Origin of the sequence: Pseudomonas vancouverensis (genome assembly GCF_004348895.1) — a bacterium.
In the GTDB taxonomy this organism is placed as follows: domain Bacteria; phylum Pseudomonadota; class Gammaproteobacteria; order Pseudomonadales; family Pseudomonadaceae; genus Aquipseudomonas; species Aquipseudomonas vancouverensis.
In genome coordinates, this window is the sequence record NZ_RRZK01000035.1 from 168,612 (window position 1) to 221,936 (window position 53,325).

The 53,325-nt window shown below is 60.4% G+C and carries 32 protein-coding genes (1 of these 32 cut by a window edge); 14 read left to right on the forward strand and 18 right to left on the reverse strand.

Annotation, left to right across the window (positions count from 1 at the left end; translation table 11 throughout):
- The 8 genes from pepN to EIY72_RS27535 all read left to right on the forward strand — a co-directional run.
- Positions 1 to 2,233, forward strand: partial view of an aminopeptidase N gene (gene pepN, locus EIY72_RS27490; RefSeq protein ID WP_093221952.1) — the 3' portion only. Its footprint begins 425 nt before the window's first position; only the last 2,233 of its 2,658 coding nucleotides appear in the window; its start codon lies beyond the left edge, outside the window; its stop codon occupies positions 2,231 to 2,233.
- Positions 2,234 to 3,449: 1,216 nt separating this feature from the next.
- Positions 3,450 to 4,502, forward strand: coding sequence for a WD40/YVTN/BNR-like repeat-containing protein (locus tag EIY72_RS27505; RefSeq protein ID WP_093221948.1), 1,053 nt, complete (start codon positions 3,450 to 3,452; stop codon positions 4,500 to 4,502).
- A gap of 28 nt (positions 4,503 to 4,530) precedes the next feature.
- Positions 4,531 to 6,915, forward strand: a complete 2,385-nt coding sequence (locus tag EIY72_RS27510) for an efflux RND transporter permease subunit (RefSeq protein ID WP_093221944.1) — start codon at positions 4,531 to 4,533, stop codon at positions 6,913 to 6,915.
- Between the two features lie 230 nt (positions 6,916 to 7,145).
- Positions 7,146 to 7,442, forward strand: coding sequence for a DUF5629 family protein (locus tag EIY72_RS27515; RefSeq protein ID WP_231985565.1), 297 nt, complete (start codon positions 7,146 to 7,148; stop codon positions 7,440 to 7,442).
- A complete protein-coding gene (locus EIY72_RS27520) occupies positions 7,435 to 8,604 on the forward strand; it encodes a lactonase family protein (protein WP_093221936.1) in 1,170 nt (389 codons plus the stop codon). Before EIY72_RS27515 ends, EIY72_RS27520 begins: the two co-directional genes overlap by 8 nt.
- 154 nt (positions 8,605 to 8,758) lie before the next feature.
- A complete protein-coding gene (locus tag EIY72_RS27525) occupies positions 8,759 to 8,938 on the forward strand; it encodes a hypothetical protein (RefSeq protein WP_093221932.1) in 180 nt (59 codons plus the stop codon).
- A 246-nt stretch (positions 8,939 to 9,184) separates the two neighbouring features.
- A complete protein-coding gene (locus EIY72_RS27530) occupies positions 9,185 to 9,397 on the forward strand; it encodes a hypothetical protein (RefSeq protein WP_093221928.1) in 213 nt (70 codons plus the stop codon).
- Positions 9,394 to 9,651 carry a hypothetical protein gene (locus EIY72_RS27535; RefSeq protein WP_093221923.1) on the forward strand — a complete coding sequence of 86 codons (258 nt, stop codon included), beginning with the start codon at positions 9,394 to 9,396 and terminating at the stop codon, positions 9,649 to 9,651. The genes EIY72_RS27530 and EIY72_RS27535 overlap by 4 nt, the downstream gene beginning before the upstream one ends.
- A gap of 158 nt (positions 9,652 to 9,809) precedes the next feature.
- Here the strand turns inward: EIY72_RS27535 and EIY72_RS27540 are convergent, their stop codons facing one another.
- The 12 genes from EIY72_RS27540 to EIY72_RS27595 form a co-directional block, all read right to left on the reverse strand.
- Positions 9,810 to 10,406, reverse strand: a complete 597-nt coding sequence (locus EIY72_RS27540) for a glutathione S-transferase (protein ID WP_093221918.1) — start codon at positions 10,404 to 10,406, stop codon at positions 9,810 to 9,812.
- Entirely contained in the window at positions 10,403 to 14,044 is a 3,642-nt protein-coding gene (locus EIY72_RS27545) for an AAA family ATPase (protein ID WP_093221913.1), read from the reverse strand. The genes EIY72_RS27540 and EIY72_RS27545 overlap by 4 nt, the downstream gene beginning before the upstream one ends.
- Positions 14,041 to 15,285, reverse strand: coding sequence for an exonuclease SbcCD subunit D C-terminal domain-containing protein (locus EIY72_RS27550; RefSeq protein WP_093221908.1), 1,245 nt, complete (start codon positions 15,283 to 15,285; stop codon positions 14,041 to 14,043). The genes EIY72_RS27545 and EIY72_RS27550 overlap by 4 nt, the downstream gene beginning before the upstream one ends.
- 54 nt (positions 15,286 to 15,339) lie before the next feature.
- Complete coding sequence (locus EIY72_RS27555) at positions 15,340 to 16,977, reverse strand: BatD family protein (protein WP_093221903.1); 1,638 nt, start codon at positions 16,975 to 16,977, stop codon at positions 15,340 to 15,342.
- Positions 16,974 to 18,722: a tetratricopeptide repeat protein gene (locus tag EIY72_RS27560; RefSeq protein WP_093221898.1), complete on the reverse strand. Its 1,749-nt coding sequence runs from the start codon at positions 18,720 to 18,722 to the stop codon at positions 16,974 to 16,976. The genes EIY72_RS27555 and EIY72_RS27560 overlap by 4 nt, the downstream gene beginning before the upstream one ends.
- The gene (locus EIY72_RS27565; protein WP_093221894.1) at positions 18,719 to 19,801 is read right to left on the reverse strand and encodes a vWA domain-containing protein; all 1,083 of its coding nucleotides are present in this window, start codon (positions 19,799 to 19,801) and stop codon (positions 18,719 to 18,721) included. Before EIY72_RS27565 ends, EIY72_RS27560 begins: the two co-directional genes overlap by 4 nt.
- On the reverse strand, positions 19,794 to 20,288 hold the full coding sequence (locus tag EIY72_RS27570; RefSeq protein WP_093221890.1) for a DUF4381 domain-containing protein: 495 nt from the start codon (positions 20,286 to 20,288) through the stop codon (positions 19,794 to 19,796). The genes EIY72_RS27565 and EIY72_RS27570 overlap by 8 nt, the downstream gene beginning before the upstream one ends.
- Positions 20,285 to 21,229: a DUF58 domain-containing protein gene (locus tag EIY72_RS27575; RefSeq protein WP_093221886.1), complete on the reverse strand. Its 945-nt coding sequence runs from the start codon at positions 21,227 to 21,229 to the stop codon at positions 20,285 to 20,287. The genes EIY72_RS27570 and EIY72_RS27575 overlap by 4 nt, the downstream gene beginning before the upstream one ends.
- A 5-nt stretch (positions 21,230 to 21,234) precedes the next feature.
- Entirely contained in the window at positions 21,235 to 22,194 is a 960-nt protein-coding gene (locus EIY72_RS27580; protein ID WP_093221883.1) for an AAA family ATPase, read from the reverse strand.
- 192 nt (positions 22,195 to 22,386) lie between these two features.
- Positions 22,387 to 24,090 carry an ATP-binding cassette domain-containing protein gene (locus tag EIY72_RS27585; RefSeq protein WP_093221880.1) on the reverse strand — a complete coding sequence of 568 codons (1,704 nt, stop codon included), beginning with the start codon at positions 24,088 to 24,090 and terminating at the stop codon, positions 22,387 to 22,389.
- 36 nt (positions 24,091 to 24,126) lie between these two features.
- Positions 24,127 to 25,305 carry a YcaO-like family protein gene (locus tag EIY72_RS27590; RefSeq protein ID WP_093221877.1) on the reverse strand — a complete coding sequence of 393 codons (1,179 nt, stop codon included), beginning with the start codon at positions 25,303 to 25,305 and terminating at the stop codon, positions 24,127 to 24,129.
- Positions 25,306 to 26,004: 699 nt separating this feature from the next.
- On the reverse strand, positions 26,005 to 26,358 hold the full coding sequence (locus tag EIY72_RS27595; RefSeq protein ID WP_093221872.1) for a hypothetical protein: 354 nt from the start codon (positions 26,356 to 26,358) through the stop codon (positions 26,005 to 26,007).
- A 504-nt stretch (positions 26,359 to 26,862) separates the two neighbouring features.
- On the opposite strand from EIY72_RS27595, the gene EIY72_RS27600 reads away from it, so the two are divergent.
- Positions 26,863 to 31,764 (forward strand): NAD-glutamate dehydrogenase, encoded by a 4,902-nt coding sequence (locus EIY72_RS27600; protein ID WP_093221860.1) that lies wholly within the window; start codon positions 26,863 to 26,865, stop codon positions 31,762 to 31,764.
- A 59-nt stretch (positions 31,765 to 31,823) separates the two neighbouring features.
- Here the strand turns inward: EIY72_RS27600 and EIY72_RS27605 are convergent, their stop codons facing one another.
- The 5 genes from EIY72_RS27605 to pdxR all read right to left on the reverse strand — a co-directional run bounded on the left by EIY72_RS27605 (position 31,824) and on the right by pdxR (position 36,595).
- On the reverse strand, positions 31,824 to 33,068 hold the full coding sequence (locus EIY72_RS27605; RefSeq protein ID WP_093221855.1) for an NHL repeat-containing protein: 1,245 nt from the start codon (positions 33,066 to 33,068) through the stop codon (positions 31,824 to 31,826).
- Between the two features lie 151 nt (positions 33,069 to 33,219).
- The gene (locus EIY72_RS27610; protein WP_093221850.1) at positions 33,220 to 33,933 is read right to left on the reverse strand and encodes an ATPase; all 714 of its coding nucleotides are present in this window, start codon (positions 33,931 to 33,933) and stop codon (positions 33,220 to 33,222) included.
- A 229-nt stretch (positions 33,934 to 34,162) separates the two neighbouring features.
- A complete protein-coding gene (locus EIY72_RS27615) occupies positions 34,163 to 34,573 on the reverse strand; it encodes a cupin domain-containing protein (protein ID WP_093221845.1) in 411 nt (136 codons plus the stop codon).
- Positions 34,574 to 34,736: 163 nt separating this feature from the next.
- Positions 34,737 to 35,030: an antibiotic biosynthesis monooxygenase family protein gene (locus tag EIY72_RS27620; RefSeq protein WP_093221840.1), complete on the reverse strand. Its 294-nt coding sequence runs from the start codon at positions 35,028 to 35,030 to the stop codon at positions 34,737 to 34,739.
- 131 nt (positions 35,031 to 35,161) lie between these two features.
- Complete coding sequence (pdxR, locus tag EIY72_RS27625) at positions 35,162 to 36,595, reverse strand: MocR-like pyridoxine biosynthesis transcription factor PdxR (RefSeq protein ID WP_093221835.1); 1,434 nt, start codon at positions 36,593 to 36,595, stop codon at positions 35,162 to 35,164.
- 203 nt (positions 36,596 to 36,798) lie between these two features.
- Here pdxR and EIY72_RS27630 point away from each other — a divergent pair, with 203 nt between their 5' ends.
- Entirely contained in the window at positions 36,799 to 37,242 is a 444-nt protein-coding gene (locus tag EIY72_RS27630; protein ID WP_093221831.1) for a carboxymuconolactone decarboxylase family protein, read from the forward strand.
- Between the two features lie 246 nt (positions 37,243 to 37,488).
- Here the strand turns inward: EIY72_RS27630 and EIY72_RS27635 are convergent, their stop codons facing one another.
- Complete coding sequence (locus tag EIY72_RS27635; RefSeq protein ID WP_093221822.1) at positions 37,489 to 37,806, reverse strand: hypothetical protein; 318 nt, start codon at positions 37,804 to 37,806, stop codon at positions 37,489 to 37,491.
- 221 nt (positions 37,807 to 38,027) lie between these two features.
- Here EIY72_RS27635 and EIY72_RS27640 point away from each other — a divergent pair, with 221 nt between their 5' ends.
- From EIY72_RS27640 to EIY72_RS27655, 4 genes are all read left to right on the forward strand, one after another.
- A complete protein-coding gene (locus EIY72_RS27640) occupies positions 38,028 to 38,681 on the forward strand; it encodes an STN domain-containing protein (protein WP_093221816.1) in 654 nt (217 codons plus the stop codon).
- The gene (locus tag EIY72_RS27645; RefSeq protein WP_093221811.1) at positions 38,678 to 39,223 is read left to right on the forward strand and encodes an RNA polymerase sigma factor; all 546 of its coding nucleotides are present in this window, start codon (positions 38,678 to 38,680) and stop codon (positions 39,221 to 39,223) included. Before EIY72_RS27640 ends, EIY72_RS27645 begins: the two co-directional genes overlap by 4 nt.
- A gap of 37 nt (positions 39,224 to 39,260) precedes the next feature.
- Positions 39,261 to 40,202, forward strand: coding sequence for a FecR family protein (locus EIY72_RS27650; protein WP_093221807.1), 942 nt, complete (start codon positions 39,261 to 39,263; stop codon positions 40,200 to 40,202).
- 270 nt (positions 40,203 to 40,472) lie between these two features.
- A complete protein-coding gene (locus EIY72_RS27655) occupies positions 40,473 to 52,988 on the forward strand; it encodes a filamentous haemagglutinin family protein (protein WP_093221803.1) in 12,516 nt (4,171 codons plus the stop codon).
- Positions 52,989 to 53,325: the final 337 nt, after the last annotated feature.

The window sequence follows — 53,325 nt, forward strand, 5'->3', positions numbered from 1 at the left end:
CGTGATGAGCACCTTCACCACCACTGTGGTCGCCGAGCAACACAGCTATCCGGTGCTGCTGTCCAACGGCAACCCGATTGCTTCCGGTCCCGGCGAAGACGGCCGCCACTGGGCGACCTGGGAAGACCCGTTCAAGAAACCGGCGTACCTGTTTGCGCTGGTGGCCGGTGACCTGTGGTGCGTCGAAGACAGCTTCAACACCATGACAGGGCGCAACGTAGCGCTGCGTATCTATGTCGAGCCGGAAAACATCGACAAGTGCCAGCACGCGATGAACAGCCTGAAGAAATCCATGCGCTGGGACGAAGAGGTCTACGGGCGCGAGTACGATCTGGACATTTTCATGATCGTTGCCGTGAACGACTTCAACATGGGCGCCATGGAAAACAAGGGTCTCAACATCTTTAACTCCAGTGCGGTGCTGGCCAAGGCCGACACGGCCACTGACGCCGCTCACCAGCGGGTCGAGGCGATCGTCGCCCACGAATACTTCCACAACTGGTCGGGCAACCGCGTGACCTGCCGCGACTGGTTCCAGCTGTCGCTCAAGGAAGGCTTCACCGTGTTCCGGGATGCCGGCTTCTCCTCGGACATGAACTCGGCCACGGTCAAGCGCATTCAGGATGTGGCCTACCTGCGTACCCACCAGTTCGCCGAAGACGCCGGCCCCATGGCCCACGCCGTGCGCCCCGACAGCTTCATCGAGATTTCCAACTTCTACACCCTGACCGTGTACGAAAAGGGTTCGGAAGTGGTCGGCATGATCCACACCTTGCTCGGTGCCGAAGGCTTCCGTAAAGGCAGCGACCTGTACTTCGAGCGTCACGACGGTCAAGCCGTGACCTGCGATGACTTCATCAAGGCCATGGAAGACGCCAACGGTGTCGACCTGACCCAGTTCAAACGCTGGTACAGCCAGGCGGGCACACCGCGTTTGGCAGTGAGCGAGTCTTACGACGCCGCGGCGAAGACCTACAGCCTGACTTTCCGCCAAAGCTGCCCGCAAACCCCGGACAAGGTTGAAAAGCTGCCGTTCGTGATTCCGGTCGAGCTCGGTCTGCTCGATCCGAAAGGCGCGGCGATTGCCCTGCGTCTTTCCGGTGAAACAGCTGCGCAGGGGACTTCGCGGGTCATCTCGGTAACCGAGTCTGAGCAGACCTTCACCTTCGTCGACATTGCCGAACAGCCGCTGCCTTCGCTGCTGCGTGGTTTCTCGGCGCCGGTGAAACTCAGCTTCCCGTACAACCGCGACCAACTGATGTTCCTGATGCAGCATGACAGCGACGGTTTCAACCGTTGGGATGCCGGTCAGCAATTGTCAGTGCAGGTGCTGCAGGAATTGATCGCCCAGCAGCAGAAGGGCGAGGCACTGGTGCTTGATCAGCGCCTGGTGTCGGCGTTGCGCACGGTGCTGTCGGACGAGTCGCTGGATCAGGCGATGGTCGCTGAAATGCTGTCGTTGCCAAGCGAAGCCTACTTGACTGAAATCAGCGAAGTGGCAGATGTCGAAGCCATCCACACCGCGCGCGAGTTCGCCCGTAAGCAACTGGCGGATGCCTTGTTCGAAGGTTTGTGGCTGCGCTATCAAGCCAATCGTGACCTGTCCAAGCAAACGCCGTACGTGGCCGAGGCGGAGCATTTTGCCCGTCGCGCCTTGCAGAACATTGCGCTGTCGTACTTGATGCTCAGTGGCAAACCTGAAGTTTTGGCGGCCACCCTTGAGCAGTTCGACGCCTGCGACAACATGACCGAGCGTCTTACCGCGCTGGCGGTGCTGGTCAATTCGCCGTTCGAGGCCGAGAAGGCCAAGGCGCTGGGCAGTTTCGCCGAGCACTTCAAGGACAATCCGCTGGTCATGGATCAGTGGTTCAGCGTTCAGGCCGGCAGCGTGTTGCCGGGTGGTCTTTCGCGGGTCAAGGCGTTGATGCAGCATCCGGCGTTCAACATCAAGAACCCGAACAAGGTGCGTGCGCTGGTGGGTGCGTTTGCCGGGCAGAACCTGATCAACTTCCATGCGGCCGATGGTTCCGGGTATCGCTTCCTGGCTGACCTGGTGATTGAGTTGAATGGCTTTAATCCGCAGATCGCGTCTCGGCAGTTGGCGCCTTTGACTCGCTGGCGCAAGTATGACGATGCGCGTCAGGCCTTGATGAAAGGGGAGCTGGAGCGGATTCGGGCTTCGGGGCAGTTGTCCAGTGATGTGTTTGAGGTGGTCAGCAAGAGTTTGGCTTGATCGCTTTTTTCGCTTGGACTTGGATTTGGACTTGGCGGCCTTTGGGCCGACCAGGTTCTGGGTTGAATGGGTACATATCCGTTGCTGCGGTAACGGCGGCTTAGGGTTTCGCCCTTACGGCGAGTCCCTTTTGGCAAACGCCCCAAAAGGAACCAAAAGGTCTAGCCCCAGCGTTCGGCCCTCGCCGTGGCTCGGGTCCCTTCGCTCCGGGATTCATCCGGGGGCATCGCCTACGGTTTGCTTCGCTGCACCTCCTCTCGATGCGTTCGACTGCGTCGAACGGTCGCTGCGCTCCCACCCCCGGATAAACCCCTCCACTCAGCCTGCCGAAGGGGCCGGCAGATCAAAAGCAGCTGTCGAGCTAACGCTCATCCTGTTGAGTGGTGAGAAGCGTGTGGTGTGCGCGGGTCTTGCTCTTGCTCTTGCTCTGCTCTTGCGCTTTTGTGGGAGCGAGCTTGCTCGCGATGACGGCCTGACAGCCACGCTATTTCTTACAGATGCACCGCCTTCTGTAGGAGCGAGCATGCTCGCGAAAAATGTTGGAACAATCGGTGCTTCCAGACACCCCGCGTCATCATTGACGTCCATTGCGAACAAGTTTGCTCCTACAGGTAAACGCGTACACACGACAATCAGGCCGGCCGGTAGGCCGCCTCGGATGCTGTTGCGGTGCACGCCCCATCGAGAGGCCGAGAGGAGGTTCTGCGCAGTGGGCAACCCGGCATGGATGCTGGGTTAGCCGCCCCCGGCCATGGATGGCCGATGGCGGCGGGCCCACGGAGCAGGACCGGAGCGAGGGCATGCCGAGCCTAGGCGAGGCACCGAACGAAAGGGGCAAGAGCGCTTGGTTACTTGGCGCTTCTCCAAGTGACCCGCCGTAAGGGCGGAACCACAAGTGGCCGTAACCACAATAATGGATATGCTCACCGAACACCGAACACCGAACACCGAACACCGAACCCACCCTCACAAAAAAACTGCAATCACCCCACCTGATACCCAATCATTCAGCCCACCCCCCATTCCCCGCAGTTAACAAAAGATAACGTGGCGTCGATTGTCAGACATTCGAAAACACCGATAGGATAAGCCAGCTTCCGAAGGGGCTCTGGGTTGCGGGTTTCAGGACACTGCTCTGAAACGGCCAGTCCAGACACGCACCCTTGCGGCGCCCTGAAAGGTTGAACGACCTAACAATAATAATGGGGGAAGGTCTATGAGTGAGCCTGTCATGGGTGTGGGTATCTGCCGCCCGCCGGCATTACGCAAAATCGCGTTGCTGGCTACAGCGCTCTCGCTGTTGGGCTCTGCCATGCTGTCGGCACCCGCGCTGGCCGCGGCGGCGCCAGCAGCCGACGTTGTTTATTCCATTGAATCGGCCAAGGCCGCGAAAAGCCTGATGCTCGACGTCGTGCACGCCGGCAAGCGCCTGGTGGCGGTCGGTGATCGTGGGCACATTCTGTATTCCGATGACCAGGGCGCGACCTGGACGCAAGCCAAGGTTCCGACCCGAGCACTGCTGACCGCGGTGTTTTTTGTCGATGACAAACACGGTTGGGCCGTCGGCCATGACGCACAGATCCTCGCCAGCGAGGACGGCGGCGTCACCTGGACCAAGCAATTCGAAGATCTGAAACGCGAATCGCCGCTGCTGGACGTCTGGTTCAAGGACGTCAACAGCGGCTTTGCCGTGGGCGCCTACGGTTCCCTGATGGAAACCACCGATGGTGGCCAGCACTGGGAAGACGCCAGCGATCGCCTGGACAACGAAGACCAGTACCACTTGAACGCCATCACGGCGGTCAAGGATGCCGGGCTGTTCATCGTCGGCGAGCAGGGCAGCATGTTCCGTTCCGCCGATTGGGGCCAGACCTGGGAAAAACTCGAAGGTCCGTACGAAGGCTCGCTGTTCGGCGTGATCGGTACGGCGCAGGCCAACACACTGCTGGCCTTCGGTTTGCGCGGCAATCTCTATCGCTCCACGGATTTCGGTAGCACCTGGGAGAAAATCGAACTCAATGCCGAACGCGGCAATCTGGAGTTCGGTCTGTCGGGCGGCACGTTGCTGGATGACGGTTCCATCGTGATTGTCGGCAACGGCGGTTCGGTGATTCGCAGCAGCGACAATGGCGAAACCTTCAAAGTGGTCAACCGTGCGGATCGTATTTCCGTCTCGGCCGTGACTGCGGCGGGCAATGGCAATCTGGTTCTGGCCGGGCAGGGTGGCGTTCGCATCGCCTCGTCCAGCGGTACCGAGTCGGGTAAATGAGCCAGGTTAATAATAAGAAGGCGCAGCTATGACTTCCTTGAGTACTCACCATCAAGACAAGGCGACGTTTCTCGAGCGCCTGATCTTCAACAACCGCCCGGCAGTGATCACCATCTGCCTACTGGTCAGCATTTTCCTGTTCTGGCAGGCAACGCTGATTCGTCCGTCCACCAGTTTCGAGAAGATGATTCCGCTGGAGCATCCCTTCATCCAGAAGATGATGGAGCACCGCAATGACCTGGCGAACCTGGGCAACACCGTGCGGATTTCGGTGGAAGCCACCGATGGCGACATCTTCTCCAAGGAATACATGGAGACCCTGCGTCAGATCAACGACGAGGTGTTCTACATTTCCGGCGTCGACCGTTCCGGCCTGAAGTCGCTGTGGAGTCCGAGCGTGCGCTGGACCGAAGTGACGGAAGAAGGTTTTGCCGGTGGTGAGGTGATCCCGCAGAGCTACAACGGCTCGCAAGCCAGCCTCGACCTGCTGCGCAACAACGTGCTCAAGTCCGGGCAGGTAGGGCGCCTGGTGTCCAACGACTTCAAGTCGAGCATCGTCGACATTCCGCTGCTGGAGTCCTACCCGGACCCGCAGGACCAGGGCAAGCTGCTGGCGCTGGACTACCGCAAGTTCTCCCATGAGCTGGAAGAAAAGATCCGCGACAAGTTCGAAGCGCAGAACCCCCATGTGAAGATTCACATCGTCGGTTTCGCCAAGAAGGTCGGCGACCTGATCGATGGTCTGGTGATGGTGGTGATGTTCTTCGGCATCGCGTTTGTCATCACCCTGATTCTGCTGCTGTGGTTCACCAACTGCCTGCGCAGCACCGTGGCCGTATTGAGTACGACGCTGGTGGCGGTGGTCTGGCAACTGGGGTTGATGCACTTCTTCGGCTTCGGGCTCGATCCCTATTCGATGCTGGTGCCGTTCCTGATTTTCGCCATCGGCATTTCCCACGGCGTACAGAAGATCAACGGTATCGCCTTGCAATCCAGTGAGGCGGACAACGCGCTTACCGCAGCACGGCGTACCTTCCGCCAGTTGTTCCTGCCGGGGATGATCGCGATCCTCGCCGACGCGGTGGGCTTCATCACGCTGCTGATCATCGACATCGGCGTGATCCGTGAACTGGCCATCGGCGCGTCCATCGGCGTGGCGGTGATCGTGTTCACCAACCTGATCCTGCTGCCGGTGGCGATTTCCTATGTCGGCATCAGCAAACGTGCCGTGGCGCGCAGCAAGAAAGACGCAACCCGCGAACATCCGTTCTGGCGCCTGCTGGCCAACTTCGCCAGCGCCAAAGTCGCACCGGTGTCGATTCTGCTGGCACTGATCGCCTTTGGTGGCGGCCTCTGGTACAGCCAGAACCTGAAGATCGGTGACCTTGACCAGGGCGCGCCGGAGTTGCGTCCGGACTCGCGCTACAACAAGGACAACAACTTCATCATCAACAACTATTCCACCAGCTCCGACGTACTGGTGGTGATGGTCAAGACCAAGGCCGAAGGCTGCTCGCGCTACGAAGCGATGGCACCGATCGATCAGCTGATGTGGAAAATGGAGAACACCGAGGGTGTGCAGTCGGCCATCTCGCTGGTGACTGTGTCCAAGCAGATGATCAAGGGCATGAACGAAGGCAACCTGAAGTGGGAAAGCCTGTCGCGTAACCCGGACGTGTTGAACAACTCCATTGCCCGTGCTGACGGCCTGTACAACAACAGCTGCTCATTGGCACCGGTGCTGGTGTTCCTCAACGACCACAAGGCCGAGACCCTGGATCGTGCGGTGCATGCGGTGCAGGAATTCGCCAAGGAGAACAACAAGGAAGGTCTTGAGTTCATGCTTGCCGCTGGTAACGCCGGGATCGAAGCGGCGACCAACGAGGTGATCAAGAAGTCCGAACTGACCATCCTGATCCTGGTGTACATCTGTGTGGCGGTGATGTGCATGATCACCTTCCGCTCGTGGGCCGCAACCCTGTGCATCGTGCTGCCGCTGGTGCTGACCTCGGTACTGGGTAACGCCCTGATGGCCTTCATGGGCATCGGCGTCAAGGTCGCGACCCTGCCGGTCGTGGCGCTCGGGGTGGGCATTGGCGTGGACTACGGCATCTACATCTACAGCCGTCTGGAAAGCTTCCTGCGTGCCGGCCTGCCGTTGCAAGAGGCTTACTACCAGACGCTGAAGTCCACCGGTAAAGCCGTACTGTTCACCGGTCTGTGCCTGGCCATCGGTGTCTGCACCTGGATCTTCTCGGCCATCAAGTTCCAGGCTGACATGGGCCTGATGCTGACCTTCATGTTGTTGTGGAACATGTTCGGCGCCCTGTGGCTGCTGCCGGCCCTGGCGCGTTTCCTGATCAAACCGGAGAAACTGGCCGGGCAGAAGGGCAACTCGCTGTTCGCTCACTGATCCACGTCTGCAATGAAAAAGCCGCGACTGCCTCGCGGCTTTTTTATGCCAAAAATTTTATTCACCCCCCTGTGGGAGCGGGCTTGCTCGCGATGGCGATATGTCAGGTTACGAGGGGCTTAGCCTAAAGCCGCTTGCGTGGGCAAGTCGGATCGCCACACCGCCGCGCCCACATTGGGCAGGGCACAATGAGCTATCATTGCGTCTTTCCCATTCAAAGATTGACTGCCATGACTGCCGTACCCCAAACCCTGCTCGACGTCCTAGAACATCACTGCGACATGGTGTTAATCGACGACCTTCACGCATTCGAATTTTCCCTTGATGAGCACGACAACCTGCATATCGAGTGCATAGACGGTCGCGATGCGAAGCATTGGGAGTTCACCCCGGCACAGGTTGAAGCAGCAACCTTTGACCCGACACTAAAAAGCTGGCTGATCACCAATGACACCGGCGAGCATCGCCTGGTGTGCGTGGACGCTATCGGCGGGGACAACGAAGATGATGATCACGAGGATGCGTAAGCTCTGGCCTCTGTTGATGGCCGGCAGTATTGGCGCGATGGGTGTAACGACAGCCTCCGCCGATGAGTACCAATTGTTGGTGGGTTCCTACACGGCCGGCACCAGCGAGGGTATCTATCGGCTGGCCTTCGACAGCGCCACCGGACAACTCAACCCCAAGCCTTTGCAAGTGATCAAGGCGCAGAATCCGTCCTGGCTGACCCTTTCGAAGGATCAGCGTCATCTGTTTGCGGTCAACGAAAATGGCCCCGGTCAGAACGACCCGGTAGGGCGTGTCAGCAGTTACGCCATCGATCCCAAGACCCATGAGTTGAGCCTGATCAGTCAGGTGCAAAGCCTGGGCGACGAGCCGACCCATTCAAGCCTCAGCGCCGACGCCAGCCACCTGTTCGTCAGCAACTACTCGGTCGCCGAAGACCCGGGCGGTACGCTCGCGGTGTTGCCGGTGGCAGCGGATGGCAAGCTGCAAGCTGTGGTGCAGATGAGGAGCCATCCTGCCAGCCGGGTCAATCCGGAGCGGCAGGCCTCGGCCCATGTGCACTCGACGATTCTTTCGCCCGACGGCCAGTACGTGTTCAGCAATGACCTTGGCGCGGACAGGGTCTATGCCTATCGCTACGATCCCCAGGCTAACCCGCAGTTGCCGCTGACCCCGGCGACACCGCCGTTCGTGCAGTTACCGGCCGGTAGCGGTCCTCGGCATCTGTTGTTCAGCGCCGATGGCAAGCACGGCTGGCTGACCATGGAAATGAGCGCACAGGTCGCCGTATTCGATTACCACGACGGTACGCTCGGGCAGACGCAAATGGTCGACCTGGCCGCCGGGCAACCGGTCTCGGACAAGGCGGCAGCAGCGCTGCATGCCTCGGTCGATGGCAAATTCCTCTATGTCAGCAACCGTGGCACGGCCAATCAGTTGCTGGTGTTCGCCATCGATCCGGCGACCGGGCACCTCAAGGAACTGCAACGTCGTTCAGTCGAGGGTGATCACCCGCGAGAGTTCACCCTCGACCCGAGTGGCAAGTTCCTGCTGATTGCCAACCAGAAGAGCAACCAGATTGTCATCGTCGAGCGCGATGCCAAGACCGGTCTTTTGGGCAAAACCGTGCAAAAACTGCCGATGGACGCGCCGAGCGATCTCAAGTTCTTGCTGCGTCAATAGGCCGCAGGCCCCGGTTGATGGGGCCTGCCGCTTTTATCAATGACGCTGATATCTGGTACTGCTACAAAGCATTTCAAGGCATGGACCCTCGAGGGTTAAGTTTGCTTCACGGCCCCACCGGGCAAACAAGCCAACTGAATCCGAGGACTGCACCATGAACTTCAACATCTTCTCCGTCATCGCCGCTTCCGCCATTTCCGCCACCGTTGCCCTGCCAGCCAGTGCCAACGTCGAAATCAGCGACAAAAAAGCCCACACCCAAAGCTACACCCAGAAATACCTGCAACAGAGCGCCAACTTCTACGCCGCACTGGATCACAAAACCCACGCCTGAGCGTTAATCCCTGCAGCCTTTATGCAGGAGCGAACTCACTGAATGATCGACGGCATTTATGTCGGAAGTGATCAGAGTGAAGTCGCTCCTGCATAACGCGTTTCTGCTTCATAGCTTTTCTTTAAGTGCGCAATACATTGGCTTAATGATCAACCCGGCTGATGGTCACTATGAAAAACACTGAGTGGTGGCTGAAGCGGTTTTGATCGAATCTGTGGGCATTGAAACCTGCCTGCGGAGAACGACATGGCCAGCGCAATCCTTACCTCTGCCAAACACGGCGCCTATGTGGCGATCGGTCTTTACCTAGCCCTGGTGCTGGTGGTCAGTATTTCCGCGCAGACGCAACACAGCTTCGAAGCGCCGATTCAGGTCGCTCACCCCGGCATCCAGTTTGAACACCGCTCGCTGCAAGCAACGGCCGACTCGGCTGAAATCGCGGGAGTCGTCGGGCTATGAAAGGGCGCAGATTCTGGGTCATTGCCTTCCTGGCGCTGATGACCAACGGCACCTCGTTGCTGGGAATGGGGCAGGGCTCGGCAGGTTCGGTCGCACGGACCATAGAGGCCAATCACAACATCGCGCGCAACATTGAAAACGCCAAGGCCAAGGAAATGATGGCCGGCAACCCGCCGATCAAGAGTGAAAGCGTAGCGTTCGGCCCGTTTCAGGTGGATTGCTCGGCGATCGGTATGTGCCAGGTGTTGGCTTGAACTCAAGCAGCCACCCGCCGCTTTTGTGGCGAGGGAGCTTGCTCCCGTTCGGCTGCGCAGCAGTCGCAAAACCGATTGATGAGGGTGGCCTGAAAAAGTGAAGCGGGGCCGCTTCGCAGCCCAGCGGGAGCAAGCTCCCTCGCCACAGGGGTGTTGGCTTATTTGCGCATCACAGCGGTGAACAAATCCGACTCGAGGAACCGCTGCAACCATGTCTGTAAGCGCCGATAGGGCGTCTGCGCAAACCATTCGCGATCCACATGGGCGAACTGGCGTATGAACGGCATCAGCGCCACATCGGCCAGGCTCGGATGATCGGCCAGTAAAAAGTCGCGCCCCTCCAGCAATTCGTCCAGCCGGTGCAAAATCACTTCGCCTTCAGCGCGATAAGCCTCCATCGGCTGCTCGGGATAGCGCTCGGCGTATTTGTAGCGATTCAAGTGCACCTTGAACACCTGATCGTTCTGTTCGATCAGCCCATTGATTTGCGCGGCGGCGGCAGGATCACGCTTGAGCAACCAGTCCATCGGATCGTTCTGCGCCAGGGCCCAACGCATGATGTCCAGGCTCTCCTCGATCACCAGATCGCCGGCGCTCAGCACTGGCACCGTGCCTTTTGCTGATAGCGCGAGCATTTCCGCGGGTTTGGCTTTCAGGCTGACTTCAACGATATCAACCTCAACGCCTGAATAGCGCAGAGCCATGCGCGCACGCATGGCGTAGGGGCAGCGACGGAAGGAATAGAGTGTGTTCATTTCACCTCCAGGGTACTCAGGCCGTTGCCTTGGCGGCGCACCTGTATCTGCACCGGAATCCGTTCATGCATTTCCTGTACGTGAGAAATCACCGCGACCTTGCGCCCTTGAGCCTGCAAGCCGTCGAGGGCATCCATCGCCAGTTGCAGGGATTCCGGATCGAGGCTGCCGAAACCTTCGTCGATGAACAGCGATTCGATTTTCAAGGTGCTCGAGGCCATGGAGGCCAGACCCAGCGCCAGTGCCAGCGACACCAGGAAGGTCTCGCCACCGGACAACGAATGCACCGAGCGCAGTTCGTCGCCCATCTCGGTGTCCATCACCAGCAAACCCAACATGCTGCCGCCGCGCTTGAGGCGATAGCGGCGCACCAGTTGGCGCAGCTGAACGTTGGCGTGGTGCACCAGCAGATCGAGGTTGTAGGCCTGGGCGATCTTGCGGAAGGTGTCACCGGTGGCCGAACCGATCAACGCGTTCAATCGTGCCCAGCGCTGGTATTCGTTGTAGGCATCGGTGATTTGCTGCGCCAGCGCCTGATTGGCATTGCGCCGACGCTGGTCTTCGGCCTGCTCAGCGCGTAGTTCCGCGCATTGCTGTTCGCTGATGGCGAACTTGTTTTGCAGATCGGTCAGGGCTGTAGCGAGCTGCTCGGCGTCGAGATTGCCGTTGTGCCGGGCCTGATGCTCGAGCAGGCGCTGATCACGCTCCTGCACCAGGACCTGCGACTGTTCGATGGCTTTTTCGTTTTGCTGCAAGCGTTGGCGCAGCTCGCTGACTTGCGCATCGTCGGTCAGCAGCAGGGCTTCGAGGCCGCCGTCGTCGAGTTCCGGGTGTCGGCCGCGCCAGTCGGCAATTTTGTCGGTGAGATCGCGATCTTCGATTTCCAGTGCCTGCAGGCGTTCCTGTTGGGCTTTGAGCTCGGTGGTGGTTTGTACTAGCTGTGTGCGTACCGCTTGCAGCTCGTTTGCCCTGCTCGACTCGGCGCTCCGTGCCTGTTCGATGGCCTGTTCCAGTCCTTGCTGCCAGTGCTCGGCGCTGCTGTGTTCACCCAGCAATTGCGCGAGCCTTTGCTGGCAAGCCATCTGCTGGTCGGTCAGCTCAGTCAACTGTTGCGCGGCGGCTCGCAGCTGTTGCTCGCGGGTCTGCTGGCGATCCAGTTCTTTTTCAAGGGTTTGCTGACGCTGTTGCTGCTCGGCCACCTCTTCCTTTTGTTGGTCGAGCTGGGTCAGGCGTTCGGCAATCTGGCGATCCAGTTGCATGAAGGTATTCGCAGGTTCGGTACGCAGCGCTTCGAGTGTTTCTCTCGGCAGTACGCTGGCGAAGGCCGCGAGCTCTTCGTCGAGGCGCTGGCGATCGCTACCCAGTTCCCGTTGCTGATTACTCAGGTGCTGGGCCGCTTGCTGATGCGCGGTTTCGGCCTGGCGCAATTGTTGGGTCAGGCGTGCGGCGTCCTGTTGCAGCGTGAGCAGGGCGCGCTGACGTTGCTCGTCCTGAGTGATGCTCTGGTTCAACTGATCGTTGTGCCGGGTCAGCCAGGCCTCTTGCTTTGCTGTCTCCAGCTCCAGCAGTTGAGCGGCCAGCGGATGAGCGTTGAAACTCGGCGCGAGGGCTTGTTGCTGGGCGATCAACTGCTCCTGTTGCTGCAGCAGTTCCTTTTGCCGGGCAATGACGCCACCGACCTCGGCGCGCAGCTCGGTGATTTTTTCCTTGAGCTGATCGACCGCCTGTTGCGCGCTGGCCTGCTCGTTTACATCGTGGCGACCTAGGCTTTGCAGCAGCGCTTCGGGCTGATGATACGGGTGCTCGTGACTACCGCAGACCGGGCACGGCTGGTCATCCTGCAATTGCGTGCGCAGCTCTTCGACACTGGCACTGCGCGCCAGACGCTGGCGCTCGAGCAGGTCGCGGGTGACGTTGAGCGTCTGTTCGGCGACTGTCAGTTCGGCCTTGGTTTTCACCCCGTCCTGGGTCAGGCGCTCGCGCTCCTGTTGTGCGGCGAGTTGCCGTTGTTGCAGGTCGGCGCCACGGACGTCCAGTTCCTGCTGGCTGCTCCACAGGCGCGTCAGGTCTTCGATGGCGCGCAACTGTTTGCGGTTGTCCTGCAACAGGTTGCCGAGGATACCGATCTGTTCGGCCACGGCGTCCGGTTCGGCGCCGGCCTCCTGGAACAGGACTTCGAGTTGCTGCTTTTGCGATGCCAGCGCTTCGGCGCTGTGCTGGGCGCTTTGTTCGAGACTGGCCAGTTCAGTCTGACCCTTGTTCAATCGGTTGCCGATCAACATCAACTGTTGCAGGCGATCCCGATAAGCATTCCATGCATCGCTGAGCGGTGCCAGATGAGCGCTTTGCTCAAGTTCGCCGGCGATGCGTTGCAAACGCTCGGCGACCTGGGCCTGCTTTTCCTGCAAGGCTTGAATCGCGCTCTGGCCTTGGCTGAATGCCAGTTGCGCATTGTCCCGGGCCTCGGCGCTGACGGTGGCCTCCTTGCCCAGACGGGCGAGGGTGCTTTGCTCTTCGAAGGCCTGGCGCAATAGCGGCGCACTGTCGTTTTGCCGTTGTTGCGCCTCGCTCAGGGCGATCCGCGACGTGCCGAGCTGTTGTTCCAGCAACGTCTGCCGCTCGGTCAGTTCAAGCTGTTGGCGGGTGTGAGCGCTAATCTGCGCAGCCAATGGCGTCAGCAGTGCATCGAGTTCAGTCTTGCGGGCGAACTGGTGCCGTTGTGGGGCGAGCTGTTCCAGCCTGGTCAGCTTCAGACGCTCGCCAGCCAGGCTCTCCCAGTGCTGTTGCGCACTGTGCAATTGCTCGGACGCGGCAAGTTGACTGTCCTGCAACTGACGCAATTCCTTGAGCCAGGTGTGCTGCTGTTCAAGCTGTTTGAGCTGGGCCTGTTGCAACTTGAGTTGCTGCTGCGCGGCATTGAAGCGCTCGTCGAGTTCGGCTCGGGCTTCAGGCGCCAGGGGCGTCACACCGGTGGCCTGATCCTGAAGCAGTTTGTGCGCCTCGCGGGCTTCCTTGGTCTTGTCGAAGGCGCGACGACCCAGGCGTGTGTAGAGCGCGGTGTCGGTGAGTTTTTCCAGCAGTTCGCTGCGGTCGTTGTCGTCGGCCTTGAGAAAGGCGCTGAACTCGCTCTGCGCCAGCAGCACCGCACGGGTGAACTGTTCGAAATTCAAACCCAGGGCGGCTTCGAGCTGGGTTTTGTACTCGCCTTTCTGACTGGCCAGCAACTGATCCTGATCGATGTCACGCAGGCTCTGACGGCTGGCCTGCAGCTTGCCGGCGGCCTTTTCGCGGGCGCGGTTGGCTTCCCAGCGTGCCCGGTAACGACGCCCGTCGACCCCGACGAAGTCCACTTCGGCAAAGCCCTCACCGGTGCCGCGACGCAGCAGGGTGCGCGGGTCGCCGGTGCCGATTTCGCCGTCGGCGTCCGGCACCTTGGCGTCGCGCCCGGTGTTGTTCAGGCGCGGCACGGCACCGAACAGTGCCAGGCACAGGGCATCGAGCAAGGTACTTTTGCCGGCGCCGGTGGGTCCGGTGATGGCGAACAGACCGGCGCTGGCCAGGGGCTCGGCGGTGAAATCGATTTCAAATGGCCCGGCCAGGGAGGCGAGGTTCTTCAGGCGGATCGCGAGGATCTTCATGGTTGTTCGCTCTCCATCTGTACGTCCTGCAACAGCTCGGCAAAATCCTTGAGGGTTTGTTCGTCGACTTCACTGCCGTAGTTGTCCTGCCAGGCACGGCTGAACAATTCCTGGGGCGTAAGCTGATCCAGTTCGATCAGTGCGTTGCCTTCGTCGCCGTTTTCACGGCTGCCGTTGCCGGCATATTCGGCGGCAATGCGCACCAGGCGCACCGCTTTGCCTTGCAGGGCGGTTTCAATCTGGTTGCGCAGGTCGGGCTGCGGCTCGTCGAGGCGCACCCGCACTTCCAGCCATGGCTGACGCTGGATGTCGGCCAGCAGGTCGATGTTCGGCAAGTCTGCCAGTTGCAGGAGGATGTCAGCCAGCGGCGCCGGGCCGATGCGTTGCAGATTGACTGCGCGGGGGATGAGTTTGGGCTCGACGCTGACCAGGGTTTCGCCATCGAGCTTGATGTCGAGAATCTGGTGTTGATAGCTGATCTCGGAAAACGACAGCGGAATCGGCGAACCGCTATAACGAATTCGCTCTTCGCCGTTGACCTTCTGCGGCTTGTGCAGGTGTCCCAGGGCAACATAACTGATACTCGGTCCGAACAAACTGGCGGGCAGCGCCTCGGCGTTGCCGATGATCAGGCTGCGTTCGGAGTCTTCCGACACCGAGCCGCCGGCCATGTGTGCGTGACTGATGGCGATCAGCGCCTGACCTGGCTGGCGCTTGGTATTTGCCGCGGCAATCAGCCATTCGTGCACTTGGCCGATGCCACGCAAGTAGTTGTCACCCAGATGCGCACCGGTCACTTCGGCCGGGCGCAGGAACGGCAACGCCAGGCACCAGCCGGCAATCGCACCGCTGGCGTCCGGCAAGGGCAGCAACAAGCGTTCGGCATCCAGTTGGCCGTCATCGAGCCACAGCACACGGCCCAGCGCGTGGGTGTGCAAGCGGCGCATCAAGGGCGCGGGCAGTTCGATGCGGGAGCCGGAGTCGTGGTTGCCGGCGATCATCACGATGGTCAGCAGCGGCTGCTGGTCGTGGGCGCTGACGATGAAGTCGTAAAGGCGTTCCTGGGCTTTTACCGGCGGATTCACCGTGTCGAAGATGTCACCGGCGATCAGCAGCACGTCCGGTTGATCCAGCTTGAGCTGGCGCAGCAGCCAGTCGAGAAAACAGCCGTGCTCGAAGTCGCGATCCTGGCCATGCAGGTTCTGCCCGAGGTGCCAGTCGGAGGTGTGAAACAGACGCATGAGCAATTCCATACAGAAGCAGCGGTCGCGTCAGACACGGCCGCTGCTTTTTGATTATTTGGGGTAAAGCGGCGGTAGCCCACTGTCAGCCACCGGGTCCTGGACCCGTTCGGCGATCGGGATGGTGCGAATCACCCGCCACAGTTCCTCGCCTTGCCAATGCTGGCCGGTTTCGCTGTACAGCGCGCCGTTGAGGCCATCGAGGGCATCGGACAGGGGGACGAAACGGGCGGCCATGTCGGCCAGGGTTTCCGGCTGTTGCCGGGCCCAGGCATCGAGGGCCTGGCGGGTGGATTGCGGGTCGTTGGCCAGGCAGGCACGCTTGAGGTCGTCAAGCACGGTGCGTGGGCTCGGCCCGGTCTGTGCCGTGCGCAGCACCGCCGGTTGCCAGCGACCGCGCCACCACAGGCCAAAACCGAGCAATGTCGTGCAAGCGAGAATCAGCGTGCTGAGTTTCCAGCGCCACAGTGCTTCACTGTCGGCGCTGGCTTCAGTGGGTAACGCGCCGGCAGGTGTGTCGACCACCAGGCTTGGGTTGGCCGCCACGTGCAGGGTGCGGGCAGGCAGGCTGCTGTGTTCCAGGTGGTCCTCGAAGGTGTTCCACCAGACCACATCCACGGTCGGTAGCTCGATGGCGCCGGCGCGGGTTGGTACCAGGGCTTCACGGTCCTCACGACTGCCAATCAGGCCGCGCTCGCTGTTCTGATTGCCAAGCACCGGTTGATCCGGATAGCGACGCAGGCCGGCGACGTCGGTGCCGGGCAGGGGCGGCAGTTGCGTGCTGGCCAGGCCTTCGGCCTGTACGGTCAGGCTGCGGGTCAGCGACTCGCCCAACTGAGCGTGATCCGGGTCGGGGTTCCAACTCTCGCTCAGGGTCAGGCTGCGGGCCGGCAACCAGGGTGCATCTGCCGGGTAGGTGAGGGGCTTGGCCTTGACCGTCAGCAACAGCTCGGCGGAGCTGACGCGCATCAACTTGCCCGATTTCGCGCCTGGACTGGTGTCCTGCGTCGGTTGCGCATCGACCAGCGCGGCATTGAAGACCTGCGCCGGAATGATCAGTTCGCCGCTGTGCTGCGGGTAGATGGCGTAGCGCATTTCGATCACGCCGTGACGCAGGCCGTCGATGTCTTTCTCGTAGGTGCGCGATTCGCCCAGTTGCTCGATGCGCGCATCGGCGATCTGCAAGGGCGGCAGGCTGCTGTCGTCGTACAGCGACACCGAATGATAGATGCGCAGTGTCAGGATCGCCTGGGCCTGCACATAGACGCTGGTTTGATCGAGGCTCGCATCGATGAACACCGGGGCGCGCTTGTTCGGGTTTTCCGGGGTTTCGCTTTCCACTACTTGCAGGGTGATCGGCTCGCTCTGCAGTTCGCCCAGGTGCAACGGTGGTATCACCACACTGCCGTTCTGTTTGGGCAGCAGGGTGATGATCCAGCGGGTCGTCGCCTGATTGTCGCCGTTGAGCGTGTTCAACTGGTTGACTTGGCGGGTGCCACGCACCTCGAACAGCGGCTCGAGCGGCGTCAGGTCCGGTTTGCCGAACTGCGTGACATCCGAGGATTCCAGGGTCAGTTCGACCGTCTCGCCCGAGTTCAGGCGGCTGCGATCGACACTGGAAACCAGCTCCGCGGCCTGGGCTTGAACGGTCCAGAGCAACAGCGTGAGCAATAAAGCGGTGAAGCGGGTCATCGAGTTTTTCCCTGATCCTGATGTTGTTGCTGTTCGTACCAGAATTTACGCCTGAGCAATTCCCCCGGGTTGTCCGGGATCTGTCGCAGCCATTGCTCCAGCGCCTGTTGCTGTTCACCCTCAATGGTCTCGCTCGCCGGGGGCAGGGGAGGCGTCGTGTGTTGCTCGTCTCCCAGTTCGCTGCCGGGGACCTCATTGGTCCCGGGTTTTGACGCGGCGGTCGACGGCTGTTCGGTGCTCGGCTTGGACTGTGAATCCTGGGTTTGCGATTCGCCGATGTTCGCAGGCTCCGACGCGGTGCCTGGTGCCGGTGTTTGCGCGTTGCTTGCGGGCTCGTCGCGGGTGTCGGTTTCAGGCTTGGCCTCCGCTTTCGGCGGCGGCGTATTCTTTTGCTTGATCAGGCTTTCGACCAGCGATTTGTTGGTCAATGCCGGGCGCAGGTCCGGTTGCCGTTCCAGTGCCTGTTCATAGGCATCCACTGCGGCTTCCAGCTCTCCACTTCTGGCCAGGGCATTACCTCGATTGTAGTGGGCGATGGCATCGTCACCCTCGGCAAACCGCTCGGCGGCGCCGGCATAGTCGCCTGCTTCATAGAGCGCCACGCCTTGCCACTGATGGTCTGCGAAATGCAGCGCGGCTTCAGCCGGGCGCTTTTGCTTGAGCAAGTGCAGGCCCTGTTGATCGGGGCGCAGCCAGAAGTCTTCGAATTCGAAGGCATAGCTCGGTTGCGGCAAGGCCAGCAGGAACGGCAGGCACAGCAGCCAGCCGCGGCGCCCGGCACAGGCAGCCAGCAGCAACAAGGGCAGGAGGAACCAGTAACCCTGGTCGGCCCAGGTATCGAGGCGCAGGGTCTGGCCATCGTTGCGCAAATGACGCGGGCCGTCGAGAAGACCGAGGGCGCGCAGGTCGCTGTCGTCCAGACGGGCGTGGCGGTAGCGACCGTTGAGGTCATGACTGAAGTCTTTCAGGCCGGGATCGTCCAGACGCGGCACGAGGATCGCGCCCTGTTCGTCCTTGAGGAAGCTGCCGTCCTCCTGAGTGATCGGCGAACCTTCGGGCGTGCCGATGCCGAGCATCAGAAACTCGGTTGATTTGCCTCTCAGTGCGTGGCGGATACCCTGGCGCTCCTGTTCGGTCAGGGACGAACCGACCAGCAGTATCCGCCCCTCACCCAGGGCCGCCTGGTCAAGCAGCGCGAGGGCCTTGACCACGGCCAGGTCGGCACGATGACCGGCCTCGGGCATCAGCGATGGCTTGAGGGCATCCAGCAGGTTACGGCTGGTGGACAGGTCGTCCGACAGCGGCACCAGGGTGTGCGCGCTGCCGGCGAACACGACGATCGCAGTCTGTGCGTCGCTGCGGTTCTGCAACAGGTCGAAGACCTTGCGCCGCGCCTGCTCCAGACGATTGGGCGGAACATCGGTGGCAAGCATTTCCGGGGTCAGTTCCAGCAATACCACCAACGGATCCGCCGGTTTCTGACTGGTTTGCTCCACGCGCTCCCAGCTCGGTCCGAGCAGGGCCAGCAAGGTCAACAGCCAGGCCAGGCCCAGGGCAATCCACGGCAGTTTGCTGTCGCGGCCGTTGCCACCGCTGAGCAGCGCGGCGTGAAAGGCCGGCGGCAAAATCATCTGCCAGCGACCCGCGCGCTTCTTGCGGTGCCAGAGTTGCCAGAGCAGCCAGCCGAGTACCGGCAACAGCAGCAGGAACCAGGGACGGAACCAGTATGGCCACAACGCGCTCATCGACGCCTCCGCAGGCGCAGGCGCTTGAGGCGTTGACGCCAGTCGGGCAACAGTTGTGATTGCAAAAACAGGTCCTTGTTGAACAGGCGTTGCAGGGGGTTATCCGGCCAGAGCACACGCGCCACCAGCAACAGGCTCAACCATAACGCCAGGGCCAGCGGCCAGTGATAGAGGGCCTGCGCCGGACGGGCCTGAGTCGGTTGCTGGGCCACCGGTTCCAGTTCATCGAGGGTGTCCTTGATCGCTTGCAGCTCCTTGCCATCGTGGGCGCGGAAATACTGGCCACCGGTGACTTCGGCAATGGCCTTGAGCGCAGGTTCGTCGAGGTCCAGGCTTGGGTTGACGCCAAGAAAGCCGACGCTGCCGCTTTGCTCCGGGTCGGCGCCAATGCCGATCGGATAGATTTTGACCCCCTCCCTGGCCGCCAGTCGGGCGGCGGTCAGCGGATCGATTTCTCCGCCATTGTTGGCGCCGTCAGTCACCAGGATCAGTACGCGGCTGGTGGCCGGGCGCATGCGCAGACGTTTGATCGCCAGGCCGATGGCATCACCGATGGCGGTGTTTTTGCCGGCAATGCCGATACGGGCTTCATCGAGCCAGACCCGCACCGTGTGCCGGTCAAACGTCAAGGGTGACTGCAGATAGGCCTGGCTGCCGAACAGGATCAGGCCGACCCGGTCACCGTCACGGCTTTCGAGAAAGTCACCGAGCAAGTGCTGGACCAGCGACAGGCGACTGACGTCTTCGTCGTGCCATTGCATGTCGGGAAAGTCCATGGAGCCTGACACGTCCACCGCCACCAGCAGGTCGCGACCACTGGCGGCGATAGGCAGCGGTTCGCCTAGCCACTGTGGACGCGCAGCTGCCGTCAGCAGCAACAGCCACAGCACAACGAAGGGCGCTTGCTGGCGCCAGGCCGGCAGATTGGCCCGGGCGCGACGTCCGGCAAGGCCTTCGAGGTCGTTGAGGAAGCTGACCTTGAGTGCCGGCTCACCGCTGTCGGCAACGGGCAGGATCAGGCGCATCAACCACGGCAATGGCAGCAGGGCAAACATCCACGGCCAGTTGAACTCAAACATGCTTGCGAATCCAGGTGTCGACGGCCTGGGTCAGGCCGGCGATGGCCTTGTCGTCGAGCTTGCATTCGGGCTTGTAGGCGCCTTCAACCAACACCATCCAGCGCGTCAGGCCGGCTGCCGGGCAACGATTGTCGAGGAATGCCAGCCATTTGCGGCCATTGAGGGTATGGCTCTGGCTGTAGGGGTAATGGTTGCGGCACAGACGCTTGAGCAAACCGTTGAGTTGCTGCAGCCAGGCGCCGGCCGGCGCGCCGTCATAGGGTTTGCTCATTTGTGCCAGTTCCGCCAGTGCCGCCAGGCGTACCGGATCCAGTGGTTGCTCGGCACGCACCACCGGGCGCTTGCTCGGTAGAAAGCGCCGCAGTTTCCACAAGCCGAAACCGAGCAGCGGCAGCAATAACAGCAGCAGCCACCAGCCTGGCGCCGGTGGCCAGAAGGCAATCGGAGGCGGGGTGATCAGCGGTTGCAGTTGATCGAGGCTGCTCATCGGCTGGCCCCCGGTTTTTGAGGGTTCAGGTATTCGCGCAGCTGTTCGACCATTTCGCTCTGGGTACTCAGCGGCATCAGCAGCACCCGCAGCTTTTGCGCGAGGATTTCCCAACGGGCGATACGTTCTTCGGCCTGGGCGCGGTACGTCTGGCGCAGGTCGAAATTCAGCGTGTCGAGCTCCAGTTGCGCGCCACGCTCGGCGAAACGCAGCAAGCCCGCAGCGGGCAGGGCGTGATCGAGCGGGTCGGACAGCGGCAACAGCAGCAGATCGCAATGCCGTGACAACAGGCTCAACTGTTGCTCGGCGCTGTCGGTGAGTGCGCGCTCGTCACAGATCACGATCACCAGGCTGCCGGGGCGCGACACCTCGCGGGCGCGGCGCAGGGCAATGCCGAAGGCATCGCGGTCCGGTTCGCTGTCGGTATTGAGTGACTGATTGACCCGCACCAGTCGGTTGAGCAGTTGCAACAGGCTTTGTTTACTGCGCCGGGGCTTGATTTCGTAGTGCTCGTTGTCGCCGTACACCAACCCGCCCACGCGGTCATTGTGGCCCAGCGCCGCCCAGCCGATCAGGGCGGCCGCCTGGGCGGCGAGCACGGATTTGAACATCAGCCCGGAGCCGAAGAACAGCCGGCAGCTTTGCTCGACCATGATGAAAATCGGCCGCTCGCGTTCCTCATGGAACAGCTTGGTGTGCGGTTCCTGGGTGCGTGCGGTGACACGCCAGTCGATGGTGCGCACATCGTCACCGGCCTGGTAGACCCGCACCTGATCGAAGTCGACGCCCCGGCCACGCAGTTTGGAGTGGTGCAGGCCGATCAGCGGGCTGCGCTGGCTGGGTGTAGAAAACAACTGCACTTCGCGCACGCGATGACGCATTTCGATCAGGTCGGCGAGGCTGACACGAATGCCCGGCTCGGGCGGCAGGCTGGTGTTCATCGGGGTCAAGCGACGGCTACGACGTCGAGTATGCGCTGGACGACCCGATCCTGGTCGATGCCGGCAGCTTCTGCTTCAAAAGAAAGAATGATGCGGTGACGCAGGACGTCGAACAGCACGGCTTGAATGTCTTCCGGGCTGACAAAATCGCGACCGGCCAGCCAGGCATGGGCTCGGGCACAGCGGTCCAGGGCAATCGAACCGCGTGGACTGGCGCCGTAGGCGATCCACTCGGCCATTTCCGGGTCGAATTTGGCCGGGTTACGGGTGGCCATGACCAGTTGCACCAGGTATTCCTCCACGGCGTCGGCCATGTACAGACCGAGGATCTCCTTGCGCGCGGCGAAGATCGCCTGCTGGCTGACACGGCGCTCCGGCTTGGTTTCGCCGTTCAGCGCTTCGCCGCGGGCCTGTTGCAGGATGCGCCGCTCGACGGCAGCGTCCGGAAAACCGATTTTGACGTGCATCAGGAAACGGTCGAGTTGGGCTTCCGGCAGCGGGTAGGTGCCTTCCTGTTCGATCGGGTTCTGCGTGGCCATTACCAGGAATAGCGGCGACAGGTCATAGGTACTGCGACCGACACTGACCTGGCGCTCGGCCATGGCTTCGAGCAAGGCTGACTGGACCTTGGCCGGGGCGCGGTTGATTTCGTCCGCCAGTACCAGGTTGTGAAAGATCGGCCCTTGCTGGAACACGAAGCTGCCGGTTTCCGGGCGATAGATTTCCGTGCCGGTGATATCGGCAGGCAACAGGTCGGGGGTGAACTGAATACGATGGAACTGCGCTTCGATACCTTCGGCCAGTTCCTTGATGGCCTTGGTCTTGGCCAGGCCAGGGGCGCCCTCGACCAGCATGTGACCGTCGGCGAGCAGGGCGATGAGCAAACGCTCGATGAGCTTTTCCTGGCCGAGAATCTGCGTTGAAAGAAAGGTTCGCAGCGCCAGCAGCGCTTCACGATGTTCCATCGATGACTGTTCCTGCAAAAGGTTGCCCCAGAGCGTTGCAAAAACGCCGGGGCCGGGGGCGTTACTTTAATGCATTGGGGGGTGTGCCGACTAACGGCATTTTGCGCAAAGTGCGGGAAATGATTGGCGGTGCTTGTAGGAATTTTCTACTGAATGAGATGAGTTGACTGTTATGTCCCCATCGTCCAGTTCCTACTCCCTCGTTTGCAGATCGCTCAGCAAGAGCTTGATTGCTGCTCGGTTGACCAAATCGCACCAAGGACCGTCATCGATAATCACGCCGTTTTGCATGACGATGACTCGATCGAAGCGGTAAAGGTTACCCACGTCGTGCGTCACGCAAATCAGCCCGCGGCCTGCGTAACAATCGAACAGCAGGTCCCAAACCGGGGAGGCCAACTTCGGCTCGATGGATGAAGTGGGCTCGTCAAACAGATTAAATCGACCCGGCCGGTTGATCAGACGTAACAGAGACAGTCGTTTTGCCTCTCCACCCGAGATATTGGAGGCGTTTTCATTGATGCTGCGATGGCGGGCAATCTCCTCAAGATTTAGACGCCGTATGGCCTGAGTCAGATGTGGCGATGGGGGAGCACCAAACAGAACTGAGTGGTCAAAGAACCCCGCGAGAAACTGCGGTGATTGGGGGCAATATCTTAGTGTGTCCAAATGACTTTGGCCGCTCAACTCGATAACCGGCGTGCCGTCGATGCTCAGCTGCTTTCTCGTCGGCGCGTAGATCCCGGCCAGTACTTCCATCAAAGTGGATTTGCCCGCACCACTGGGACCAGTAATAGCAACGGACTGTCCTTGTGTGAGCGTGATGGTGCTTGCTATGGACAGGCGGTTTATCCCGTTGTCTGTTACAGCACAGGGTTCGAGAACCAGGCTCGACTCGCTTTGAGGCACGATTTCAGCTTGTCGATTGTCGTCAAAATTTGGCAATGACAAGAGCTGCTGAAGCCGCCGCTGGTCAGCGAGAAACTGATCAAGAATCCGGTAGCCCTCTGTCAATGCTGTGATATTGAGTAGGAAACTCCCGGCAATGGAGAAGATCGCGACCAATTGACCCACGCTGATGCTTGACTCGTTCGTCAATTGATCGAGCGCCCCCCAAAGGAGTAATCCTCCTGTGGAGAGGCTTACAAACAAAATTTTCGCCGCGTTCAAAATACCGCCCGAACCCGCCACCGTAATCGCCGCTTGTGCATATTGCTGAAAGGCTGTGTTCAACGGTTGTGCGGCTGTGCGTTCGGCACCTTCCAGTTTTATTGCCTTGCCGGTACTCATGGTGCTGAACAAGACTGCGCTGAGTTCATCCTCCTGTTCGTTGACAGCATTAATATGTTTCCTGCGCCATCTGATGATCCAATGGGTAACAAATAAATACACCATGCCGAGTGCAGTCATGGCAAAAAAAATACCAGCACCACCCATATAGGCAAAAACACCGCCGATAATTATGAATTCCAGACAAAGAGGTAAACCAATTGTGATAAAAAACGTCAGCAAATGCTCGTGAGCGGTAAATCCGCGCTCCACGGATTTTATAAAGTGCCCGATGCGCCATGAACTGAACTGCAGAAATTCTTTACGCATCAGTTGGACGACCCAGCCGATGGATGCATTCATGACTATATGTTGTACAAGCTTTGATAGTAGAAATATTTGTAATGGCATAATGACTGCCTGAATGCATCCGGCCAGTACGAAGCCTGCTATCAGCAACAGAAGTGTATAGAGCGCTGCTTGATTGCCATCGTTGAGTGTGTCAACCACTTTCCCCAGCAGTAGGGGAGGTCCCAGAGAAATGATTTTCAACGCTATTATTGTGGTAATTGTTACAGCCAATAGCGCTGCATGTTTTTTGCAAGCTGTTTTGATGAGCGTCTGCATTGGATGCCTTATGGGCTCTATGGAGCCAGACTGATTTTATATTTGGCGCAAAACCCGTTGGGGAACAACCAGGCATCCGTTTCTGATGAGGTTGAAACGTTCGAGCCCCGGAATGTATGACTGGCAAACAATGCCATTGCCAGGGTATTGAGCTACACATCTGTGGAAGATTCTTTTTCCAGATGCTCTCGCGTGATTTTCTATAAGGTCCAGTTGTTGTGTAACGCTTTCCGAGAGTTTTTTCAGTGGAGTGTCAATTACAGGAAAGTGCTTATTTATTATAGGGGAGAAGTCTATCAGGTGTTTTAGCTTTTCTGAGCTTGCAAGGAGGTCCAGCGTTCTTCGATCAAGCGCATGCTGGGCGTCGTCGTATAAGGCGTCGACTTGGAATTGCTCCGTTACCGCCCTTTGAATGGCAATGTAGATGTCCAGTGAGCAGCCTGATCCGATAGGTGATATGTGGAAATTTCCTGCGCCGGCTTTTGGTAGTGCGACTGAAAAATAAACATTCATTATATCTTTGATGATTATGATCTGCAGCTTTTCCGCTTGTGTCAGTGCGTAAGGGTTATCCTGTAGTGCTTTCGCAAGTAGCATCTTAGATGGTGTGTACAGTTGAATGGCGGGGCCGATCTCACAAACAGCCATAAAAAATCGGGAAAGTAGGTGTCTCTCGATGATTTCGTGGGTTCCATGCAACAACGCTTCCGCTTTGGTGCAACCAAAGGCAATCCCTGAATTGGAGGAGTAGCGAGATAAAAATCGTGTTCCTTCAGTTGCCTTATTCAAAGATTCGTTTGCCATTCTCGGGCAAAGAAGTATGGCCGGTATAAAAAGCTCTTCCATTCCATCGAATGTTGTCAGTTTCAAGCATTCGATTGTCGGCTTGTTTTCATACGGTAAGCTCCTCAGAAATCCATCATGCTCAGCGGCTTTCTGAGTGGTGATGAAATCACAGTGCTGGGTGCTTAAGTCGTTTTCGTTGAGTTGAAAGGTGGAAAAGTGTTCGATGCTTTCGGCTAGTGCGCCGATAAGCGAATCAGGACCTTTGCCTGCACCAGACTCTATTAGGTTGTTATTGGCGTCAAAAAGTTGTGCGGTTGCAACAAGCTTTCCGGTATCAGCATGATGTGTAACAGCGCTCAGATTCAAAGAGTGGACGATTTTTTGAATTTTCAATAATGCTTCGGAAGGGCTGAATTCGCGCTCGGACATGGTTGGCCTCGTGAAGATTTCAGATGCCGAAAGGGCCCTTTCGGCATTTTTACCGGTGGCTTATGAATGTGTCAGTTGATCAGTGAGGCAAAGAAATTTACTTCAGTTGCCAGCAATCCGCTTGACGGACCCATACCCTGCGGCAGGCTATCCCAAGGGGTTATTTCAGTACGCTTTTTACCCATGATATTAACTCCTTTCTAAGTGTGGCGGCGTTTGCAAGTAAGCGCCGCACTTGCGATGCTTTGTTTCGCAAGTGACTTAGTAATATCAATAAGTTTCTAGGTGTTCAATTGCGTTGCGCCGCGAAATATCCTGTAAAGGCGTCGGCATGATCCCGCATGGATGTGGGAGAATTCTCGAGGATTTTTTGTATGTGTTTAAAATTATATTTGTGTGTAATTATTTCAATGGTTTGCGGTGTTTAACGGTTTTTACTAGAAAGCATGGATTGTCGGTGAAGTAGGCGGTGCCGAGAGGTGGCAATGCACAAAGATGAGCTGGATTATGATGACGACAATTTTCAATTGTGTTGTCTTTCGAGAAAAAGCGACAGGGGGACGACTTCGAAGATGTCGTCCCGCCTTATATATGTGCCTCAACGAGGCAAGTTCACCGCTCTTATGTAGATGTGGAAATCAACAATCACTGGGTTCAGGCGCGCACAGCTTGCCTGCGCAGACGCCTGCTCAAGCACCATCACAATTGTCGAATGTAAGTCCCGGTCCCTTCGAGAATGTTCTTCAAGGCTTCCTCCAGTTCAGCCATATCAGTCATGTCGGGATTGAAGGTGATTTCCAGCACATCATCCCCATTGAGCGCATCGGCATCCGCCGCGGCAATTTCGATCTTCAGCAGGGCAGGGCTCAGCGTCACCTTTACACCGTCCAGTGTCGACGGCTCGCCGTCCAGGGTGATTTCCAGCTCGTCTTCGTCCGGGTAACGGCTCATCAGGAACATCTCGCCCTGGTCGCTGTGACAGCAGAGCATGGCCATGTTGTCTTCTTCGTCATCGCAAGGGTTGACGATCAGTAGGGCGGTTTTCATCTTCATGGGGATTTCCTGCTCAGCGAGCGTGGTAGGCGCAATGGCGGCAATTCTGCCATCCCTGAGGGAATTCTGCTGATGAAAGTGTCTGGTGTCACATTATGAACGGACAGTTTGTTGCCGGTCATTTCTGGTACGGACGTCCAGCAGGAACTGGCATCAAACCGTCATTTTCCTGTGCAAATGCTAGTGTTGTTCGAGGTGCGCGTGCCTTGTGCTGCGTGCCGATGACCGAATATGTCGCAGCACCGCAAGCACGGGCCTTGCCGCACTCGTTAAGCTGCGCAACCAATGGTTACCTGCAAAGGCATTGGATCTACCCCTTGGCCAGTCGTTTTTGCAGATGCCCATTCACGGAAGGTGAATGTGACCCGAGTGTCTCGTCCAGCTTCACCCACCTGTCACCCTGTTTCCTCTGCCCGAGAATCAGGACCCGGGTGACGGAGGCCCTGAAAAGGGCTGTAGCACGCGACGCTTCCATCAATAACAAGCCCAAGCGGAGTACCACAGATGGCGTTCTTCACCGCAGCCAGCAAAGCCGACTTCCAGCACCAACTGCAAGCGGCACTGGCGCAGCACATCAGTGAACAGGCACTGCCACAAGTGGCGCTGTTCGCTGAACAATTCTTCGGCATCATTTCCCTGGACGAGCTGACCCAGCGTCGCCTGTCCGACCTCGCTGGCTGTACCCTTTCTGCGTGGCGCCTGCTTGAGCGCTTCGATCACGCGCAACCGCAAGTGCGCGTCTACAACCCCGATTACGAACGCCACGGCTGGCAGTCGACCCACACCGCGGTCGAAGTGCTGCACCACGACCTGCCGTTCCTGGTGGACTCGGTGCGTACCGAGCTGAACCGTCGCGGCTACAGCATCCACACCCTGCAAACCACTGTGCTGAGCGTGCGTCGCGGCAGCAAGGGCGAGCTGCTGGAAATCCTGCCGAAGGGCACCCAGGGCGACGACATCCTGCAAGAGTCGTTGATGTACCTGGAAATCGACCGCTGCGCCAACACCGCCGAGCTCAACGTGCTGAGCAAGGAACTGGAGCAGGTACTGGGTGAAGTCCGTGTGGCCGTCGGCGATTTCGAGCCGATGAAGGCCAAGGTCCAGGACATCCTGACCAAACTGGACAATAGCCAGTTCGCCGTCGATGCCGACGAAAAGAGCGAAATCAAGAGCTTCCTGGAATGGCTGGTGGGTAACCACTTCACCTTCCTCGGTTACGAAGAGTTCGTGGTCAGCGATGAGGCCGATGGCGGCCACATCGTCTACGACAAGGATTCCTTCCTTGGCCTGACCAAACTGCTGCGTGCCGGCCTGACCTACGATGACCTGCGCATCGAAGACTACGCCGTGAACTATCTGCGCGAACCGACCCTGCTGTCGTTCGCCAAGGCTGCGCACCCGAGCCGTGTGCACCGTCCGGCTTACCCTGACTACGTGTCGATCCGTGAAATCGACGCCGACGGCAAGGTCATCAAGGAATGCCGTTTCATGGGCCTGTACACCTCGTCGGTGTATGGCGAAAGCGTGCGCGTCATCCCTTACATCCGCCGCAAGGTCGAGGAAATCGAGCGTCGCTCCGGCTTCCAGGCCAAGGCTCACCTGGGCAAGGAACTGGCGCAGGTACTTGAAGTACTGCCACGCGACGACCTGTTCCAGACCCCGGTGGACGAGCTGTTCAGCACGGTGATGTCGATCGTGCAGATCCAGGAACGCAACAAGATCCGCGTGTTCCTGCGCAAAGACCCTTACGGCCGTTTCTGCTACTGCCTGGCCTATGTGCCGCGTGACATCTACTCCACCGAAGTGCGGCAGAAGATCCAGCAAGTGCTGATGGATCGCCTGAAAGCCAGCGATTGCGAGTTCTGGACCTTCTTCTCTGAGTCGGTACTGGCCCGCGTGCAGTTGATCCTGCGTGTCGATCCAAAAAATCGTCTCGACATCGACCCGCTGCTGCTGGAAAAGGAAGTGGTCCAGGCCTGCCGCAGCTGGCAGGACGATTACGCGGCACTGACCGTCGAAAGCTTCGGCGAAGCCCACGGCACCAACGTGCTGGCCGACTTCCCGAAAGGCTTCCCGGCCGGTTACCGCGAGCGTTTTGCTGCTCACTCGGCTGTGGTCGACATGCAGCACCTGCTGAGCCTGAGCGAAAAAAATCCGCTGGTGATGAGCTTCTACCAGCCGCTGGGCCAGGTGTCCGGCCAGCGCGAACTGCACTGCAAGCTGTATCACGCCGATACCCCGCTGGCACTGTCCGACGTCTTGCCGATCCTGGAAAACCTCGGTCTGCGCGTGCTCGGTGAGTTCCCGTACCGTCTGCGCCACACCAACGGCCGCGAGTTCTGGATTCACGACTTCGCCTTCACCGCCGCCGAAGGCCTGGACCTGGATATCCAGCAACTCAACGACACCCTGCAGGACGCCTTCGTCCACATCGTCCGTGGCGATGCCGAGAACGATGCGTTCAACCGCCTGGTGCTGACCGCCGGCCTGCCATGGCGTGACGTCGCACTGCTGCGTGCCTACGCCCGCTACATGAAGCAGATCCGTCTGGGCTTCGACCTGGGCTACATCGCCAGCACCCTGAACAACCACACCGACATCGCTCGCGAGCTGACCCGGTTGTTCAAGACCCGCTTCTACCTGGCGCGCAAACTGACCGCCGACGACCTCGAAGACAAGCAGCAGCGTCTGGAACAGGCCATCGTGACCGCCCTGGACGACGTCCAGGTGCTCAACGAAGACCGCATCCTGCGTCGCTACCTCGACCTGATCAAGGCGACCCTGCGCACCAACTTCTACCAGACTGACGCCAACGGCCATAACAAGTCGTACTTCAGCTTCAAGTTCAACCCGCACTTGATTCCCGAGCTGCCGAAGCCAGTACCGAAGTTCGAAATCTTCGTCTACTCGCCGCGCGTCGAAGGCGTGCACCTGCGCTTCGGCAACGTCGCTCGTGGTGGTCTGCGCTGGTCCGACCGTGAAGAAGACTTCCGTACCGAAGTCCTCGGCCTGGTAAAAGCCCAGCAAGTGAAGAACTCGGTGATTGTGCCGGTGGGCGCGAAGGGCGGCTTCCTGCCGCGTCGCCTGCCACTGGGCGGCAGCCGTGACGAGATCGCGGCCGAGGGTATCGCCTGCTACCGCATCTTCATTTCGGGCCTGCTGGACATCACCGACAACCTGAAAGATGGCGCCCTGGTGCCGCCGGCCAACGTCGTGCGTCATGACGACGATGACCCGTACCTGGTAGTAGCCGCAGACAAGGGCACTGCAACCTTCTCCGACATCGCCAACGGCATCGCCATCGACTACGGCTTCTGGCTGGGCGACGCGTTTGCCTCCGGCGGTTCGGCCGGTTACGACCACAAGAAAATGGGCATTACCGCCAAGGGCGCGTGGGTCGGCGTACAACGTCACTTCCGTGAGCGCGGCATCAATGTCCAGGAAGACAGCATCACGGTAGTGGGCGTCGGCGACATGGCCGGTGACGTGTTCGGTAACGGCTTGCTGATGTCCGACAAGCTGCAACTGGTCGCGGCGTTCAACCACCTGCACATCTTCATCGACCCGAACCCGAACCCGGCCACCAGCTTCGCCGAGCGTCAGCGCATGTTCGACCTGCCACGTTCGGCCTGGTCGGATTACGACACCAGTATCATGTCCGAAGGCGGCGGTATCTTCTCGCGCAGCGCGAAGAGCATTGCCATCTCCCCGCAGATGCAGGAACGCTTCGATATCAAGGCCGACAAACTGACCCCGACCGAACTGCTCAACGCCTTGCTCAAGGCGCCGGTGGATCTGCTGTGGAACGGTGGTATTGGTACCTACGTCAAGGCCAGCAGCGAAAGCCACGCCGATGTCGGCGACAAGGCCAACGATGCACTGCGCGTGAACGGCAACGAACTGCGCTGCAAGGTAGTGGGCGAGGGCGGTAACCTCGGCATGACTCAACTGGGGCGCGTCGAGTTCGGCCTCAATGGCGGCGGTTCCAACACCGACTTCATCGACAACGCCGGTGGCGTGGACTGCTCCGACCACGAAGTGAACATCAAGATCCTGCTGAACGAAGTGGTTCAGGCCGGCGACATGACAGGCAAGCAACGCGACCAGTTGCTGGCAAGCATGACCGACGAAGTCGGTGGTCTGGTGCTGGGCAACAACTACAAGCAGACTCAGGCCCTGTCCCTGGCTGCACGCCGTGCCTACGAGCGTGCCGCCGAGTACAAACGCCTGATGAGCGACCTGGAAGGCCGTGGCAAGCTGGACCGCGCTATCGAGTACCTGCCGACCGAGGAGCAGCTCACCGAACGCGCCGCGACGGGCAAGGGCCTGACGCGTCCAGAGCTGTCGGTACTGATCTCGTACAGCAAGATCGACCTCAAGCAGCAGTTGCTGGACTCCCTGGTGCCGGACGACGACTACCTGACCCGTGACATGGAAACTGCGTTTCCACCGAGCCTGGTCAACAAGTTTGCCGATGCCATGCGTCGTCACCGTCTGAAGCGCGAAATCGTCAGCACCCAGATCGCCAACGATCTGGTCAACCACATGGGCATCACCTTCGTGCAGCGACTCAAAGAGTCGACCGGCATGACCCCGGCGAACGTGGCCGGTGCCTACGTGATCGTGCGTGACATCTTCCACCTTCCGCACTGGTTCCGTCAGATTGAAGCCCTGGACTACAAGGTTTCCGCTGATGTGCAACTGGAGCTGATGGACGAGCTGATGCGCCTCGGTCGCCGTGCCACTCGCTGGTTCCTGCGTGCCCGTCGCAACGAGCAGAACGCTGCCCGTGACGTCGCGCATTTCGGTCCGCACCTGGCGGCACTGGGTCTGAAGCTGGACGAACTGCTCAGTGGCGAGATCCGCGAAACCTGGCAGACCCGCTACCAGGCCTACGTCGCGGCTGGCGTACCCGAGTTGCTGGCACGCATGGTTGCAGGCACTACGCACCTGTACACGCTGCTGCCGATCATCGAGGCTTCCGACGTGACCGGCCAGAACCCTGCGGACGTGGCCAAGGCCTACTTCGCCGTGGGCAGTGCGCTGGACATCAGCTGGTACATGCAACAGATCAGCGCGCTGCCGGTTGAAAACAACTGGCAGGCCCTGGCCCGTGAAGCGTTCCGCGATGACGTCGACTGGCAGCAACGTGCGATCACCATCTCGGTCCTGCAACAGGGCGACGGCAAACAGGACGTGGAAGCACGGCTTTCCCTGTGGATGGCGCAGCACGAAGGCATGATCGAACGCTGGCGTGCCATGCTGGTGGAAATCCGTGCCGCGAGCGGTACTGACTACGCCATGTATGCGGTGGCCAACCGTGAGTTGCTGGACCTGGCATTGAGCGGGCAAGCGGTGGCGCCTGTCGCGGCTACCGTCAGCGCCGAGCTGGAGCCGGCGGCCTGATCAGGCGTTGAATGAAAAAAACCCGCATTGAGAAATGCGGGTTTTTTTCTGCGTGGAGTTCAGCTCATTAAACCAAACACTGTAGTAAGCGGAATGGGCGAGCTGCTCGTATATCCGCCAAAGACGATTCGACCCTGATCATCAAGGGTGACGGTTTCTGATAATTGCCCCTCAATACGGATCCAGCCTTCATTCCTGCTGAAAGTCAGGTCAGGTTGACCGTTTGGCAGGAATCGCCCGACGGGTATAAATGGCAGGCCGCCAAAACTACCGCCTGTCGCGACAATTCGACCTATATGATCCACCGTCGCTGTGTGCCAACTGAACTCAACATCCTCCATGGACGGAACTAACACCGGTTTTCCGCCGTTGAAGCTTGTATCGAATTTTCCTTGCTCGTCGAGACACACCATATAGCCTTTGCGGTTTTCCAACGTTTTTTGTCCCACTGCAAGCACTTTATGCGGCTTCAGCGGTACGAGGGCTGTAATGTTACTGTTGAAGTCCAGGTCGGACAGCACAACGAACCCATCTTCTCCGAAGCGCCGGTCAATGTGTCCGTCAGTGAAGCAACGCACTAAAACTCCGGTCGATTTACCATTCACTTGAGCAGTTCCACTGACTACAACAGTCCCGGCAGAGTCTTTTACGATTCTGGTCAGTGAGGACGGGTACTTGGGGTGTTGGATACGGCGGTAGTGATTGCCGTTGTCGAAATCAGGGTCAGGCATGCCATTTCTCAGTAGACGAATGAGCACGTTTTCATACACCAGCAGCAACTTTCCATTGGGCAGCATGATTGGCCCTGTCGATGAACTGCTAGTGGCCGCAAATTCTGCTTCATAAAGATCAGCGCTGTTTTCGGGAACTGTTAGGGGAAGGGGGACAACAGTTTTACCGTTCTGTCCGAACCCTGTGATGTATTGGCCCGATGCGCTGAACAGCGCCAGGCCGGGCATCCTGCGAGTGCGCGGATGAACATGGGTGCCCATGAGCAGAATTGATCCGTTCTCCAGGAGAGAAACGCTCGTACTTAAGGACGTACCCTCGGCAAATATGTCACGAACGAACCCATTATTACCGAAGCCCGCATCCAGGGTACCGTCCTTCAGCAGTCGACCTAAAACGAATTTATCAGCGGAAGCGCTTGCGAAAAAAATTGCCCCGGATGAGTCAATTGCTATTCCTTTGATGACCGGAATTTCGCCAGGGGACTCCGAAATTGGAACGATGACTCTGCCGCCGTCACCAAAGGAAGGATCCAGATGTGCGGACGAATTTGAGTTTTCAAGTGTTTTGTTCATGGTCACACCTGCATGGTGGTCGGAGGGTATTGAGCGACAACTGAACCCTTAACCCTGAACACTATTAAGTGGCCACAGAGTACGGCCCGTCTACTGTCAACATTGACAGTAGACGGGGGCGGTCTAACGTGTTTCGACTCTAACGGATTGCTCACTCATGCAGGGTAAGTCTGTTTTTATTCTCCAGTGTCGAGACTTTAATTGTCGGACCGGTCAATAAACTACTGAGCGACTGGTCAAATTTTTGCAATGCCCTGGCTTGAACATTCTGCTGTTCGTTAATATCCGCCACTATCTCCTCGCTGCGCTTGAAGTCTGCCCACACCGGACTTAATGACTTGGCGTCATGTCCCTTTGCTGTACCGATGTAATTAAAATTCTTGTCATAAAAATCCGCGCTGACATCGGCCTGAACATCCGAACTGCGCGAGGTGATCAACTGGCTGTGACTGTCGATAATGGCAACAATGTCCGGTCTGGCCGCTTTCAGACTTTGCATGTCCGGGTACACCGTAACCGAGCCGAATTGTCGTTGCAGGGAGGCTTTGACCCCGTCCACGGCGAAGTTCGGGTTCGAGGTTGCCACATAGGCATCGTGGATCGGCTGCACCAGCAGGCTCTGGCCGAAGCCGGTGCCGGCATTGGCCTGGTAGTCCTGCAAGTAGGCCCGGTTAGTCTGGGTGGTCTGGCTGTATATCACGCCCAGCGACGCATGGCTGGCGTTACCGATGGTCATGGCACTGCTGCGGCCTACCGGCTGGCTGAAGAGCGTGTCCAGCGACGACACGGCCGTTGGGGCCGTGGGTACCGAGCAGCCGGCCAGAACAGCGGCCAGGGTCAAAGTACTGACAAGCGCAAGTTTCATGGTGTATCTCCAGTGAAACGATTTCAGTTGGAAGTTTGAGTTGCCGAAGTTGGTCGGCAGTGACTCCCAGACTAAACCTTGAAACCTGCCTTTAAACTGTCCATGCCTGCACTTATCAAGCGATCAATAGTTTTGTTTGAACTAAGTAGTGGCGGTTAATTGCGCGAGGAAATAAAAAGGCCCGAATGTGCATTTCGGGCCTTTTTATTTATGGCTGAACGAACAGCCATCAGTGTTCCAATGGGGTCAGCACTTTCTGGTCCGGGGCCAATACCATGAATACCAATAACTTCGCTGGCTGGGTGCTGCTGGCATTTTTCGACACCAGATGCTCCGACCCGGCAGGTTCGTACCAGAATTCACCGGCCTTGTAGGTTTTCGCTTCGCCACCCTTCACCTGTGAGGTCACGGCACCCGAGAGCACATAGGCCATGGCCGTGCCGTCGTGTTTGTGAGCAATGGAGGACTGTCCGGGCTTGTAGTCGACTTCAATCATCATCGCCTTTTGCCCGGGGACGTTTTTCAGCATTTCGTCTTGTAGCACAGTGACCTTTTCCGATGGGTCATGGGCGAATGCCGAGGCGGAAACGGCCAGGACCAAGGCGGCGAGAGGGGCAGCACAAAAGCGCGAAACGTTCATGGGGCATCACCTGCAGTGGGTTGGTTGTTGCAAACCACGATAGTCCGCAGGCCGAGGCGATCAAACAGCCAATATTCGCGAAGGTGAGGGGGCCAATCACACGGGCGCAAAAAAAGATCGCAGCCTGCTGCCAGGCTGCGATCCATGGGTTTCGACCGAGTAATCAGACGATAGGAAAGCTGTTGAAGTCGACGGCATTGGCCAACTGGTTATCGATCAGGCTGATGAAACCTTGTACTTCAGGGCAGTTGAAATGCGATTGCATGGCCGCTTCCGATTGCCAGCGTGCGCTGACCGTCCAGCGGTTGGTGTCCTCGGGGCAGCGGTCGACCATATAGGAATCGCAGCCCGGTAGTTCACGCAGGGTTTCGACAATCTTCTGCAGTTGCTTACCCAGTTCATCCGAGCGGCCGGCGGCGGCCTGCACCTGTACGGTATTGATCACTTCATAGGACATTGCTCACACTCCTGAAATCAGGCCGGAGGAATCCTGCTCATTGAGGGTCGAGGGATAACGCCCATGCAGAATAGGCCTGAGCCACGCGAGCGCCAATAGCCAATCGCCGGATAAAATCCCAGGCCAATCCCTCAGGTCACTTGCTGCAGGATGTCGCGCAAGCGGTCGAGGGCGGTATCGATATCGAGGGTTTCGATGGCGCCAAAGCCCATGAGAAACCCGGCCTTGGGCGCTTGCTGGTAGTAAAAGCCCTCGATGGCGTAGAGCCCGACTTCGACTTTTCGTGCAAGGTCGATCACCAGTGCCGTGTCCACCGGCACTTTGCACATCACCACCATGTGAAACCCCGCAGTGCTCGGCACGGCTTCGAGCCACGGCGAGAGATCACCGGCAACGCGCGCCAGAATCCGCTCGCGGCGTCCGGTATAGATCGTGTGGCAACGACGGATGTGCTTGAGCAGGCAGCCTTCGGCGATGAACTTGGCCAGCGCCCATTGCGGCAGGGTCGAGGTGTGCAGGTCGGTGAGCTGCTTGGCGCGCACCACGGCTTCGAGGATGGCCGGCGGCAGGATCGCGTAACCGAGCCGTAGCTCGGGCAGCAGGGTTTTCGAAAAGGTGCCGACGTAGGCGACGATCCCGCGCTCGTCCATGCTTTGCAGCGAGTCGGTAGGCCGGCCTGAGTAGCGGAACTCGCTGTCGTAGTCGTCCTCGATGATGATGGCCCCCAGTTCATGGGCCTTGGCCAGCAGGGCCACGCGACGCTCCTGGCTCATTTGCAAACCCAGCGGGAACTGGTGCGAAGGGGTGACGTAGATCAGCCGCGTACCGGCGGGAATCCTGTCGACCACAATGCCTTCGTCGTCCACCGGTACGCCGATTACCGTGGCGCCATGACTGCCGAACAACAAGCGCGCTGGCGGGTAGCCGGGATCCTCCATGGCCACCAGGCTGCCCGGGCTGAGCAACACCCGGCCGATCAGGTCCAGTGCTTGCTGGGCGCCATTGCACACCACGACGTCTTCATCCTGGCAATTGACGCCACGGGAGAAGGCAATGTGCCGGGCAATTGCGCTGCGTAATGCCGGCAGTCCTTCGGGCAGGCTGTAGAAGCCTTTGGCGGCGGCAATCTGGCGCAGCGCATGGGCGGTGCAGCGGCGCCAGTCATCCTGGGGGAACTGGCCTTTGCTGGTGGCGCCACCAATGAAGTCGTAGCGCAACGAGCCTTCCAGGGTCGGATGCCGCAAGAACACCGGCAGGTTGCGCCAGGATTCGACCACCTCGAATCCTGCCAGCTGTGTGTGGCTCTGTTTCTGTGTCACTTTCGAGGTGCGTGCGTTGACGTAGGTGCCTTTGCCGACCACGCCGGTGAGGAAGTTTTCGTAGGTCAGTTGCGCATAGGTGTCGGAAATGGTCTTGCGGGAAATGCCCAATTGCTCGGCCAGCAAACGGCTTGGCGGCAGTTGCGTTCCAGCGGCCAATCGACCGGACTCGATGGCGCTGCGCAGTTGGTTGTACAGCTGGCCTGCCAGGTCTTTGCGGCCGTTGATCACAACATGCAGTTCCATACGACTTGGCTCCGGGGGTTGAGGCGCGTGTGCATCGCGCCAGATTACCCTCACCGGTTGCCGTGCAGAAGTTGCGTGGCAGAAAAACCGTCAATTGGCCTGTTGCCCAAGTGGTCCACAGAGATTGCGTACAATTGGCCCTGTAAAACGCCCGTACCAGCCGCTACCTTGTGGCATACACACCCTATGACCGAGGTCGCGTCATGTCTCCCCGCCTGGATTACTACAGCGCGTCGCCCAAAGCGATGAAGGCCATGATCGCGATGGAGGCGCTGACCAGCAATCTCAGCATCGAGCCAGGCTTGTTGCACCTGATCAAGATCCGCGCCTCACAGCTCAACGGCTGTGCTTTTTGCACCGACATGCATTCGGTGGACGCCCGGCGTCTGGGTGAAACCGACCGGCGTCTGTATTCGATCGTGGTCTGGCGCGACAGCAACTTTTTCACGCCGCGGGAGCGGGCGGCCCTGGCCTGGACCGAGGCGGTCACGCTGCTCGCGCAAAGTCATGTACCGGATGAAGTATTCGAGCTGGCGCGGGTGCAGTTCAGCGAAGAGGAAATGGTCGACCTGACCATTGCCGTCACCACCATCAACAGCTGGAACCGGCTGGCCGTGAGCTTCCGCCAAACCCCGAGCGATCTGTAGGAGCTAGCTTGCTGGTAATAGCGTCAGGACATTCAACATCCTCGTTGCCTGTCACGCCGCTATCGTCGGAACGCCGCCCGGAGACAAGCTCGCTCCCACAGTGGATCCGGGCCAGACGCAAATGCCGTGACGATAAATAACTTGTGGGAGCGAGCTTGCTCGCGATGGCGCCAGTACATTCAGCATCTAATTCGCCTGACACACTGCCATCGCCAGCAAGCTCGCTCCTAAAGTGATTGCGATGTTTCAAGGAGCAGGCGGGCGCTGCGGTTTTACTGAAGTGCCGAAGGTATTGCCCATGCGTGTACCGGTCGCCGCGGGGGTTGCCAGGCCGACCTGGTTCGGCGGGCGTTTATCGATGGGTACGTTCATCGCTTCGCGGTTTTTCTGCGCAGCGGCGGCACCATCGGGGTTGTTGCCCATTTGCTGGCTCAGGCAGTTGTAGTCCGGTGCCTTGTAACCGGCGACCGATACCTCAACACATCCCGATGCGTCTTCGGCCTGCGCCAGTGGCAGTCCGGCAATCAGCAGCATGCCCGCTGCAAGGTTCCAAAGCTGATTCATTCAAGGCCTCCTGGCCGGTCCCGGGAGGACCGTGCATGGACTTGAGTCTAAAGCAAAGCCGTTGGGCGTCCCGTGATGGTTTTTTTGCAGTGGCCGTCACACCAGATTCATATACAGCCATCAGGATGACGGTTTTCAGGGATAGGCCAGCCGTGCAGCGAGGCAGAGTCAGGGACGGGTACCGGCACGTAGCGATTCACCTGCGCCAGGTTTTTCTGGCGATGCTGTTCGGGTGGATGACACCGGTCGCGATCGCCGCCTCGCTGGATGCGAATGTTGCGCAGTCGCTGGACATACCCGCGCAGGAACTGGCCAGTGCACTCGAGCAGTTCAGTCGTACGACGGGCATGGCCGTGCTGGTGGATCGACAGTTGACCCGTGGTCGGCGCTCCCTGGCGGTCAAGGGGCAGATGAGCGCCAACGATGCACTGGAACGCATGCTCGGCGGCAGTGGATTGATGGCGCGTTATTCGCGGGCAGATGCCGTCACGCTGAAAGTGGCGCAAGTCGACCCGGTGCCTGCCAGGCCAGGAAAACCTGCCGGTGGTACATCGCCGATCGCCGGCAACTACGCCACATCGATTCAAGTGGCGATCGAGCGCAGCCTGTGTCGCTCACCCGAGGTCCAGCCGGGCAGTTTTCGTGCGCTGCTGCAACTGTGGATCGGTCGTGACGGCGTGGTCCAGCACAGTCGCCTGGTCAGCTCTACCGGCGATGTACAGCGTGACGCAGTACTGGTGGAGAGTTTGCAACACCTGGACATCGAACGCCCGGCACCCAGTTCGCTGAGTCAGCCGGTCACGCTGCTTCTGCTACCCGAATCATCAGGAAAACGCATGGATTGCTCACAGTGGAAAGGAGTTTCCGGGGGATGAAAGAGGCCGGGAAAAGCACGATGGTCAGGCTGTTCCTGACGTCCTATGACGACTTTAAAGTGCGTCTGCGCCGACGTCTGGGCTCCGAGGACCTGGCCAACGATGTCCTGCATGAAACCTGGCTGCGGGTCGACCGTATGGAAGAGCAGCCGGACATTGCCCAGCCCAACGCCTATCTGTATCGCATGGCATTGAACATCGCCGCGGATCGACGCCAGGCGGACGCGCGTTTGCTGACCGGCAGTGAAATCGAAGACCTGTTGCAGGTGTCCGATGAAGCCCTGGACCCGGCGCGGGTCGTTGGCGGGCAGAAGGAGATCCAGCTGTTGCTCACGGCGCTGTACGAGCTGCCCGCGCGTCGGCGCAAGATCTTTATCGCCGCTCGCCTGGAGGAGGCGCCGCACCTGGAAATCTCCCGGCGTTTCGGCATTTCGACACGCATGGTCGAGAAGGAAATCAAGGCCGCCCTGGGGCATTGTGCCGGGCGCCTGGAAAGAAAAGTCATTCAGCGGTTCGGTCCCGGCGCGGGAAAACCGTCTTGATAGAAGAGTCCAGAATAATCCGTGAGTATCCCCGCGCTTGAACATCTTTCGTATTTCGCCGCCTGAGGCCATGCCTCTGGACCGGATCAGCAGCGAAGCCCAGGACTGGTTGATCCTTTTGACTTCCGGCCGGGCCACCGTCGCCGACGCGCGGGCCTTGCGCGAGTGGTGCGCGCAAAGCCCCGAACACGCCCAGGCGTTTGAGCGTGCCAAGGGCTTGTGGCAGCAATTGCAACCGGCCGCCGCGCAAACCTTGGCGCCACGGCATTTCGGACGGCGTGCCTTTCTCGGCGGCGCCATCGCCGCGTCGGCTGCGTTTTTCCTGATTCGCAACACCGTGCCGGGTGGCTTTTCCGGGCTCGGCGCCGATTACGTGACCGAGGTCGGTGAACAGCGTCGGGTCGATCTGGCCGATGGTGTGAGTCTGGAGCTGAACACCCAGACGCGCATCAATCGTCAGGACAGCGCCGATGGCACGCGCAGCCTGGTGTTGGTCAGCGGCGAAGTCGAAGTGCAGAGCCGTACCCAGGCAGCGCTCAAGGTGCAGGCCGGCAACGGTTGGCTCAGCGCCAGCCAGGCTTCGTTCAATGTGCGCAACACCGACCAGAGCGTCTGCGTCACCTGCCTCGACGGTGCAATGCAGGTGGATGCTTCGGGGCGCAGCATTCGCCTGGAAAGCGGCCAGCAATTGACCTATGACGGCCGCCACGTCGGCGCGCCGCAAGCGGTCGATACCTCGACGGTCAGCGCTTGGCGTCAGCAGGTGCTGGTGTTCAACGATGCCACGCTGGCGTCGGTCATCGACGAGATCAACCGTTATCGCCCGGGCATGTTGCTGCTGCTCAACAGCGAACTGGGCAAGCGCAAGGTGCAGGCACGCTTCAGCCTGGATCAACTGGCGGGCGTGGCCTTGCTGATCCGCGATGCCTACGGGGTCAAGTGCACCGAGCTGCCGGGTGGGGTGGTGGTGTTGAGCTAGCGGGTATTCACGTTTTTCATTGAAGAAAGGATTTGCCAGGCAGGAGCGAGATTGCTCGCAAAGAACGATAACGCAGTCCCGCAGGTACCACCTCTTCTGCAAAGCCCAATGGCAGCTCCCCTCGGTGCTGCCATTTTTTTTGGCTACACCCCGATCATGAAGTTTGTGTGACATCCGTTCGGTCGCGCCCCTCGCCAACTGCCTATGTCGTAACAGCAGGTTCTACCGGACCTGCGGCCTCTTGCGCCATTTGAAAAGGACCTAGTAGTGATGCTCGCTCGCCAAGCCCGACGCCATACCCGCCCGTTGTCTGTCAGCCGTGATACCGCTCGCGCGGTTGACCCGGCGCTGTGGTTGCTCAAGCCGCTGGCCCAGGCCATTGCGCTGTGTCTGATGGCCGGCAGTGCGCAAGCGGCCACCGCCTTCAGTTCCGGCTGGTTCGCCGCCAAGGGCGCGGCGCAACAGACCGCGGCAGCGCGGCCGGGTGCTGCTCTGCCGGGCATGACCCCGCCACTGGCGCAACAGCAGCGGGCCCGGGAACAACTGCAACGTTCGGTGCAGACACTCAATAACACGGTGGCGGCGATTGCTGCACAGCAAGCGGCGCAGGCCGCCGGGCGCGCAGCGGCATTTGCCACGGTGCAATTTGTCCCGGACGGCATGGCCGAGGGTGGCCTGAAAATCGATAACGGCCTGACCCAGGGTTGGCAGAATGCCAAGGCGCCGGAGCAGATCCAGGTTGACGGCAAGACCACGGTGAAGATCCAGCAAACCGCCGACAAGGCCATCCTCAACTGGGAAACCTTCAACGTCGGGCGCAATACCAGTGTCGAGTTTGCCCAGCAATCGAACTGGGCCGTGCTCAACCGCGTCAACGACCCGAGTGCACGGCCGAGCCAGATCCAGGGCCAGATAAAGGGCGACGGCACAGTGATGCTGATCAACCGCAACGGCATCGTGTTCAGCGGCAGCAGCCAGGTCAACGTACGCAACCTGGTGGCCGCGGCCGCCAACATCACCGACATCCAGTTCCGCGACCGTGGCCTGTACTTCGACACCAGTGGCAGCCAGCCGACCTTCACTGACGCCGCCGGCAAAGTGTTGGTGGAACAGGGCGCGCAGATTGAAACCCACAAGCCAACGCTGTCGACCGATTCCGGCGGCTACGCCTTGCTGCTGGGTAGTGAAGTGGACAACGCCGGTACCATCAGCACCGCCAAGGGCCAGACCGTGCTTGGTGCCGGGGACCGGTTTTATATCCGTAAAGGTTCAGGCACCGAAGGCAACGGGTTCTCGACCACCTTCGGCAGCGAAGTCGTGCCGGGCTTCAAGGCTGACAGCACCGCTAAGGTGCGCAACAGCGGGCTGATTCAGGCGTCCACCGGCGACATCACCCTGACCGGCCATGAGGTGGTGCAGAACGGCGTGTTGCTCAGCAGCACATCGGTGGCCACTCGCGGTACGATTCATTTGCTCAACCCGAGTACCGATACCAGTGGCAGCGTGACCCTGGGTCAGGGCGGTGTCACAGCGATCATGCTCGACAGCAGCCAACTGTCAGCCCTCGACAGCCAACATGACGCAGCCTTGACCGGTGTGACCGGCGAAAATCCCATCCGCAGCGACCAGTCGCGCATCGACATCAAGAGCGGCGGTACGGTGGAGCTCCAGAACGGCTCGATCACGCTTGCCACTGGCGGTCAGGTGGCGGTCGCGGCCGGCAAACGCAGTCTGGTGCGCGAGGGCGCGTTGATCGATGTGTCGGGTGCCCTCGGGGTCAACGTGTCGATGGGCGTCAACAACATCAAGATCAACGTCCAGGGCAACGAGCAGCGCGACTCGTCACTCAACCGCGAAGGCGGCACACTCAACAGCAATGATGTGTGGGTCGATGTGCGCGAGCTGATCTACGTGCCCGCCGGCACCAATGGCTACGCAACAGATCGTTGGTACACCGCCGGTGGTCTGCTGGAAGTCGGCGGTTATCTGGGTACTCAAAGCCACAGCATCGGCGAGTGGATGGCCCAGGGCGGTACGGTCAGTTTTACCGGTAACGATGTGGTCACCGAGAAAGGCTCGCTGATCAATCTGTCCGGCGGCACCCTGGACGTGCAGAGCGGCATGATCAAGCAGAGCTGGCTGCGCGGCGCCGACGGGCGCTTGTATGAGGTGTCCCGCGCACCGGGTGACATTCTCTACACCGGCCTCTACAAGGGCTATGAGGACCACAGCGAGCGCTGGGGGCAGACGGCATACTTCTTCAACCCATTGATCGCGCCGAGAGAGCGCTTCGAGTCGGGTTACACGGTAGGCCGCGATGCCGGGCAGCTGGTGATTGCCACCAACAATGCCGTGCTCGACGGCCAGTTGCTGGGCGAGGTGTTCCAGGGTGAGCGGCAGAGTCAGGCGCCTCGTGCCGGGCTCGACGGCTATGCCCAGTCGCAGACGGCCTTGGCGCGCCGTGCGCAGTTGATTGTCGGCAGTTACGTCCCGCGCTGGTCATCGGCAACCGGTGGCCTGATGTATGCGCACGATCCAGTACTCGATCAGGTGCAGCTCGGCGGTGAACCGGCGACCAGCGACGAAATACCTGACCTGCTCGGCGAAGTGTCCGCCACCCGCAAAGGCAAACTGTTCCTCGACACGCAGCAGCTCAATGGTTTCCGCCTGGGCGCGCTGAAGGTCGCCAGCAAAGACCGCATCGACGTCGATGCGGCCGTGACGGTGGACGCAGGCGGCGATATCACCCTGTTCGCACCCGATGTGCAGGTCAACGCCGACCTTATCGCGCGCGGCGGCAGCATTCGCTTGGGCAACGTCTTGAGTCAGTTCAGGGACGGTGCCCGTGCCGATGTCCTGATCAAGGCGCCGGATGGCAATTCGACGCAGGTGAATGTCGCCAACGGTGTGCAGCTGGATAGCCGTGGACTCTGGAGCAACCTGCGCACCGAGCCGGGCGAAGTCGCCGGTTTGGCTTACATCAACGGCGGCCTGGTGTCCATCCGCAGCAGCGGCGACATCAACCTGCTCGACGGCAGTGTGCTGGACGTGTCGTCCGGTGGGGCCGTGTTGGCCAACGGCAAGACCCGCGGCGGCAAGGGTGGCGATGCGACGCTTGAATCCAGCGCAATCACGGCACCGGGCAAATCGCAGATGGTGCTGGACGGCGAGATCCGTGGTTACGGCGTAACAGGCGGCGGTAGCCTGACGGTTCAGGCCGCCAATATCGTGATTGGCCAAGCGGATAGCCCCTCGGAAGAGCACAGCCTGCAACTCCAGCCGAGTCTGTTTCAACAGGGCTTTTCCGCTTACAACGTCACTGGACTGAAAACGCTGCAGGTGCCGGATGACACTGTGATCGACGTGACCATGCCGATCTACCGTTTCAGTGATTCAGCGGCGAACCAGCCAAGTGGCGTCGATCCGCGGATGGCACTGGAGTTATGGACGCCGCCGCTGTTCCAGGAAAACCCGATCAAGGGTGTGCTGACACAACGTAGCGGCGCCAGCCTGGCGTTACAGGTTGGCTCAATCTTGTCCACGCTGTCGGATCCTTCGACCAATACATTGACCCTCGGCCTGGGCTCGCGCATCAGCGTGGACCCCGGCCAGCGCATCACGCTGCGCAGCGCCGGGCAAATCACCCTGCAGGGTGAGCTCAATGCCTGGAGCGGCACGATTGATATCCGCCAGCAACAATTCGGTTCTGCGGATCCTGCCACGTCGCCGCAATACGCCGATGGCAAGGCTCACAACCGTTCGATCTGGATCGGCGAGCAAGCCGTGCTGGATGTTGCCGGGCGCGTCTTCACGGGTGTGGACACCCTGGGGCGTGTTTATGGTCAGGTCGGCAAGGGCGGCAGCATTATCATCGGCGGCGAGATCGACAGCGCAAAGGCCAGCGCGACGGCGGCCGATGCCTACGTCATCGTCCGCAACGGTGCGCGACTGGAGGCTTCTGGCGCCTCGGCAATCCTGGACATTGCCGGGCAGGGGCCCACGCCTGTGGCGACGGACGGCGGCAAGATTGTCCTGAGCTCCTACAACGGGGTGTTCCTCGAAGGCTCCTTGCACGCGGCGGCGGGCGGCGCGGGGGCTGCTGGTGGACGTCTGGATATCGTTCAGGAAACCCCGCTCTATCTGGATCCGATGGCCGGCAGAGACGTTCGGGTCGGCAGGGAAATCGTCATTACTCAACGCCAGAACGGTTCGCTGTTACCGGATGACTTGCAGCCCGGTGAGGCCAACAGTGGCTTGCGCTATGGCACAACGCGACTGAGCGCCGACCAGTTGATGGCCGGTGGCTTCGACAGTTTGAACCTGTTCAGCAACGGCCTGTTGTCCTTCGATGGCGATGTCGATCTGCACATGGGACAAAGCCTGTCGCTGTTCGCCGTCTCCTTGGGTCTGGCGAAAGGTTCAAAGGACGATGCCGAGATCAACCTGGCGGCACCGTACCTGCGTCTGTCCGGCATGGGGCAATACTATGCCCAGTTTGGTGTGTACCGCCCGGTCTTGCCTTTTATCAACACCACGACCATGCCCGTTGAGCTTGCCCCGGCTCACTTCACCGCCCGCGCAGACCTGCTGGATGTGGGCAACAGCCTGTCCTTCGGTACCCATGGCCTGATCACCCAACTCAGCGGCCCCGGCCTGGATGTCAATCAGCGCGGCTTTGACCAGGTCACGCTCGACAGCCGTGGCGACCTGCGAATCCTCGCGCCCGCAGATGGCAACCGCTCGAACCTTTGGACTTCGGGTGACCTGACCCTGAGTGCCGCGCAGATTTACCCCGCCAGCGACGTCCGTGCGATTGTGCGTGCCGGGTATCAGGGCTATGGCGTTGACGCAAACCGCACTTTACGCATCAGCGGCAAGGGCGCAGCGCTGCCGGCAATGCCGTACTCGGTGTTTGGTACGCTGGATTTGTATGCCGGGCAGATTGAACAAGGTGGTGTCATTCGGGCGCCGCTGGGCAGCGTCATGATGGGTGGCGATGCACTTATCATCAGCCACGAAGTCCGTTTACTGTCCGGCAGCACGACTTCGGTCAGTGCCGCCGGGCTGGTCATGCCCTACGGCGGCACCACCGACGGTATCGATTACCGCTACAACAACAGTTCTGTCCTGCTGAACGGCATCACCAGTGACAAGTCGGGCGTGACGCTCAGTAGCCGCTACATCGATGTGCAGGACGGTGCACTGATCGACCTGTCCGGAGGGGGAGATCTGCGCGGTGCCGGGTTCGTTTCCGGGCGGGGCGGTTCGACCGATGCACGTTTCAATCCACTGGTACGCAATGCCGCCGATGGCACTTTCAGTCTGCCGGGGCTTGGCAGTAATCCGGTCTACGCCATCGTTCCGGGCAATCAGAGCCTCTATGCACCCATGCTCGGCGAGAAGGGGGCCAGTGATCCGCGCATCGGTCAGCAGATCACCATTGGTGCCGGTGTGCCGGGGTTGGCGGCGGGTACCTATACCTTGTTGCCTTCAACCTTTGCGCTGCTGCCGGGAGCCTTCCGGGTCGAGGTCAACGGTCAGGCGACGCCGGGCGTTTCCGAGGGTGCGCTGAAAATGCGCAATGGCTCGTGGAGCAGTACCGGGCAGATGTCGATTGCCAACAGCGGATTGCGCGACAGCCTCGCCAGCCAGATCATCCTGACTTCACCGGATGTACTGCGCCGTTACTCTCAATACAACGAAACCAGCCTCACACAGTTCATCATCAGCGATGCGGCGCGTCGCGGCATACCCCGGGCTCAGGCCCCGATGGATGGCCGGGCCCTGAACCTGGTATTCAACAACAGCGTCGATCATGACATCGCCCTGAATTTCAACGGCAAGGCGTTGTTCAATGCCGCGCAGGGCGGCGTGACCGGCACTGCGGTCATCAAGGGTGGCAACATTGAAATACTCGGAGACGGGCGCGAGCGGACAGCGGGCTTCGAGGGTGTATCGCTGTACGCCGACACCCTCAACAAGCTGGGCGCCGGCCGATTGACCATCGGCGGTACACCCATCGTCACCTATGGTTCCGGCGGCAACATCATTTCGTTCCGGGACACCGCATTTGGCGTTGACGTTCGCGAAGGTGCGGTGCTGTCAGCGCCGGAAGTGCTGATGCTGGTGAGTACCTACGGCACCGGCATCAACATCGAAGCGGGGGCCGGGATCAACACTCTGGGGCGCGCAGAGGCGCCGTACAGCGCCCTGGGCGGCTTCAACTATGCACCCGGGCAAGCGAGCCTGCTGCTGGTGTCCAATGGCTGGAACAATGTCCTGGCACCGGCGGCGGCAAACACCAGCGGCAACGGTGGCAGTATCCGCATCGGTACCTGCGCTGACCTGGCGTGCGTGAATCCTGCGCAATTGTATTCCAACGGCAGTATCGCCATCGCTACCGACAGGCCGTTCGACCTGGGTGAAGCGGTGCGTTTTGGTACGCGCCATCTGACCCTGGCCGTCGGTGCTGTCAATGTTGGCAGCGCCGAGGCATTCGCCGCGGCAAACGGTCGGGTGCCGGTCGGCCTGACCCTCAACCAGAATGTGCTCGATCGCCTGTTGCGCGGCGACACCCAGTACGGCGCACCGGCCATGGAAACCCTCGGCCTGACCGCCCGCGACTCGTTCAACTTCTTCGGCACGGTCAGCCTCGATACCCTGGACCCGCACACTGGCCTGAGCCGCCTGGGCAGCCTGGTGATCACCACTCCGGCCATCTACGGCTTCGGCGAAACGGCTGACGTGGCCAGTATCCGCACGGCGAATCTGGCCTGGAACGGTGCGACCCAGGCGCCGGGCGCCGTGATCAGTGGTGGTGCGGGTTCCGGGCACGGCAGCCTGGACCTGCAAGCGCAACGCATCGAGTTCGGTTATGGCCCAATCTCGCAGCCCAGTGGCGTGGAGCAGAACAATCGACTGGCGCTGGGTTTTGCCAACGTCAACCTGACTGCCAGCGAACGGATCACCGCCAACCACAAGGGCAGCCTGGCGGTGTATGAGCAACAGGGCGCCTATGACCCGGTCAACGGTTTTACCTACAGCGGTGGCAACCTGAACCTGCGTGCACCATTGCTGACGGGGGAAGCGGCCTCGGTCAACCTGCTCAAGGCGGGCAACAACCTGAACTTCGTTTCACCGCTCGGCAACGGTGCGCCGGGGGTGGCGGATGCGTTGGGTGCAGAACTGACTCTCGAGGGACGCAACGTATTGCTCGACGGTCGCATCGCCCTGGCCAGCGGCAAGTTGGTGGTCAAGTCCGAAGCCGACCTGAGCCTGACCGGCAACACGGTGCTGGACCTGGCCGGGCGCACGTTGCCCTTCAACGAGGTAAGCAAATACAGCTGGGGCGGTGATGTTTCGCTCTACAGCAGTCAGGGCAACATCCGTCAGGCTGCGGGCTCGCGCATCGACCTCTCGGCCAGCAACAATCAGGCCGGTAGCTTCAGTGCCGTGGCCTTGGCGCCGGGCGCCGGTGTGGTCGATCTACAGGGCGAGATACTCGGCGCCAGCAGCGGCTTCTACGATGCGGGTGGCACCTGGGTGCCGTACAAGGCGGGCGGCGTGGACATTCGCGCCCAACGCCTGGGCAACGGTGACGTCAGCGAGGCGTTTGCTGCTCTCAACCAGCGCCTGAACCTGGGCAAGGTCTACGGCAGTCGCAGCTTCCAGCTCAAACAAGGCAATCTGGTGATCGGCGACGGGGTCAAGGCCTCCGAGGTCAATGTCTCGGTGGACAATGGCAGCCTCACGGTGCTCGGTCTGATCGACGCCAGCAGCGAGCGGGTCGGCAGCATTCGCCTGTCTGCCGGTAACGGCCTGGTCCTGGCCGGCAACGCGGTGCTCGATGCTCATGGCCGCGTGTTGCGGGTCGACAGCTACGGCAAGATCATCGACGCGCCGAACCGCGCGATGGTGGAACTCAATTCCGGGGAGGGGCAATTGACACTCGCTTCCGGTGCACGCATCGACCTGCGTCATGGCACCGACGCAGCGCTCGGCAATCTGCCGGGACAGAACGACGGTGCACTACGCGGCACCCTTGAGTTGAACGCGCCACGCCTGGGCGGCGGCGATATCGCCATCGATGCCAGCGGTGCACTCTCCATACAGGGCGCGCGCTCCATCGGGCTCAACGGCACACGCCGTTATAGCGATGCGCTCGACGGCACTGATCCTGCGGTCAGCGGGCGGGCCTATCAAGTCATCGATCAGGCTTACCTGGATCGCATCCATGTCGACAGCACTGCGTTCATCGACGCGGCCCTGGCCAACAGCGATCTGTTGCAGCGCAAACTGGCGGGGCTGAACAACGCCACTTACGCCGATGCGTTCCACCTGCGTCCAGGCGTGGAAATTGCCAGCAAAACCGCCGATGGCGACCTGGTGGTGCAGGGCGACCTGGACCTGTCCGGCTACCGCTATGCCAGCCTCAATCGGCACACGCAGAAGACTTCGACATATGGCTCGGGTGAATCGGGCAACCTGGTGATCCGCGCCGGTGGCAACCTCGACATCTACGGCAGTATCAACGACGGCTTTGTGCCGCCGCCGGATACCGCGGACGATGGCGGCTGGTCACTGGTGGCCGGCCGTCAGCCATTCGGCGGTGACCTGATCGTGCCGGGTACGGGGGTGACCCTGGCCGGGGGCACGCAATATCCGCAAGGCGCGGTGTTGAACTACGACCTGCCGATACAGGCCGCCAGGCTGTTGAATGGTACCTTGCTGCCCACCGAGGCCATTCTGGCCGAGACCTACACCCTGAGTGCCGGTACGGTCCTGGCAGCAGCGGTTCACGATGCGGCGGGCAATCTGCTCTACGCCGCGGGCGCCTTGCTCACCGACAGTGTGACCTTGCCCGCCGGCAGTCGCCTGGGCGCCGGTACCCGCTTGAACCAGCACACCCTGATGCAAGCCATGCTCTGGCCCAAGGGCGTTCCTCTGCCGACACGCTACGATCCGGATACCCTCGGCTCGAGTGGCGTCGTGCTCGAGCGGGACCTGGCGTTGTTGCGCGGTTCGCTGATTCCGTCCATGACCTCCGTGGTATTGCCCGACGGTGCCGGGATGATCGATTTGCGCCCGCTTGAAGGTTCCCGGCAAGGACGCAACTGGGCCTTGGCCAGCATGCTGCCGTCGGGCAGCACGTCCTGGTCCATGCGCGTGGTGGCCGGGTCCGATCTGGAGGCTGCCGACAGCCGCACGGTGAAGCCCGAAACCGTACAAGGCAACCTGCGGCTGGCCGATACCCACTATGGCCTGAAGGTGACCGAGTCGGTCGCCAGAATGGTCTGGGCCGGGGACAACGAATACGGCATGCCGCCCTACGAGCCGGTTCCCGATGACATGATCGATTACTGTGAATGGATTCCCGGTATCTGCGCGCCGATGGCACCGCTGGTCTGGGCGCCGGGCAATGGTGTAGGACCGGTCTGGACGCCGGTGCCGGATGACATGGCGGATGAGTGTGCAAAAAATCCGACGCTTTGCATCGTCAACAAACCGGGTAAAAGTGCCGAAGTCCGCAAGCAGATGTTCAGCGTCCTGCGCACCGGCACCGGTGACCTTGACCTGATGGCTGCGGGCAACCTCAGCATGACTTCGCCTTTTGGCGTGTACACCGCCGGTACCCAGTCCAGTAATGTCGACCCTCGCTACAACCTGGCCCGCGGACGAATGTCCGACGATGGCTCGGTACTGGGCAGTACCGACACGGAAAATGAACAGTGGGTGAGCGGTAGCACCAGCCTTTATCAGGCCTGGTACCCGGAGTTGGGTGGCAACCTGACAATTGGCGCGGGCGGTTCGGTTTCGGGCGACAGCCTCGGGCGCCGCACGAGCGGCACCGCGAAGACACCGATACAGGTACCGAGTGATGCGGTAGGGAACTGGTTGTGGCGTCAGGGCACCGGTGAGGCGGACCAACTGACAGCCTGGTGGATCAACTTCGGTACCTATGCAGCCCAGCCGTTGGCTGACGATGGCGTCGAGCCGGGGCCGTTGCTGGTGGGTTTCACCGGCTTCGGCACGCTCGGTGGCGGCAACATTGCCCTGCAAGCCGGAAGCGATGGCGGCATGCTCAGGCCTTTGGGGGATTACGCCGTCAATTCGAACCCGCGCAGTCAGGGCTTGATCGTGGCCGTCGGCAGTACGGGGCGTGTCGGCGCGGACGGCAGCCTGCTGCTGACCGGTGGTGGCGACATGGACATTCGCATCGGTGGCTCGATCAACCCCTCATTGCAGGCCCGGGCGGATGCCAGCGGAACCGGTCTGCCGAGGCATGACTTGCAAGGTACGCTGGTCAACTTGCGGGGTGCCGTGCAAATGACCGGCGGCGCGGTGGGCGGGATCAATCTGCAGTACGGTGAAATGGCAACGCAGCAGGATTCGCAGGAAACCCGGGCCTTTGACCCCTTCACCTCAACGAAGGCCAGCGCCACGGGGGGACTGGTGCTGATCCCCGGCGATTCGAACATGCGTCTGAACACCCGTGGCGACCTGGTGTTGGGCGGCGCCGTGGATCCCGGCCGGGTGACACTGCAGAACTCCACGGCGTTCGTGACGGCCGATGGTGTCGAGCATGCCGGAGGCGGCCTGACCGGGTTTTCGCTGTGGACCGATCACACCTCGATCGATCTGTTTTCTGCAGGCGGCAACCTCACGCCAAGTACTCAGATGGGCGAGGTCAATGTCACCCGCGACAGGGTGCCGGGTTTGAATACTTCGCCCAGTGATGGTCGTTTCGTGTACCCATCCATCCTGCGGGCGGTGGCAGGTCAGGGCTCCATTTACGCAGGCCCTTCGGCCACTTTCAATGGTACAGGCGGCGACCTGACGACCAGGACGTATTCGCTGCTGTTGGCCCCCTCGTCCAATGGCCAACTGGAGTTGCTGGCAGGTGATTCCATTTACGCGGGTGGCTACGCGATCAATCAGTCAGGCGCAAGCCCGCTGGCGATCGCCACGCCATTCGCACCGGCCTTCGACGGTTATGGCAAGGACCGCTTCAACAATGCTATCTCGCTGCGAACCACGCGCAACGCAGATGGCGTCGCGGCATTAAGAAATCAGATCTACCCGTTGTTTGCCTTTGGCGCCGACAGTTATTCGGGTCTCAGCGGTGTTCAGTCGCCGGCCCGAATTTATGCACTGACCGGCGATCTGGTCGGGATTCGCAGCGGCGAGACCCTACGCTTCACCCAGACCGGGCGTACCTGGTACGAAGCGGCGGGACCGGTCTGGATGATGGCCGGGCGTGACATCGTCGCGTCGGGCACTTACCTGGGGCAACCGACTGTGGTTCCGGGTGATCTGGGGGCCAACGTGACCTCCAGTGGCAACCTGTTCATCCACAACAATCCGGACGATGTCTCCCGTGTCTGGGCTGGTCGCGACATCCTCTACAGCAGCTTCGACATCGGTGGCCCCGGCACCCTCGACATCAACGCCGGGCGCAACATCCTCATGGAGAACCGGGCAAGCATCAACAGCATCGGGCCGGTCGTGGCAGGTGACAAGCGACCGGGGGCGAGCGTGGTGTTGCAGGCTGGCGCTGGGGCACAAGGCCCGGATTACGGGCGCTTCATTGCCCATTACCTGGACCCGAAAAACCAGGCCGTCAGCGGCACGCCGTTGAGCGAACAGCCGGGCAAGGTGGTCAAGACCTACGACGAGGAACTGCTGTCCTGGCTGACCCTGAGCTACGGTTTCAGTGGCGACGGCGAGCAGGCGCGAGCCTTCTACGCCACACTGCCGGGCACCGAACAGGCGATCTTCGCGCGGCAGGTGTACTTCGCCGAACTGCGCGCTGGTGGCCTCGAGTACAGCGACGAGACCGGCCCGCGGCAGGGCAGCTACCTGCGCGGTCGTAATGCGATAGCCGCGTTTTTCCCGACCACCGATGTGGCCGGCAACACGATCCGCTACGACGGTGACATCACCCTGTTCGGTGGCGCTGGGGTCAAGACCCTGTTTGGTGGCGACATCCAGATGCTTACCCCCGGCGGCGGCCAGGTGTTCGGTGTCGAAGGCGCGGCGCCGCCGTCCACGGCAGGTATCGTCACCCAGGGTGTGGGCAACATCCAGCTGTACTCCGAAGGCAGCATCCTGTTGGGTCAGAGCCGGATCATGACCACCTTCGGCGGTGGCATCCTCGCCTGGTCCGCCGAGGGCGACATCAACGCCGGCCGGGGTTCGAAAACCACGGTGGTATTCACTCCGCCAAGGCGTACCTACGACACCTGGGGCAACGTCGCGCTGTCGCCAACGGTGCCAAGCACTGGCGCCGGTATCGCCACGCTCAACCCGATTGCCGAGGTCGCACCGGGGGACATCGACCTGATCGCACCGCTGGGCACCATCGACGCCGGTGAGGCGGGGATCCGTGTGTCGGGCAACATCAACATCATCGCCTTGCGGGTGGTCAACGCGGCGAACATCCAGGTGCAGGGCAAGTCGTCGGGCATCCCGGTGACGGCGACGGTGAACACCGGGGCGATCACCTCGGCCAGTTCCGCGGCGACCTCGGCCAGCATGGCGGCGGACGACGTGGCGCGTCAGCAGCAGGCAGCGGCGCGCAAGAACCAGCCATCGATCGTCACCGTGCAGGTGCTGGGTTTCGGCGGCGAACCGCTGACGCCGAGCAGCGATGGCGCCAGTCGTGCGCCAACGCCGACACCGAGCTATAACCCGGACAGTCCGGTGCAGGTGCTCGGTGCCGGGACCCTCGACGATCGCGCACGGGCGCAGTTGACGGAGGAGGAGCGGGGGCGTTTGACCTTGTAGGGATGGCGTGATGTGCATGAAGGGGCGGCCGTTGGGCCGCCCCTTTTTTTGCTGCCTGTGGGAGCGAGCTTGCTCCGGGCGGCGTTCCGACGATGGCTGTGGATGGGGCTACGTAATTTTTACTGGTGTACATATCCGTTGCTGCGGTAACGCCTACTTAGGGTTCCGCCCTTACGGCGGGTCACTTGGAGGAGCCCCAAGTAACCAAGGGCTCTTGCCCCTTTCGTTCGGTGCCTCGCCTAGGCTCGGCATGCCCTCGCTCCGGTCCTGCTCCGTGGGCCCGCCGCCATCGGCCATCCATGGCCGGGGGCGGCTACCGCGGCATCCCTGCCGCGGT

Coding starts and splice junctions, on each gene's coding strand:
- EIY72_RS27505 (WP_093221948.1), top strand. CDS start 3,450: ATGAGTGAGCCTGTCATGGGTGTGGGTATCTGCCGCCCGCCGGCATTA.
- EIY72_RS27510 (WP_093221944.1), top strand. CDS start 4,531: ATGACTTCCTTGAGTACTCACCATCAAGACAAGGCGACGTTTCTCGAG.
- EIY72_RS27515 (WP_231985565.1), top strand. CDS start 7,146: ATGACTGCCGTACCCCAAACCCTGCTCGACGTCCTAGAACATCACTGC.
- EIY72_RS27520 (WP_093221936.1), top strand. CDS start 7,435: ATGCGTAAGCTCTGGCCTCTGTTGATGGCCGGCAGTATTGGCGCGATG.
- EIY72_RS27525 (WP_093221932.1), top strand. CDS start 8,759: ATGAACTTCAACATCTTCTCCGTCATCGCCGCTTCCGCCATTTCCGCC.
- EIY72_RS27530 (WP_093221928.1), top strand. CDS start 9,185: ATGGCCAGCGCAATCCTTACCTCTGCCAAACACGGCGCCTATGTGGCG.
- EIY72_RS27535 (WP_093221923.1), top strand. CDS start 9,394: ATGAAAGGGCGCAGATTCTGGGTCATTGCCTTCCTGGCGCTGATGACC.
- EIY72_RS27540 (WP_093221918.1), bottom strand. CDS start 10,406: ATGAACACACTCTATTCCTTCCGTCGCTGCCCCTACGCCATGCGTGCG.
- EIY72_RS27545 (WP_093221913.1), bottom strand. CDS start 14,044: ATGAAGATCCTCGCGATCCGCCTGAAGAACCTCGCCTCCCTGGCCGGG.
- EIY72_RS27550 (WP_093221908.1), bottom strand. CDS start 15,285: ATGCGTCTGTTTCACACCTCCGACTGGCACCTCGGGCAGAACCTGCAT.
- EIY72_RS27555 (WP_093221903.1), bottom strand. CDS start 16,977: ATGACCCGCTTCACCGCTTTATTGCTCACGCTGTTGCTCTGGACCGTT.
- EIY72_RS27560 (WP_093221898.1), bottom strand. CDS start 18,722: ATGAGCGCGTTGTGGCCATACTGGTTCCGTCCCTGGTTCCTGCTGCTG.
- EIY72_RS27565 (WP_093221894.1), bottom strand. CDS start 19,801: ATGTTTGAGTTCAACTGGCCGTGGATGTTTGCCCTGCTGCCATTGCCG.
- EIY72_RS27570 (WP_093221890.1), bottom strand. CDS start 20,288: ATGAGCAGCCTCGATCAACTGCAACCGCTGATCACCCCGCCTCCGATT.
- EIY72_RS27575 (WP_093221886.1), bottom strand. CDS start 21,229: ATGAACACCAGCCTGCCGCCCGAGCCGGGCATTCGTGTCAGCCTCGCC.
- EIY72_RS27580 (WP_093221883.1), bottom strand. CDS start 22,194: ATGGAACATCGTGAAGCGCTGCTGGCGCTGCGAACCTTTCTTTCAACG.
- EIY72_RS27585 (WP_093221880.1), bottom strand. CDS start 24,090: ATGCAGACGCTCATCAAAACAGCTTGCAAAAAACATGCAGCGCTATTG.
- EIY72_RS27590 (WP_093221877.1), bottom strand. CDS start 25,305: ATGTCCGAGCGCGAATTCAGCCCTTCCGAAGCATTATTGAAAATTCAA.
- EIY72_RS27595 (WP_093221872.1), bottom strand. CDS start 26,358: ATGAAGATGAAAACCGCCCTACTGATCGTCAACCCTTGCGATGACGAA.
- EIY72_RS27600 (WP_093221860.1), top strand. CDS start 26,863: ATGGCGTTCTTCACCGCAGCCAGCAAAGCCGACTTCCAGCACCAACTG.
- EIY72_RS27605 (WP_093221855.1), bottom strand. CDS start 33,068: ATGAACAAAACACTTGAAAACTCAAATTCGTCCGCACATCTGGATCCT.
- EIY72_RS27610 (WP_093221850.1), bottom strand. CDS start 33,933: ATGAAACTTGCGCTTGTCAGTACTTTGACCCTGGCCGCTGTTCTGGCC.
- EIY72_RS27615 (WP_093221845.1), bottom strand. CDS start 34,573: ATGAACGTTTCGCGCTTTTGTGCTGCCCCTCTCGCCGCCTTGGTCCTG.
- EIY72_RS27620 (WP_093221840.1), bottom strand. CDS start 35,030: ATGTCCTATGAAGTGATCAATACCGTACAGGTGCAGGCCGCCGCCGGC.
- pdxR (WP_093221835.1), bottom strand. CDS start 36,595: ATGGAACTGCATGTTGTGATCAACGGCCGCAAAGACCTGGCAGGCCAG.
- EIY72_RS27630 (WP_093221831.1), top strand. CDS start 36,799: ATGTCTCCCCGCCTGGATTACTACAGCGCGTCGCCCAAAGCGATGAAG.
- EIY72_RS27635 (WP_093221822.1), bottom strand. CDS start 37,806: ATGAATCAGCTTTGGAACCTTGCAGCGGGCATGCTGCTGATTGCCGGA.
- EIY72_RS27640 (WP_093221816.1), top strand. CDS start 38,028: ATGCTGTTCGGGTGGATGACACCGGTCGCGATCGCCGCCTCGCTGGAT.
- EIY72_RS27645 (WP_093221811.1), top strand. CDS start 38,678: ATGAAAGAGGCCGGGAAAAGCACGATGGTCAGGCTGTTCCTGACGTCC.
- EIY72_RS27655 (WP_093221803.1), top strand. CDS start 40,473: ATGCTCGCTCGCCAAGCCCGACGCCATACCCGCCCGTTGTCTGTCAGC.